Source organism: Undibacterium sp. Xuan67W (assembly GCF_049340165.1).
Lineage (GTDB): Bacteria > Pseudomonadota > Gammaproteobacteria > Burkholderiales > Burkholderiaceae_D > Undibacterium.
On record NZ_JBMPPN010000004.1, the window covers coordinates 229607 to 286349 of the forward strand.

A 56743-nucleotide genomic window follows, 5' to 3' on the forward strand; every position below is an offset into this window, starting at 1 on the left:
ATCGCGGCGAAGATGCACTGATCATTTACGATGATCTGTCCAAACAAGCTGTGGCTTACCGTCAAGTGTCCCTGTTGCTGCGCCGCCCACCAGGTCGTGAAGCATACCCTGGTGACGTGTTCTACCTCCACTCACGTTTGTTGGAACGCGCAGCTCGCGTGAATCCTGACTACGTTGAAGCCTTCACTAAAGGTGAAGTCAAAGGTAAAACAGGTTCCTTGACAGCGTTGCCTATCATTGAAACACAAGCGGGTGACGTTTCTGCTTTCGTTCCAACAAACGTAATTTCGATTACCGACGGTCAGATCTTCCTGGAAACTTCCTTGTTTAACGCCGGTATCCGTCCTGCGATTAACGCTGGTATTTCCGTGTCACGTGTTGGTGGTGCTGCTCAGACTAAGGTCATCAAAAACCTGTCCGGTGGTATCCGTACTGACTTGGCGCAGTATCGTGAATTGGCTGCGTTTGCGCAGTTTGCTTCTGATCTGGACGAGTCCACACGTAAGCAACTGGATCGTGGTGCACGCGTTACTGAATTGCTGAAACAAGCGCAATACGCTCCTTTGACGATCTCCCTGATGGCCGCTTCCCTGTTCGCAGTGAACAAAGGTTACCTGGATAACGTCGAAGTGAAGAAAGTATTGGCTTTTGAAGCTGGCCTGCACAACTACCTGAAAACTAGCCACGCAGCATTGCTCGCTAAGATTGAAGAAACCAAGCAACTCGACAAAGATGGCGAAGCCGTCTTAGCCGCAGCTGTTGCTGATTTCAAAAAATCTGGCGCGTATTGATTCTTAACTCGAGCAGAAGGAGTAAGAACCGATGGCCTCAGGTAAAGAGATACGTGGCAAGATCAAAAGTGTAGAAAACACGAAAAAGATCACGAAGGCGATGGAAATGGTCGCCGCATCCAAAATGCGTAAAGCGCAAGACCGGATGCGTGCAGCCCGTCCCTATAGTGAGAAGATTCGTAATATCACTTCGAATTTGTCACAAGCGAATCCTGAGTACACGCATCCTTTCATGGTCCAGCAAGATCAGTCTAAGAAGGTCGGACTGATCGTTGTGACGACAGACAAAGGTTTGTGCGGTGGCCTGAATACGAACGTATTGCGTTTGGTCACCAGCAAGTTGCGTGAACTCGAAGCGAAGGGTTCAAAAATTGAAGCGGTCGCAATTGGTAATAAAGGTCTCGGCTTCCTGAACCGGATTGGCGCTAAAGTCGTGTCGCACGCAGTGCAACTCGGCGATACACCGCATCTGGATAAACTGATTGGTCCAGTGAAATTGTTGCTGGATGCATATCAGGACGGTAAGTTGGATGCAGTCTACCTGTCTTACACCAAGTTCATTAACACCATGAAGCAAGAGCCGGTGCTGGAGCAATTATTGCCCCTGACGGCCGACAAACTGGCAGCAGATAAAAATACCCATACCTGGGATTATATCTACGAGCCAGATGCAAACGCGGTGATTGATGAATTGCTGGTACGTTATGTGGAAGCGCTGATTTTTCAAGCAGTGGCAGAAAACATGGCATCTGAACAATCGGCTCGTATGGTAGCGATGAAATCAGCCAGTGATAATGCAGGTAATGTGATTGGTGAACTGAAACTGGTTTACAACAAAACCCGTCAAGCTGCGATTACCAAAGAGCTTTCCGAGATCGTCGCCGGCGCGGCAGCGGTCTAAACGAATTTTAATATTATTGAAGGAACGAACATGGCTAATGGCAAAATCGTTCAGTGTATCGGCGCTGTTGTGGACGTTGAATTTCCACGTGACGCGATGCCTAAGATTTACGATGCCTTGAAAATGGAAGGCTCCGAACTGACACTGGAAGTTCAGCAGCAATTGGGTGACGGCATTGTCCGTACGATTGCTCTGGGTACTTCTGATGGTCTGCGTCGCGGCATGATGATCTCGAATACTGGCAAACCTATCATGGTACCAACTGGCAAAGCAACGCTGGGTCGTATTATGGACGTATTGGGTAATCCAATTGATGAGTGTGGTCCGGTCAGCCGTGAAACTACTGCATCAATTCACCGTAAAGCTCCGGCTTACGATGAACTGTCCCCGTCGCAAGAATTGCTGGAAACCGGTATCAAGGTGATTGATCTGGTTTGCCCGTTCGCAAAAGGCGGTAAAGTTGGTCTGTTCGGTGGTGCGGGTGTGGGCAAGACCGTCAACATGATGGAACTGATCAATAACATCGCTAAAGCACACAGCGGTTTGTCCGTGTTTGCCGGTGTGGGTGAGCGTACTCGTGAGGGTAATGACTTTTACCACGAAATGGCTGATGCAAAAGTAGTTGATCTGGAAAATCCAGAAAACTCCAAAGTCGCGATGGTGTACGGTCAGATGAATGAACCACCAGGTAACCGTTTGCGCGTTGCTTTGACGGGTTTGACGATTGCTGAAGGTTTCCGTGACGAAGGTAAGGACGTGTTGTTCTTCGTCGATAACATCTATCGTTACACACTGGCAGGTACTGAAGTTTCCGCGTTGTTGGGTCGTATGCCTTCCGCTGTGGGTTACCAACCGACTTTGGCTGAAGAAATGGGCCGTCTGCAAGAGCGTATTACATCCACTAAAACTGGTTCGATCACATCAATCCAGGCCGTGTATGTTCCAGCCGATGACTTGACCGATCCATCTCCGGCGACAACTTTTGCTCACTTGGATTCCACCGTTGTTTTGTCTCGTGACATCGCCTCTCTGGGTATTTACCCAGCGGTTGATCCACTAGATTCGACATCACGTCAGTTGGACCCGCAAGTAGTTGGTACAGAGCACTACGAAACAGCCCGTGCTGTCCAAGGTACTTTGCAGCGCTACAAAGAATTGCGCGACATTATCGCGATTTTGGGTATGGACGAATTGGCACCAGAAGATAAGTTGTTGGTAGCACGTGCACGTAAAATGCAACGTTTCCTGTCTCAACCTTTCCACGTTGCTGAAGTATTTACCGGTTCCCCAGGTAAATACGTGTCACTGAAAGACACGATCAAGGGCTTCAAAATGATCGCTTCCGGTGAACTCGATCACCTGCCAGAACAAGCGTTCTACATGGTAGGCACTATCGACGAAGCAATCGAAAAAGCGAAGAAAATGGCTGCGTAATATAAGCCTTAGGGTGTAACAAGCTGCGTAGTTACATAACCACGAGTTACACCCTTCGTTTTTTGATCGAATGAAAAGGTCCGATATGGCACACACTATTCACGTTGACGTGGTTTCCGCAGAAGAGCTGATCTTCTCCGGAGAAGCCGAGTTCGTCGCGTTGCCGGGTGAGGCTGGTGAGTTGGGTATCTATCCAAAGCACACGCCATTGATTACTCGCATTAAGCCAGGTGCGGTGCGCATCAAGATCACAGGTCAGGCCGAAGATGAGTTTGTCTTCGTCGCCGGTGGCTTGCTTGAGGTGCAACCGGATGCGGTTACCGTTTTGGCCGATACCGCGATTCGCGGTAAAGATCTGGACGAAGCAAAAGCGAACGAAGCAAAGAAAATGGCGGAAGAAGCCCTGGTCAATAAAGAGTCTAAAATTGACTACGCGCAAGCACAGGCGGAACTCGCAGCGGCAATAGCGCAACTGGCGGCAATTCAAAAATTGCGTTCCAAGCGTTAAAGTTAAAGCAAACTGATTGATGTAGGACGTAATCATCTTACCCAGTCAGCAAGCAGTATGATAAAAAGGCAGCTCAGGCTGCCTTTTTGTTTTCTTTGGCGCTTTATTACAAGCAGACCACGTTTCGCGGAGCTTACACGATGTCAGAGCAGGCACAGATTACGCAATTACTACTGCACAGCAAGGTCATAGCCATCGTTGGTATTTCCGCCAGTCCGCAACGGCCTAGCTATCAGGTTGCCGCTTACCTGCAAAGCCATCATTACACTTTGCTGCTGATTAATCCGTTGGAAGCCGGTAACACGATCTTAGGTTTGCCGTGCTACAAGAGCCTGACCCAGGCAATACAAAAAACAGCTACCCAGATCGACATAGTCGATTGCTTCCGTCGTTCAGAGTCGATACCCGAGATCGTAGAAGAAGCGATTCTTGTGAAGGCCAAAGCGGTCTGGATGCAGCAAGGCGTGGTCAACGATCTCGCTGCGAATACGGCCCGCAATGCAGGTCTCGCGGTCGTCATGGATCGCTGCATCAAAATCGACCACATGCTGTTATCCTAAATAAGTACTAAATTTCACCGGAGTTTCCATGAGTGTCAGTCAGCTATTTCGCGCTAAAGAAAAATTGGTTTTGCAGGACGACAATGCCTCATTAAAGTTGATACCCGGAGGCAAAGACGCCAAGCCCGACAGCAAGGCTGCTGACAAGCTCACTACCATAAAGATTGCAGAAGAACTCTCGCTCATGCAAGAAATACTTTATGCGGAAAAAAAGCATAAGTTGCTCATCATTTTGCAAGGAATGGACACATCGGGCAAAGACGGCACAGTACGCGGCGTATTTGGTCAGATTAATCCCCTCGGCGCACGCACGGCAGCTTTCAAGGCACCAACGACGATAGAAAAAGAGCATGACTACTTATGGCGGATTCATCAGCAAGTCCCAGCTAACGGAGAAATCGTGATCTTCAACCGCAGTCATTATGAGGACGTGCTGATTACTCGCGTGCATGACTGGATTGACGATGCCGAATGCAAACGACGGCTCGCACAGATCCGGGATTTTGAGAGAATGCTGTCAGAAACTGGGACAGTCATCCTCAAATTTTTTCTGCATATCTCAGCTGAAGAACAAAAAGAACGACTTGAAGAGCGTCTGGCTGACCCGACTAAAAACTGGAAATTCGATCCACAAGATCTGGTCGAGCGCGGCTTCTGGGAGAGCTATCAACGTCAATATGAAAAAGTGATCGTGGCAACCGATGCCGACCATGCTCCCTGGTATGTGATTCCGGCAGATTCTAAAACTCAGCGCAATCTCGCCATCGCTAATATTGTGCAGGAGAAATTAATTAGTCTGAAATTAAGCTACCCACCAGGCAATCCAGAATTAAGCAAAATCAAAGTGGTCTAAGCCATGCCGATTGCCTATCTGGCTGAGCTGATCGCATTACCCCTGCTACCGTTGCTGAGCTGGCAGGGCAAGCGAACCAGAGCAAATACACCACGCCTGCCCGAGGCAAGCGGACAACCCCATGGTCTTTGCACGTTCAACGGGACTAACAAAGCGAACGACCAGACTCTACGGCTCATCAGTATCGGTGAATCGACGGTTGCCGGTGTGGGCGTAGATACCTATGAGGAATCAATTACCGGACAATTTGCACAGCAATTATCCGCTCAACTAAAAACCAATGTCGCCTGGCAGGCAATGGGTAAAAATGGCGCAGACATCGCCGAAGGAATCGCGACCTTGCTACCACAATTGCCCGACGCATCTCCGGGACCCGATATTTTGCTGATCGCCTTTGGTGTTAATGATACGACGGCCTTCAGATCTAATATGGCTTTTCGCGCGAACCTCACGCAATTGATCGATTCAATAGAGAACCGTCTGTCGCCTAAACACATCCTGATTTCCGGCGTACCGCCTATGCATGCTTTCCCGGCTTTGCCGCAGCCCTTGAGGATGGTGCTGGGGCTTAAAGCCAGGTCACTGGATAAAGTGGCTCGTCAGCTTGCCAAAGAGCGACCTGGCTTGCTACATGTACCCTCCGATCTCGATATTCAGGATACGACTTTGATGGCGCACGACGGCTACCATCCATCTGCAACAGGTGCACAGGCATGGGGATTGCAATTGACAAATGCTTATTTAGACGCGCAGGCAACTTAGCAATAAATAGCGGAAGAAATCCTTAAGCGAAGGAACTTATACACATTCTGAATAAGTAATTTATTTTCATAAATAGAAGCTATCACAATGGCTCAAGGGAAATAGTGAATAAAAACAAGGCATTAGATAGCAATATTCATTGCTTACTTTATTGCTGGTATTGCCAGGCCAGCTTGAGTAAATCTATCCACAAAGTTATCCACAGTTTCTATGTTGAAATTTCTATGAAAATCAGTCTCGTTTTCAAGAGATTGTGTCAGATCAGATGCCAGCATCCTGTGCATAGGCGATAATGTCGGTTTACCGCAATAAATCTGCCCGCTAGTCAAAACCTGTCGCACATCCGGCATGGAATTTTCAGTTTGTAGCGACGATCTGCGCCCAGCACTCCCGTATCTGTTTTATCGAAAGTATTTATGTCCACACCTTTTGCTGCACTAAAGAACGACACGTTTCTCAAAACCTTGTTACGCCAGCCGACCGACTACACCCCTTTATGGCTAATGCGCCAGGCGGGTCGCTACTTGCCTGAGTATCGTGCCACGCGCAAAGGTGCAGGATCCTTCATGAGCCTGGCAAAGAACCCTGATTTCGCTACCGAAGTCACGATACAACCGCTGGATCGTTTCGAGTTGGATGCCGCAATCCTGTTTTCCGATATCCTGACGGTGCCGGATGCTATGGGCCTTGGCTTATATTTTGAAGAAGGCGAAGGACCTAAATTCGAACGCCCGCTCAAAGACGAAAAAGATGTCCTCGCTTTAAAAGTACCGGAGGCAGGCAGCCTGCAATATGTGTTTGACGCCGTCACACAAATCCGCCGCACCCTTAATGGCCGCGTTCCCCTGATCGGCTTTTCCGGCAGCCCGTGGACACTCGCTTGCTATATGGTCGAAGGGCAGGGCTCGCGCGAGTTCCACACCGTCAAAACCATGATGTACAAGCGCCCCGACTTGATGGAGCACATCCTCAAGACCAATGCGATCGCCGTTGCCAGCTACCTCAATGCGCAGATTGATGCCGGTGCCCAAGCCGTCATGATTTTCGACAGCTGGGGTGGTGCGCTGGCAGACGGTGCCTATCAGCGTTTTTCACTGAACTATATGCAAGACGTCGTCAATCAGTTGCAACGGGAAAAAGACGGTCAGCGGATCCCGGCGATTGTTTTTACCAAAGGTGGCGGATTATGGCTCGAGCAGATTGCTGGCATTGGTGCCGACGCGGTCGGTCTTGACTGGACCGTGAACCTGGGACAAGCCCGCGCCCGCATCGGTGACAAAGTCGCCCTGCAAGGCAATCTCGACCCGGCAGTATTATTTGCTGATCATGATCAGATTCGCCAGCAAGTAATCAGTAGCCTGCAAGCCTACGGTACACCTGGTGCAGGTCATGGTCATGTGTTTAATCTGGGGCACGGTATTTCGCAATTCACGCCGCCAGATGCGGTGAGTGTCCTGGTTGATACCGTGCATGAATATAGCCGCCAGCAGCGCCAAAATATAGCGTAATCCACAAATCAGGCTCATATCAGGGATGGCAAATTCGCCATCACAAAATGATAAGTCTCGGGATCGCTTGATATTTCGTCATGGTGCTGCGCAACACCCACTATTCATGCGCCTGCCAGCCCATTATCGCTGGCAGAATCAATGAAATAGACGCAACAAAATCCTTATTTACATGCACACTTTTTGTTAGTTATGCACAAATATGAGGAGAATAAAAAAATCGCGAAAATTTATTTTCAAGACTTTATGTGCTTTTGCAAGTCATTGATTTTAAAAGAATTTATTTTTGCTTTTAGAATGGGCAGTTTATTGAAACCCGCATAAAACCTAGCGCAAAGCCATGTCAATACACCTTTGTCCACAAAGTTATCCACAGAATCTGTGGATATGTCAAAAAGCACTTATGAAACCGTTAGTTAGCGCACATCCTCACGAGTTACATTAAGTTCGTGGAACATTGCATCCTCCAAATCGTGCTTGACACGCCCCTCGACACCAGCTTCGATTATCGCTGGCCGTTGCGCGAAACTGGGGCGGATCTCGGCGCCTCCGCCACGCCAGCCACGCCCCAAATTGGGCAACTCGCGCGGGTCCCGTTTGGTCGCCAGGAAGTCATGGGACTGATAGTCGGTATTAGCGATCACACCGACGTCCCCTCGAACAAACTCAAAGACGCGCTCGAAGTCCGCACCCAGCTCACGCCCTTGCCCGCCGCCTGGCTGGACCTGTGCCGATTTGCCGCCGATTACTACCAGCGCCCGCTGGGCGAGGTTGCTTTGCCCGCCTTGCCAAAGAATCTCCGCGCTGCCAAAGTCAGCTCACTGGAGCGCAATCTCAAAAAAGTCGCCAAAGACGCCACGCCACAAGACAGCAGCCCCAACCCAGAACCCGCGCTCAATGCCGAGCAGCAACTAGCGGTGGATGCGATCGCCAGCGCCCGGAAGTTTTCCCCGCATTTGCTCTACGGCGTCACCGGTAGCGGCAAAACCGAAGTGTATTTACAGGCAGCCGCCAAAGTGCTGGCGCAAAGCCCCGATGCGCAAGTCCTGATATTAGTGCCCGAGATCAACCTCACACCGCAATTAGAAAACCACCTGCGTCAGCGTTTTTCAGGTATCCAGATCGCCACTTTGCACAGCGGCATGGCCGAAGGCGAGCGCGTACGTCACTGGCTTTCTGCACATCTCGGCCAGGCGCGCATCATACTCGGCACCCGTCTGGCGATTCTCGCATCGCTGCCACAACTGAAAATGATCGTGATCGACGAAGAGCACGATCCTTCTTACAAGCAACAAGAAGGCTTACGCTATTCAGCCCGCGACCTCGCCGTCTGGCGCGCGCGTCAGCTCGATATTCCCGTTGTACTCGGCTCCGCCACACCATCCTTAGAAAGCTGGCTACACGCCAAAACCTTGCGCTACCGCAAGCTCAGTCTGACCGAGCGTGCCGTCAAAGACGCGGTATTACCCGTCGTCAAGATCATCAACACCGAACACGAAAAACCCAGCGAAGGCCTGACGCAACGATTGGTCACCGCCATCCGCCTGCGTTTAGAGAAAGGTGAGCAGTCACTACTATTTCTCAATCGCCGTGGTTATTCACCTGTCATCGCCTGCGACGCCTGCGGCTGGATCAGCAACTGCACCCGCTGCACGGCGCATCTGGTCATGCACAAACTTGACCGCAAATTGCGCTGCCATCATTGCGGTTTAGAACAACGCATCCCAAGATCCTGCCCGACTTGTGGCAATATTGACTTACAACCGCTCGGTCGTGGCACTCAGAGAATTGAAGAAAGCCTTGCTCAAATTTTCCCCGAGGCAAGAGTATTTCGTATCGACGCCGATTCAACCCGGCTCAAAGGCAGTGCCGAAGCTGCTTTCGACACCGTGCATCGCGGCGAGGTCGATATCCTGATCGGCACCCAGATGGTCGCCAAAGGCCATGACTTTAAAAACCTCACGCTGGTCGCCGCGCTCAATCCCGACTCAGCTTTGTTCTCGCAAGACTATCGCGCCAGCGAGCGCCTGTTCGCTCAGCTTATGCAAGTCGCCGGACGCGCCGGGCGGGCCTCCCGTAAAGAAGGCGGCAACCTTAGCGAAGTCCTGATCCAGACACGCTACCCCGACCACCCGCTGTACCACGCGCTGATGGCACACGACTACGACAGCTTCGCCAACGACCTGCTTGAGGAGCGTGAGCAAGCCAGCATGCCGCCATTTATCTATCAGGCCTTGCTACGTGCCGAAGCCAAAGAGCTGCAAATCGCCCTCGACTTCCTGCATCAGGCCGCAGCCCTCGCCACCGATCCTGGCATTACCGTCAACGACCCCATCCCCATGACCATGACCCGCGTCGCCAACGTTGACCGCGCTCAGCTACTGGTCGAATCCACGTCCCGCCCCGCCTTGCAGTATTTCGTCAAAAACTGGATCAGCGACCTGCGCGCCCTGAAATCCCGCGTCAAATGGTCGATCGAGATTGATCCGGTGGATATTTAATTACAAGTTTGAAATTTACTCGGCCTGACACGCAATACTGGCGCGGGTCTTCAGGCACATGGCTGGAGACCCGCATGAACAGTGCGGCTTGAGGCAGGTTACAGATACCATCATCATCATGCTTTTTTGACCTCACCAACCGCAATGCGTAGAATGCAATGCACGCAGCGATATCCCGGTGATCTTCTAATAAGCTTCCAATGAAGTTGCGACGAGCTTGCACCAACCAAGCGCTGCCGACCAATCATACGCACACGCCAACGCAGTTCAGTAATGAGAGGAGACGCATCATGCCAGCGCTTGATCACATCATTCTGAAGGTCAACGACCTCCAGAGCAGCATCACCTTCTACACCGAGATACTTGGATTTACCGCCGAGGGCACCGATGGCCCGTTCACGCTGATCCGGGTGAACCCCGAATTTCAGATCCAGCTTGCTCCTTGGGGAACCCCCGGCCTGGAGCACTATGCGTTTGCCGTCTCACGGGACGATTTCACCAGCATATTCGAGCGCATCCAATCCGCTGGCATCGCCTACGGCCCCACATTCCACGCCGTCGGGACGAACACCGGACCCGGCGAAGAATCCGGCGCACGAGGCCGCGCACCAACGCTGTATTTCAACGACCCAAACAAGCACCTGCTAGAGATCAGAACATACGAGGAATAGTTAGGTCACGTAGTCACCAGCGTACAAATCTCGTTGTAGCGTGTCTGTCCAAGTGCATACTACAAAAAGAAGCAATCAGCGTTCGCCTTTGAGACGCTTGCATCCGTCTTGCTGATTTTGCACCAACATGTTAACGTCGTTTCTCCGATTTAAGACAACTCAGGCGTTATCTATGCGCCCTAGGAAAGAGTCATGAGTTCACGTCCTCCATTCATCGTGTCGGCTGGCGATTTGCCAGAACGTAGCCACGTCTATCCGCAAAGCGACGAGGAGATGGGGCCTGTTCGTGCCGCTGGCCGCGCCGCAGGTCTGGTCCGCATTGGCATCAACCTCCAGCGCCTGCCACCCGGCAAGCGTTCTTCATGGCCTCATGCTGAATCAGATGAGGAAGAGTTCGTCTACGTCATTGATGGCGAGGTCGACGCCTGGATAGACGGAGAACTTCATCGCATGCGCACGTGCGACCTGGCAGCTTTCCCCGCCGGAACGGGGATTAGCCATTGCTTCATCAACAACAGCGAGAAAGACGTACTTCTACTGGTTGGGGGTGAACCCGCGAAGCACGCTAATCGCATCATCTATCCACTTAACCCCTCGCGCCGCGCAGACCTCAAGCCAGCCGACTGGTGGCACGATGCACCGTCGAGAGAGCTTGGAGGTCACGATGGCCTGCCAGACCAACTGCGTGCTTCAAGGCTATTGGGTAATGCTGTCTAATCCTATTTCAACACTGACGCACCCCGTCACTAAACTCAGCACTAAGGGAAACAAAATACAAATGCACTCGGCTCGCTATGAATGTTCGAGCCGTCGTTTTAAAAGTTCGGTCTAGCCAAAAAATAAAGTCCGGAACAGCCATACGCACGCGTAGTCATCCGTTCATCGTTACTTCAGATCACAGGAAAAACTAATGAAACTATCTATCACCGAAGATCAGCAACACGAGATGCGCCACGCCCATTATGACGGTGCGCCTGGCGTTTTGGTATCGAGCTTAGTGTGGATTGCCGCCACGTTGGTGTGCTACCAACTTGGCATAAACAAGGCCGTATGGACTCTGCTCATAGGCGGTGCATTCATTTATCCTATGAGTCTTCTTGTGACAAAGGCGATGGGGCGCCCCGCGAAGACAAGCAAAGACAACGCATTGAACCAGCTTGGCATGGCGTCGACAATTTGGCTGATCCTATGTTGCGCGATGGCCTACGGTCTGTTCCTGCTAAAGCCAGAATTATTTTTCCCCGCCATGATGGCAACGATTGGAAGCCGTTACCTGATCTTTGCAAGTATGTATGGCAGATCAATTTTCTGGGTAATGGGCGTGAGCCTGATTGTTGTTGCAAATCTTGTTTTCTTCTTAGCGATAACGCCCGTCGTTGCCGCAGGACTCGGCGGACTGATTGAGGCGCTATTTGCTTTCCTCGTATTTTCAAAAGCGTCTAAGTCAGCCGTTTTATTATGAAATATAGCGGACGCCCGATGTTATTCCTCGCTCAAACCAACATAAGCGGCGGGCACCGGTGATGTCGTCGTCAGAACTTTGGAGAACGTATGCAATTTATTCGAATGGTAACTCTGGTAGCTCTTGTCAGCGCAGCGCAGATTCCTGTACAAGCAGTCGCCCAGACTCTGGGTTACTCAGATGCAGATAATCCAAGTCAGGCGGTAGGGATGATGAAAACCAACGTCTTTTCGGCTCAGGTGTTATTGCGTGAGTGCTCGGCACGATTGCCGGGTCACGGCTGTTGAAATGGCTGGTCAGCTTAAGCGGTGGCAGATGGTTGAGGCGCACGACATCGAGAGAGCTGAACACTATTGGGCTGAAATGGCCGAGAAGCAGCCTGCACTGCGAGAGCAACTCGTGCAGACCGAGGCTTATCTAAAGGGAAATTTCACCCTTATCGAGAAAATGAACCCGAGCAATAAGGTCTATGCAGAGTCCATCTTTTGCCGTCAGCATTTCGCTGACCTGGCGTCAGGTGTATGGCGCAAGCGAACTCCACGCCTTTATCAATTTTTAGATCAGGCACCATGAGGTCCGGTAAGCGGTTTTGTTGATGATGCTGCTGCCGCCTTGCGCGGTAAGGTTTGCGGCTTAAGCTTGGTGTCAGGCGCTAATGATGTTTTCAGTTGGCCAAACGAGGATGAAGGAATTCTCAGAAAAGCTGGCCCCAAAATACGGAAACTCACATGAGAAAGCTCAAAATCATCGAACATATCTCGCTAGATGGTGTGATCTAGCATTCCGCCGACAATAAAAAAGAAGTGGTCTGGCAGCTGTTAAAACCATGTTGCTGATTTTGCATGTATATGTTAACGTCAGCTTTTCACCTTAAAACAAGTTGAGTCTGCAATGTTTAATAATCGTGGTTCGCTAATGATGGCGGATGAATTCCTGCGATTTGAGCGGCGGTTGAAATTTATCTTTGGCGTTTTTGCCTTCCTCCTCATTGCCGCGCTTCTTGAACAAATGACGCGTTGGCCGAGTGGAGCGGAGGCATTTTTATGCTATTCCTTTGGGGCTGTCGGATTTCTTGATTGCATTTACTCTGCCAAATGATTGGGCGATCCGGACCGCCTAAGCACTGCGACGGATGGGTTATCGCTCTAAGACGAAGTCCTTACCGTCGATTTGAGTAGGCTCGATGATTAAGATATCCAACTTGGCAGTCCAGCGGACTCCTTTCGTGCTGAGCATTCCGCTAGCAAGTAAATTTTTACGTTAAACGCTATGTCTTTTGATTTTGTGGAACCACAAGACTTCTTTCGCATGCTGTTCGATGACGCAGAATTTTGCTCTGGGCTTGGTAAGGTTATGCTTGCGGCTGGCATGCTTGAAACGAACCTGCGTCGTTACCTTGGTTCCAAACAAGTTAAATTCAAAGATAGTGATACTCTCGGAATCTTGGTCAATAAATTGAAGCAAACAGACCTTCTCACGGAAAATGGTAAGGCGCACTTTTCTGATCTAGCGAAAAAGCGTAACTACCTTGCCCACAACCTGTATGGTTTGTTCAGTAATGAGTTTGACGTAACAATTCTTCCGAGAGAGCAGTTGGTATCTGTTGATACATTGATGTTTGTAAGTAGGGTTGAAACTCTCTATAACGATTTTGTGTATTTCGCAAAAATTGTTGCCAAAGCAGATATATCCAAAGACAAGCTCCTATGATTAACGCACATCTAACTATGTAGTCGAGGACATTCCTAGCAATCATGCTTTCCTCTGCGCGGTCGGCGTCCCTCAATTGCCACGTTATCCCCCGGTGAACTCGGATTCTCATAGCTCACGTCAACTGTCTAATCTGCCAAAATGCAATCGCAAATTTAATCTCACTCAGGAGACTTACATGAAAAGAGTCACAGGTATCGGAGGAATCTTCTTCAGCGCGAATAATCCGGTCGAGTTGCGCGCCTGGTACAAGCGGCACTTGGGTATTGACGTGCAGGACTGGGGTGGTACCGCATTCACCTGGGCTGATGCCGCGGGCAATCCTACAAACGGGACGACGGTCTGGTCTATCGGTGTCGCTGATGGGGCGCACTTCGCACCCAGCAAGTCGACCTTCATGATTAACTATCGCGTCAACGACCTAGATGCTGTGCTTCAGGCGCTGCGAGATGAGGGATGCAATGTGTTGGAGAAGGCGGACGATTCCGAGTATGGCAAGTTCGGCTGGGTCATGGATCCTGAGGGGAATAAAGTCGAACTGTGGCAGCCACCTCCGGGACAATAAGCGTCATGAATGCGCACCAAATGCCGGAGTGTGATCGCTTGTCGGGACTGACCATGCTTAGCATGTACGCTTGGGCACTCATGGTCTGAAACGTAAGCTCAAGATTAAGATCAAGTTGATAGCGCCTAGGATTTTTCTAGCGATTCCGGCACTTTTGTTTTAGTTACTACTACATAAGAAGACACTATGAAAATTACTGTAGAAACCATCGTCAATGCTCTCGTTGCCAAGGTCTGGAGCGCGTATACAACGCCCGAGGATATCAAGCAGTGGAACACGGCGTCTGAGGACTGGCATACAACCAGATCCAGTGTCGATTTACGTGTTGGCGGTGTGTTTTCCTCACGTATGGAGGCGAAGGACGGTAGCTTCGGTTTTGATTTTGCCGGAACCTATACTAAGATCGTGCAGAATGAATTAATTGAATATACATTTGGAGACCGCACGGGGATTGTCGAGTTCGTACCTGTCTTAAATGGTGTCACAGTGCGCGTGACATTCGATGCGGAATCTGAATATCCAGTAGAACAACAGCGTCATGGGTGGCAGGCAATTTTGAATAATTTTGCTAAGCATGTCGAAGTGCATCAGTGAGTTAGTCATAACCGCTTTGCCATGTACTGTTACAACTTGCTAAGACTTACTACAAACTACTCAATAAACTCGCACATTTGCGTCATTGCAACGGTAGTTCCGGGTCGCGGCTTTTTCAATTTACTTTTTATATATCCTTGAAACTATTCGGTTCGATCAGCTTCTACATTCTTGCTTTCGGCGTCGCGGGTTATGCTGTGTTTGCTTATGGATTCATGCCGTTGGGATCACTGGTCCATCCTGACATGAAGCTTAATTTTCTTGCGCATAAGTCAGGCATCTATCTGCATGTGTTTGCGTCACTGATTACGCTGTCGCTCAGCCCATTTCAGTTCTCTGCCTGGCTGCGAACGACTCGCCCATGGCTTCACCGCTTTATTGGCCGTACCTATCTCATTGGCGTTACCTTGGGTGGTCTATCTGGTTTGTATATGTCGACATTGGCTTTCGGTGGGCTGGTCGCAAAACTCGGCTTTGCGTGCCTTGCAGTGTGCTGGTTATTGACAGGTCTGCGCGCTTTCCAGACGATCCGCAGGGGTGCGGTACAAGAGCACCGTAAATGGGTGGTACGTAACGTCTCGCTTACGCTGGCCGCTGTTACCTTGCGTATCTATTTGCCGTCGTCGATGATCGCTGGCATTCCCTTTGAGATTGCCTATCCCGTCATTGCTTGGCTTAGCTGGGTTCCAAATCTGCTGGTAGCGGAGTGGATGTTCACTGGGACGCATCGTAATTTATCTCGGCCTCAAGCGTTTCGGGGCTCGGCTTAATTCAACTTAGCGAATAAAACCATGTGCTCAAGCGAGATCCACCTAATGCACCTCACACGTCGATGGAAGAAAGTAGCACTCGTCTGCCTGTTTCTGAGTTCAGTTTTTTGCTTAGCTTCCTACGCTGACGAAACTGCTACGGACTTACCCAGGCATTTGCTGATTGCCCGAGAACTGGCTGAGAATATCAAGCCAGAAAATAATCATTACAGTCTGGGTGGTCAGTCGGTCAGTTTTCCTGGAGATGTATTTTCCAGCGATTATGTGATGCGGGCGGATTGTTCGGGATTTTTGCTGGCGATAATTGAGCGGGCGCATTATCCGGTGCGGACTCAGCTTGCTTTTTTAAACTGGACGCCGAATAGAAAAAGGCCGGTCGCTGAGGATTTCGTTTTTTCGATTGAGACGGGTAAGGGCTTTCAGCAGATCAGCGATGTGCGCCTGATACGGCCTGGCGACGTGCTGGCGCATGCGATGCTGAATGCCGGTGACAAGGCGCAAACTGGTACGACAGGGCATGTAATGTTGCTCGACAGCGTGGCCAAAAAAATCGAGCCGCGCAATCCGCGTGTTGAGGGTACCGAGCAATACGAGGTCGCGATCATTGATTCCAATGCAGAGTATCTGGGCTCAGACGATACGCGACTCGCCGATCCCACGAATAAAATCACTGGTCTGGGACGCGGCACGATACGCTTGTATGCAGACGCCGACGGTGCGCTGGTCGGCTGGGCGAGAAACTTTAAAAATACTAACCGGTTCTTTTCCTACACATCCAGATTTCCATCCGATACCAAAGAGCGTAAAGCGGCGATCGGGCGCTTGATCAGCCAATGATCAGCTAATAAAGTCGACCTTATTCCCACCGCTCAGTGCATTCTCCGTGCGGCCTGTTACCCCGATTGCGCACTTCATCTCTTTCGATACAGTCGTTTAGTTTAGCGCTGCTACTCTGTAGTTTTTATTGTTTCAATCAGGAGGCGAAGAATGACAACATGGCTGAAAACTCTGGGAGTGGGTGCGCTGTTTGTATGTGGTAACGCGCTTGCGCAGACCGCAGATTTTGATCCACGTGACTGGAAAAAAGACATCGCTGGCAAACCTACTCAGGTCATGGTGTTGGGTAGTCCGCATCTGAGCAGTTTTGGGGATCATTTTAAACCAGCGATGCTGTCCGATCTGATCGACAAACTGGCAGCGTTTAAGCCGGACGTTATTACGATAGAGGCCTTATCCGGTGAGCAGTGCGATATGTTGAAACGTTATGCCGCAACTTATCCCGATGTGTTTAGCGATTACTGCTGGGATCCCGAAGCGGCCGAAAAAGCAACCGGCTTGACGGTACCGGCCGCCTTAGCAGAAATCAGAACCGTGTTAAAAACCTGGCCGGCAACACATGCGGGTGCTCAGCAAGGAGCGACGCCAACGCCAGCGCAGCGGCGTCATCTGGCGGCCTTATTCCTGGCTGCGAATGACCGGTTTTCGGCACTTGTGCAATGGCAGCGCCTTGATCCGGCCGAGCGCAAACTTGGCGATGGTATCGATGAAGTCCTGTTAAAAGTCTTAACTCGTGACCAGACGAAACCGAATGAAAACTATGAGATCGGTACCGTGCTGGCCGCCCGTCTGGGTCTTGAGCGGGTCTACGCAACGGACGACCATACGGCTGACAGCATCCAGGATCTATCAGGTCCAAAATTGGGCGATGCCCTACAGGCTTTATGGAGCAAGATCGATATTCCTGAAGGGCGTGTGACGAAACAGCGTGAAGGCAGTTTGGCAAGCAGTAAAGATGTACTGGACTTATACCGTTTTTATAATCAGCCAAAGGTCGGGCGCGCATTTATCGGTGCTGATTTTGGCGGTGCCTTAAAACAGCAATCACCAGAACTCTATGGCCGCCAATATGTCGCATGGTGGGAGACACGTAATCTGCGCATGGTAGCAAATATCCGCAGCGCTTTCGGCAATCAACCGGGGGCGCGGGTACTGGTCATCGTCGGCGCGTCGCACAAACCCTATTTCGATGCCTACTTGAATATGATGCATGAGGTGAAGCTGGTCGATTCAAATACCGTGTTGAAGTAGGCGGCGTTTTCAGTGGGGCATCATATCTTTGGGAGGACGTGGCGACATAGTGGCAGAGGCATACGGTGACCATCCGGGCTTTTGCTCTCCAGCTCAATCATGGGTAGCTGCATTTGCTGATTCCGGCATGCAAGGAGGCGTTAAATTTGTCTGGAAAAACTTGATTAAGTTGCTACAATTGTTGTCTTGCGCATACTTTTTCAAGTTCACCTATTATGTCCTCTACGATGCGATCTACTTTAGCTAAAACCCTCTGCACGCTTCTGCTCACTTACACCGCTTTTGCATCTGCACAGTCCGAACCGAAGCCAGAGTTTGTGATCAAAGAGGATCAGGCAGTTACCGGATCGTATATCCGTCGCAATGAGGTATCCGGAGGGCAGGTTCCCATGAACGTACCGTATGAACAGCTGTCACCTGCTGATCGTCAGATACTGCATTCATGGTGGGAAAAAGTAAATGACGGTGACGAACCACCGTTCCCCCTGGCGGGACTCAGAGCCATCATTGATCCTATCCGTAAAGGCCAGCGTCAGCTGGGTGATACCGGCGAACTATTTATCGTCGCCACCGTCAGGGCCGATGGTTCTGTGTCTAACGTTGCACTGTTCGAATCTCCAAGCGATGCGATGACGCAGTTTGCTGCCCGGATCCTGTTATTGACCAAATTTAAACCGGCAAAATGTGCGGGGAAACCTTGCCAGATGGACTTCCCGTTCCAGATGAATTTTTCCGTCAGAAGGTAAGGCAAGCCGTTAGCCTTATCAGCGGATCTGCGCAATAAACGAGACGTCCGCCAGATCTGCTTAGCTGTGTTAGCGACACCGGCATCGATACCGTACAACTGAGAGGTATCCTGAACTTCAAAGCGGAGAACATGAAAAATTCAGAACCAGGCGACAGCCAACCCGCATCAGAACTCATCTCAAAAAGAATCACCGAACTCGGCGACTGGCGCGGTGAAACGCTAGCCAGAATACGCGAGCTGATACGGCAAGCCGATCCAGATGTCGTTGAAGAGTGGAAGTGGATGGGCACACCAGTCTGGTCGCACGACGGCATCATCTGCACCGGCGAGTCCTACAAGGATAAAGTGAAGCTGACCTTTATAAAAGGCGCGTCACTTGTGGATCCGGCCAGTCTTTTCAATGCCAGCCTCGATGGCAACGCACGCCGCGCGATCGATATCCATGAGGGCGACACGATTGACGAGTCCGATTTCTTGACACTCATTCGCCAAGCGGTCGCTCTCAATCGTTCCGGTAAGTCGAAAGCGCTGAAGAAGACCAAATCCTGATGGCTTGCGGATGTGCGACAGACCGTCTGGTAACGGTGACATGTATGCGATTAGGCTACGCTAATCGCCCCTGTGTTCTGAACAAATCTGGTAGTGATACTGTGTTGTAAAAAGCGGGCAATCATCGCTACACAACAAGAGCTTCTAAAAAATTTAATCGAGACCAAACATCCATGCCAGCTTTCAACAATCTGCAACTAACAACCGAGCGCCTGCATTTGCGGCCTTTGCGCATGAGCGATGCGCCTGCTTTGTACGGAATATTTTCTGATACGCGGATCATGACGTATTGGAGTACGCCGCCGTGGAGCGGGATTTGAAGGCCTTGCCTGCCGGTGAGTATTTGTCGTTTGGGATTGTGCGGTCGGTTGATCAGCAATTACTGGAGACTTGTAGCTTGTTCCGTTTCGTTGAGCAATGTCGGCGCGCTGAGATTGGTTATGGACTGGCTTACGATGCTTGGGGGAACGGGTATATGCATGAGGCGCTGACGGCGCTGGTGGACTATGGGTTTGCCGCATTGAACCTGAACCGGATTGAGGCGGATATTGATCCACGGAATACGGCGTCGGCGCGTAGTCTGGAGCGGCTTGGTTTTCAGCGTGAGGGATTTTTACGTGAGCGCTGGTTTGTCGATGGGGTGGTGTCGGATTCGGCTTTGTATGGCTTACTGTTAAGCGACTGGTCGGTGCGTAAGTAAGATCGTACAGCGTGGCTGGGATCTGTTTTGTCTATGGAGTTTCACATACTCTCCCTATGTATATTTTAAATCCCTAATAAAAAAGTGGGGATTAAGGCATATTTATAGAGAAATAATGGGGAGTATGTGAATTTGGCGGCTCTTTCTAAGCATCTGCGTCTTTGATCAGGCACCCCGCCGCATAGCCCGCAGTACCGGCGACCGCGCTGGCAACCGCACCCCATAAGATATCAACCACTGTCAGCGATGCCGACCAGCCTTGTAACGTGGCGAGGTTGCTGAGGTCGTAAGTGCCATACGCCACCGCGCCAAGCAGCGTACTTAAACGCATCGCCTGTTGCCACTGACGTGTGCGCAATGCCGGAGCGATCGCGAACACCAGCAGGCCGAACAGATATAGCACATAGAACGCGGCGGCCGGAATGAGCTTCGGTTGTGCCAGCATCAGCGGCCCCAGTTGCGCACGATAAAAGTCGGTAGCCAGCAGCGTCAGCCAGACAAAATCACAGAAGCAAAATACGACTGCCGCTACGATGTAAGCGAGCAGGTATCGGCGCAGTGAGTTTGTCATGGCTGTCTTTGGTTATGATGGTTCGTGGCGATTATTTAGTCGATTCTTTAGCCGAGTTCGGATTCACGCTTGAGGCGGCGTACCACTTCCCAATCTAATTCGGTGTCGCGCTTTTTTTCCAGGGCGTCGATGTGTTTGAGCTTTTTATCCTCGACAAATTTACCGGACAATAAGTGACGGGGTTTGGTCGGTGCGGAGACAAAACCCTGAGCTGGCCACAGCGAGCGGCGTAAGGTGGTGCCCGCCAGAATCCCGAAGTCGTCGCCGCTGGTGATGCCTTTTTCTGCCACGACGGATTCGCCGGCCTTGATATAACGCGCGGCGTAAATGGTCGCTTTGGTCGCGATCCAGCGACCGGCATGGATCTCGCCGTTGAGGCTGCTGATCTCGCCTGTAGCGCGCAGGCTGCCCCAGGTGCTGATGTCGCTCTGACTGATGATGGCGCCGGTTTCCAGATTGCCCTGACAAGTGACGTTGCCCGCAAACAGGCTGCCGGTAACGGTGATATCGGTTTCGCTAAAGACTTCGCCTTTGCAATTGCCGTCGCCTGCAATCAGGATTTCGCTGGCGCTCAGGTGACCGCCGATGTACTGGACTTCGATCACGTCGAACACGTCGTCGAGCTGCACGCTGCCGTGGCAATCAAGCACGTCACAAGCGAGATAGCCCAGTGCCTGAATATCGCCGAAGCCGCCAAACATCTCATGATGCGCATCGCGTTGCAGGATGGCCGGATGTACAAATTTATTCATGTAGCCGCTGCCATCTTTGCTGGCTTTGGCCTGATCGAGTTCGAGCATGCGAGCCATCCATTCCGCGCTGCAACCGGTCTTTAATAAAAATTCGACTTCAATATCGCCGCCGCAGTCGAGTGCCTGACCGACGTACAGCGACTGGACGCGGATGTTGCCAGTGACAGTGAGTTTGCCCAGACAAAAGACTTCTTCTGCTTCGAGATCACCGTCGACCAGCAAGTCACCACCGACCAGAAGCTGGGTCGCAATGATTAGATCGCCTTGAATATGTACGTCGCCGGTGCTGGCGAATTGCTTACGTTTCAGGCGTTTGGATTGAAAAGGAACAGGGGCGATCAACTTGGACATAGCGACTTTCGAAAGGCAATGAAGTCGCTATTATCCTCGCAGCGTGCGGCAGTTGGGAAATTTCGTGAAGCGGGAATTTCTAAAAACGCCTACTTGAGTGCATCGCGGCGTTTTGCGGGCATTTTTCTAGCCGCGCAATTCAACGGCTGAGCAAGTGCGGGTGTCGGGAGTCTGAGCTTGAGCGCCGCGATAAATTCAGGATGAGCGACTAAATCTTAATGGAAAAATGTTGCAGTTGTTCGCCATCTTCACTGCGGCGTGAGGCCCGGCGTCTGACGATTTTGGCGCGGGTATCGAACATGACCGCAACTGATGACGGCGCTCTGTCATTGCGACGGCGATCACCGCCTTGACGACGGTCGCCGCCGCTGCGCAGGCTGCGGATGATGTCGTTGGCATCGTTTGTACTGCCGGGTTTGACTGGTGTTTCGCCGTTGGCTGACGAGGCGGTATCGCCGTTAGCGGTTCTTTGATCCGATGGCTGAAACTGGGTAACTCGGGTGAAGGGAAACAGTTTCATACTACTCTGCTAAAGGTGTTGCGCAATATTGCTTAAAGAATTAGCACTTCTAACGACAGAATTAGCGATAACTTGAATTATGTTTTAGTGGAAATACCAAAATATGGACGGAGTTAGCGGACTTTTACTATCAAAAAAGGGTATTTCGATAGATTTTATGCACGGTACGTCGTCGCGCGGCACCGATATCAGGATTGTCGATTACAATGCGCTAGCGCAAAATTGACGCTGCTCTGGCAGTGTTTTCCATTCCCATATCATTGGTGTTCAGACGAGAGCCACGGCGATATCCGATGTAAAAAATGGAATGACAGACCGACTTCTGGCACCACTTTTCATTATGACCATGCACCTTCAAGACCTCCCCACGGATATTCACGGCAGCTTGCCCGAGCAGGCCATTACGACGGCAATCCGCCATATTGCCGACATTCTGGCCCTGGCGATCGAGCATGGTCCTGGACACAAGGCGCTGATTGTCGCCGATAGCGGCTGCGGTCTGACGCTGGCATTGAGCGAGGCGTACCGACGTTGTTTACCGGATGCGCAGTATGTCGATTTTGAGCAGGTCAGTCCTGACGAAATACACGCGATTTTTGAAACCATGGCACCGTCTGATCTGGTGGTATTGGTGCAGACCACGAGTTTTCGTCTTGATGCTTATCGGGTGCGGGTCGAATTATTTAAACGCGGTTTGAAAGTCATTGAGCATTTGCATCTGTCACGTCTGACGCAGCAAGAGGCGCTGATTTATATCGACAGTCTGGCTTATGATCCTGCGTATTTTCGCGGCGTCGGTCGTGCACTGAAAGACAAGATCGATCGTGCGCAGAGTGCTGTGGTGGATAGCGGCGAGGGTGCGCGTCTGGTATTCGCCTCGCCTCTGGAGTCGGCCAAGCTGAATATCGGCGACTACAGCGGCATGACGAATGTCGGCGGACAGTTTCCGATTGGTGAGGTGTTTACCGAGGCACAGGATCTGGAGGCGGTCAGCGGTCGCGTGCGGATTTTTGTGTTTGGCGATACCAGTTTTCTGGTCAATAAACCTGCTAAGCCGATTACGCTGATTGTGGCCCGGGGGCGCGTCGTGGATGTCGAAGACTCCACACCGGAGTTTGATCAGGTACTGGCAAATATCCGGGCGGTGGAAGGCGAGGTCTGGCTGCGCGAACTGGGCTTCGGCTTGAATCGTGCTTTTTCGGCGGAGCGCACGGTGTGCGATATCGGTACCTATGAGCGCATGTGCGGCATTCATCTGTCGCTTGGTGCCAAGCATGGCGTGTACAGCAAGCCGCAGCTCAAACGCAAAGACTCACGTTTCCATGTCGATGTCTTTGCCGTCACTGAGACGGTATTGCTGGATGATGAAGTGGTCTATCGCGACGGTGCCTGGATCGCATAAGTCCGGAGCGCTCTGCGCTGCGTCTGTTTATAGGTAATACGTCTATGGCGTACTGAGCAAATGCGTCAGGTGCGACTCAAGTTTGACTAAGGTTCGACTGAGGTTTGACTCAGGTGCGGGTATGACGCAACAAGAGCAAAATCCGCTTATGAATGTTCAGGATGCGCCGGCTCCACAGCCGGTTGTCCTGCGCTTTAAACGTGTGCAGTGAGCGCATATCCTTGATCTTGTCGTAGATATTTTCAATCAGTTTGCCCGTTGGTTTGCCTGCCCAGCTCGCGAGATCACTTTTCTCTATCCCCTCATACGCCGGAATCGCCTGGCGTTGTACGGAATCAAAATCAAAGCCGCCCGCATTCAGACGGTCAAACACCACCGTAGAGAACGCCGGAATCACATCGGCAGGCGGCACCTTGTCCTGCACTACACGAAAACACAGCCGGGAGTTTTCTTTGATCTCTTCGATCAGTGCGCGGACCTCACCTTTATTTTTGGCACTCACATCCCGGAACCACTGCATCGCTTTCGCCGCAGTTGAGATGACGTTTAAAAATGGCAGGATATTTTCTATCATAGGGGCAAGAGTAAAAAACCAGGTTGAGCATAGCTTACGTAAAGATGATTTGCTTGTCTATCGGCGGCGCAACGGCGATGTGCACCTGTTACCCGCTACCCAAGAGCGCGTCATTCACCGATTTTTCGCCGCTCACCGAGGCACCGCCGTCACTCGCCGAAATCCGCGAGACATTTGATTCGGCAGCGATTATCTTGAGCTTGTCGACGCAATAAACAAATAATTCAATTCTGCGGAACTTGCCAACAGCAAGCCGCGCACGGATAAAGGAAGGAATCATGATGTGCTCTGATATAACGCAAACCAAGTTACAACAAAACATAAACGATGTCCGCAATGAAAAACAACGCGAATATATCGTCTGGGGTATCGCACTGATCGCCGTCGGTAGCCTGTTTTTTCTGGAAAGCCTGGGCTTACTGGATTTACGTCCTTACATCGGCGACAAAATCCGCTGGTGGTATTGCTGGCCGCTGCTAGTCGCTCTGGTTGGTCTGGTGAAGATGCTGAGCGCCAGCACCTTTGAACAAGTCATGAAAGGCACCACGCAGGCCATCATCGGTTTATGGTTATATGTCTGCCTGACCGAATTATGGGGCTGGACATTCAGAACCAGTTGGCCGATCATCCTCATCGCTTTCGGTGCAAGTACCTTGATCAGCGGTATCTATAACCTGACAAACAAATCAACGACAAATTCTGACAAGGAGTCACATTCATGAGCCGCTCATCTAACTCACATAACCAACGTCGCGTCCTGTTCGGTGCCATCGTCGTGATCTTCGGTGTCCTAGCACTGGTGGATAATCTCCACTGGTTTAATGCCCGCGACTATATTCAGTTCTGGCCTATGGTATTCATCGCTTTTGGCGGTTTAAAAATATCGCAAACTCGTAATGACTCCGGTTATCTTGTCGGAGGCGCTCTGGTTGCCGCGGGTGTGCTGATGACCTTATCAAATCTGGGTATTGTGTATTTCCGGATGCGTGACTGGTGGCCGATGTTCATCATTATTGCTGGCCTGGCCGTGGTGTTTAAAGGTGTACGTAAGCAAAAAGAACATAGCGGCAACGGCACTGGCATCTCCGGTTTGTCCGATATGAGTGCCATGACGGATACCACGATTGATGCGATCGCTTTCATGAGTGGTAATAATATGAGCGTGGTGTCGCAGGATTTTCGTGGCGGTGAGGCGACTGCTGTGATGGGTGGCGTCGAGATCGATTTACGTCAGGCATCGATACAGTCAGAGGCGGTATTGCAGGTCTTTGCCATGTGGGGCGGGATTGTTTTAAAAGTGCCGGCAGACTGGACTATCGTCAGTAACGGTATTCCTATCATGGGTGGTATCGATGATAAAACCGTACCACCGATAGCGCCGACCAAGCGTTTAGTGATCGAAGGTTATGTGGTCATGGGTGGTGTCGAGATCAAAAACTGATCAGGCAGTCATTCACCAGATAATGCAGACAAGCGCAACGACTCCTTTTTTTAACTCACTCGCCAGACCGTCCTGATGAAACCGATGACCTCGACTATGCGTAAGCTGATGTGGTATCTGATGGCATGGCTGTTGGTGGGTGTGGTGATCGCTGCGCTGCTGGTGACGACGGCCAATACTAGCTGGCTGGCGGGACTTGGGTTTGCGATACCGGTCAGTTTGATATATGGATTTGTAGCTGCATCTGCTTACTATGTCTGCCGTTCGCTGCCCATGGCGAAGCGGCAGTTTTTTTTGACGCTGGTGATCTTCGGCGGAGCGTCCCTGATCTCGGGCTTGATGTGGCTGGCGCTGTGTTACGCCTGGAATTATCTGGCTTTCGCCTTACGCCAGTTGATTGGCTTCGGACCTGTTGCGGGTAGCATGACGCTGCCAGGCATTCTGATCCCGGTGACACCGCAGATGTCGGTGATGTTGTTTGCAGCCGGTAGCTGTCTTTATCTGTTATCAATTTTTGCGCATGATGTCGTAATCGCTTTTGAGAATGTTCGCCTGGCAGACCGTCGTGCGGCCGAGTCGCGGGTACAGGCCAGGGATGCAGAATTGCAGGTATTACGCACACAGATCAATCCGCATTTTTTATTTAATAGCCTCAATTCCATCAGCGCATTAACCTCGCTTGATCCGGCGGCTGCACGCAATATGACGTTGGAGCTGGCGCAGTTTTTTCGCCAGACTCTGGCTTCTTCTGAGAAAGAGCTGATTTCTCTTAACGAGGAGATACGTTTATGCGAACATTTTCTGGCGATAGAAAAAATCCGCTTCGGTAAAAAACTCCAAAGCGATATCCAGATAGCCGATACCGCACAGACGGCCTTGTTGCCACCGATGTTATTGCAACCCTGCATTGAGAATGCGATTAAGCATGGCATTCGCGATTTGACTGAGGGCGGTGTCATTGTTGTGCGTGCTCTGATCAGGGGTGACTGGCTACATATTACGATTGAAAATCCCGTCGATCCGGTGCCTGGCGATACGGTTGGCAATGGACACGGCCTCAAAAATAGCCGTCTGCGTTTACAGTCTATGTATGGCGATAAAGCCCGCATTAACTGGACCCGCAGCAATGACACTTTCCTGGTAGAGATCGCCGTACCACAGGCGGCTAACTGAGCGCAGCTAGTAACTGAACACTGGTCTTAATTGAGCGAACATGATGAACCCGATACAAGTACTGATCGTTGATGATGAAGAGCTGGCGCGCCGCCTGGTGCGCGAGTACCTGAGCAAGCACACGGATATCGTCGTGATCGGTGAGGCCGAGCATGGACTCGATGCCGTAAAACAGATCAACGCACTGAATCCGGATCTGGTGTTTTTGGATATCCAGATGCCCAAGCTGACCGGACTGGAAGTGCTGGAGCTGACGGGGCGTCAGTCCGGTGTGATCTTCACCACGGCCTATGATCAATACGCGCTGAAAGCATTTGACCTGCATGCGATTGATTATCTGCTCAAGCCGTTTTCACAGAGTCGTTTTGACGAAGCACTGGCACAGGCGCGTAAATCGCTCGGTCAGGCGGTGACGCCGCAGAGTATCGCGATCCAGCAAATGTTGACCGATACCAGTAAGCAGCTTGAGCGGATCTTGATCCGCGACCGCAGTCAGGTACATGTAATTCCTGTCGATAAACTTGAGTATGTCGAAGCGCAGGATGATTACATCAGCATCGTCAGCGAAGGAAAGTCCTACCTGAAAACCCAGGCTCTATCCGAGCTCGAAGCCCAGCTTGATCCGGCAAAATTCGTGCGGGTACATCGCTCTTACCTGATCAATATCGAGCAATTACAAGGCATTGAGCGCTACACCAAGGACAGTCATGTCGCGCTGATGCGTTCCGGCAAACAGATTCCGATCAGCCGGACTGGCTATGAGCGGATTAAGGACATCATGTAGCCTCAATCTGAGGCAGGGCAGCCCGCTCGGATTGTTGCGTAAATCAAACGCCGTGTATGCATAACGAGGCGCCGAATATCAAAAAAACCGGAAATAAAAATGAAAGGAATCAGGTCGTTCTGACCTGGCTTGCTGGCGGCAGCCTAAGAGCAATTATTTTTTGAATAGTTCAAAAAAAAACCGGAAAATGCTAAAAAAACCGGTTTCCTCGTCAGACTGACAATAAATTCAGGAAAACAAGCTCATTATCCCGGTTTTTGCATCGATTCCATATGAAAAAACAGGTAAATCAAATGTAAGCAATTGTATTGACTTCATTGTTTGGCGAACTGATACTGCGATGTTATGAATTTGAGACCTTCAATTTCACACCTCTTTGTTTAACAACAATCCCATAAAGATGTCGAGACCCAGATGAAAAAATCACTCGTATTAATGACGGCAGTCACTACGCTGACTGCATTAAGCAGCGCCATGAGCGTCGCTTATGCAAACGAAGGCATGTGGATGCCACAACAGTTGCCAGCAGTCGCTGCGCAATTAAAAGCGGCTGGTTTGAAGCTGGATCCGAAAACACTGACGAAACTGACGGAGTTCCCGATGGGCGCGATCGTCAGCCTGGGCGGTTGCTCCGCGTCATTCGTATCGGATCAGGGTCTGGTAATCACGAATCATCATTGCGCTTATGGCAGCATCGCGCAAAACTCCACACCGGAAAAAAATTATCTGGCGAACGGATTCTTGGCAAAAACATTGGCAGAAGAATTGCCGGCTCAGCCAGGCAGCCGCGTTTTTGTCACGACGGATGTCAATAACGTCAGTACCAAAATCATCTCACCTGAAGTCGCTAAACTGGCAGGAAAAGCACGTGTAGATGCGATCGAAAAAAATGAAAAAGCTCTGGTTGCCGAATGCGAAAAAGACGCTGGCCACCGTTGCAATGTGTATCCCTACTATGGTGGTCTGGAGTACTACCTGATCAAGCAATTAGAGATCAAGGACGTGCGTCTGGTACATGCACCGGCTGAAGGTGTTGGCAAGTTCGGCGGCGATACCGACAACTGGATGTGGCCACGTCACACGGGCGATTACAGCTTCTTGCGTGCGTATGTGAGCAAGGACGGGAAATCCGCTGATTTCAGCAAGGACAATGTCCCTTACAAACCAAAGCATTATCTGCGTCTGGCGAAAGATGGCGTCAAGGAAGGCGATTTCGTGATGGTCACTGGCTATCCTGGCCGTACTAACCGTCATCGTTTGCCATCAGAAGTATCGAATACATTTGACTGGAATTACCCTGCCTATGTGAAAGCTTCAGGCGAACAACTCGCCATCATTGAACGCGAGACCAAAGGGAACGAAGACAAAAAACTCAAATACGCAGGCATGGTTGCCGGCGTCAATAACTACTACAAAAACCGTCAAGGTATGCTGGACAGCTATGCTGGCAGCGACTTCCTGGTACGCAAGCAAAAAGAACACGCTGCGTTGAAGTCCTGGGTCAACGCCGATGCCGGACGCAAGCAGATGTATGCGGCTGATATCGATGCGATCGAAAAACTCATTGCCGAACGCGATGCAGAAAATCGCCGTGATTTCTTGCTCGCATATTCTTCACCGCGTTTGCTGAGTTCAGCCCGTAGCCTGTATCGTCTGGCCAATGAATCCACCAAACCGGATGCAGAGCGTAAATCAGGTTTCCAGACACGTGACTTGCCACGCTTTAAAGCAGGCGTTGCGGCAGTTGAACGTAGCTACGACGAAGCGGTAGATAAAGCTCTGGTTCTGAACTTCGTGACGAAGTATGCAGCGCAGCCGAGTAAAGACCGTAATGCGAATTTTGATGCAGCGATTGGCATCAAAGACGGTATGAAAGAAGCCGACATCAAAGCACTGCTGGATACCATGTATGCAGGCAGCAAACTCGGTACGAAAGAAGAACGCGCGCCTTGGCTGGAACGCAAGCCAGACGACTTCAAAGCAAGCGGCGACAGCTTCATCAAAGTTGCCGTGGCGATGTATGACGAGAGCCTGAAACGCGAAGCTCGTGATGAAGAAATGTCAGGCAAAATCCAGCAAGCCTATGCCAATTACATGAAGGCAAAAATCGCTTTCATGAATAGCAAAGGTCAGGCGGTATACCCAGATGCAAACAGCACGCTGCGCGTGACCTTTGGTAAGGTTGCAGGTCGTCCAAACGGTGCCGACGGTACGAGCTGGACAGCCTTCACTTCCTTGCACGGGATTACGAAAAAAGCGACTGGTACGGGTGAATTCAATGCACCGCAAAACCAACTAGACGCAATCAAATCGAGTAACTTCGGTGCGGACAGCAAGTACTACGACGCTAAGTTGAAATCGGTTCCGGTCAACTTCCTCGCGACCCTGGACATCACTGGTGGCAACTCAGGTTCTGCTGCATTGAATGCAAAAGGCGAACTGGTCGGCCTAGCATTTGACGGCACGCTGGATTCGATCATCTCTGACTGGGATTTCAATGACGCAAACACCCGTGACATTCAGGTTGATCTGCGTTACATCTTGTGGGAAATGACGAATGTCGACAAAGCAAATAACTTGCTTAAAGAAATGCATGTCGAATAAATCAGTTTCTTGATTTTTAAAAATGGACACCGGTTGGTGTCCATTTTTTGTTGTGGTCAGGCTTATTTTTTATCTCAGTTCTATCCTCCTGTCGTCCAATAATAAGACGGGTTGTAAAGAGGAATCATCATGTCGTCAAAATTACTTTCCGCCAGCATTGCACTGGCATGGGCGGGTACCGTATCACTGGCTCTGCCGCAAGAAGTCGCGATGGCCACGCCGTCCGCACTATTCATGTCTGCTAGCTCGTCTGCTGCGGTTACGCCGCTAAAACCTGCGGACCTGACGCTGGAACAACTATACCGCGCCAAACCCTACGCTGGACAAACAGCCCGTCTTCTCAGCTTCAGTTACGATGGCCGTTACCTTGCGTATGTCTGGAATCCTTATGGCGAAAACGGTTCTGATCTGTATGTGCATGACACTCAGACCGGTGAATCCAGACGCGTCACTTCTCCTGCGGTGATGAAGAGTGTTGACGCGCCCGAAGTCTGGGACAGATTTGATAAAAAAGCCGTGCAAAAAGACAAAGAAGATGCCGAGCGTCAGGCCAAGGCAGAAGCGCACGCCGCTTATCTGCGAGGTGAAAAAGTCGATCTGATGCAATGGGAAACCGCGGCACTCGATATCGTGAAAAAAGAACTCGCCGATAAAAAAGCCAAAGACGCAGCAAAGAAAAAAGAAACGGATGCCGAAGCTGTAAAAGAAAAAGCAGCCGTCGCCGCAGCGATCAAACGTGGCGATATTAAAGCGAGCAGCGATACCGATAAAAAAGATAGCACTAAAGACAGTACGGCCGACAAGACTGACACCAAAGGCGATGCTAAAGGCGACACTAAGTTATCCAGCGGTGCTGACGACAAGTCTGATGGCAAATCAGACGCAAAAGAGGCCAGCAAAGACAGCAGCAAGGACAAGGCCAAAGAACTTTGGGAGCTGCGGGACGAGCTTAAGAAGAAACAAGAAAAAGATAAGCTGAAACCTAGCGATTTATATCCCGGCGTAGAAGCGCTGGTCTGGGCCGAAAAGAAGAATGAACTGATCTTCCAGTACCGTGGCGATTTGTTCCGCCTGCAAGCCGCAGATGGCAAGCTGGAGCGTCTGACCGAGACTGAAAAAAACAAGCGCATTCTCTCGTATCTGGCTGACGATAGCGGTTATCTGTTCATGGATGACAAGCGTATTTACAGCGCGCGCTTTGACAGCAGTGCCGTACGCCAGTTGAATCATGAATTAATCCATCCCGATGATGCCGAGAAAAAATACAGCATCGTCGATACTGTTCTCAGCGAGAACAAACAATGGATGGCAATCTCCGCCACCGCGCCAGAGAAAACAGAACCGGGTAAGCCGGTGCCGCCAGCGGATCGTCAGGTAGAGATCATGAACTACAACACACGATTTGCGACAGCTAAAAAAGTTGATCGTGAAGTCTCGGATGATAAGCGTAAAGTTCCGGCTAGTGCTTTATACATCCGTCGTGTCGGTGATATCAATGTGCGCCAGCCAGAGCCGGTGTTTATCAATGCCGGAGGCGACGTCTGGTTTGAGATGAGTAAAGTCAGCTGGGCCAAAGACGCAAGTCGTTACACCTTCTCTACCTGGGAACGTGAAAAAGAATTACTGCGTATTTATGTCGGTAAAGCAGAAGAGGGCGTCAAGCCAGTACTGGTGTTCGAGCGTCGCGGCAAGGTCGGGCATGAAGTCGTGAATGTGCTCGCGCCGCAGTTCACCCCGGATGGCAAAAACCTGATTGCGGTATTGGACGAACAGGGTTTCCGTCAGCCGTATGTAATCAGTACCGATGCTGCGCTGCCCGGTACGGCGCGCCAGCTGCTGAAGGGTGATTTTGAAGCCCACAGCATTACGGGTTTTAGCGAAGACAGCAAATCCATGTTTGTGCTCGCCAACCGGGATGATTTTGCCGCGATGAATTTGTACCGGGTGGATCTTGCCAGCGGGGCGATGACGGCGCTGGGACTGCAGGGAGATTTCCATCGCGTCAGTGCGGTCACAGATGACGGGACCAAAGTCGCCAGCGTGGCAGGGCAATGGAGTAGTCGCCCTGAGCTGAAACTGATGCAACTCACTGATGGTAAAACATCGGTACGCAAGACCCTGACCCAAAGCCATGATCCGTTGTGGAACGCTGTCAGCCTGTTGCAGCCGGAGCGCTTCAGTTATTCCAACCGTCATGGTGATGCGATACAAGCCTATGTGTTTAAGCCGCCTCACTGGAATGCCGCAGACACGCGTCCGGCGATTGTCTACACCTATGGCGGCCCGCTGAATGACCGTCACATTATCGAGACCGACAGCTTCCAGCAAACCGCCTATGTGTTCGGCATGTACATGGCGGCAAAGCATGGCTACGTCACGGTTGCCGTCGATCCGCGCGGACATTCGAATTACGGGCGCAAGTTCAGCGATGCCAACTGGGAACAGCCGGGCAAACCGCAAACCGAAGACCTCGAAGATCTGGTCAAGTACATGGATAAAAAATTCGGCGTCGATCCTAAACGCATCGGCCTGACTGGCTGGAGTTTTGGCGGCTTCCAGACCCAGTACACGATGTATACCAGCCCCGATACCTTCGCCGCAGGGATTGCCGGTGCCGGACCGACCGAGTGGGAAAATTACAATAGCTGGTACAGCGGTCGTACTCTCGGTAAGACCGAGCGCAGCAAAGCCTCGTTGCGCCGTTTTTCCTTGCTGCCACTGACCACCGGTTTGAAAAAACCACTGTTACTGGTACACGGTATGCAGGACCCGAACGTCTTGTATCAAGACACAGTCAACGTCTATCGTGCCTTGCTGGAAAATGGTAAGGAAGGACTGGTCGATCTCTTCCTCGACCCTGACGGCGAACACGCACTTGGCGGCGCAGTGAAACCGAAAGCCTTGCACAAGAAATACGAAAGCTTCTTCCTGCAGCATCTGGGTAAGGCGCGTCAGTAATAAGACAGGTTTTCGATATTCCTAAAATCAAACCCGCTTATTTCATGCGCCTTCTGGCCTGAAATACCTTTGAAACCCGCATCCAGTATGCGGGTTTGTTTTTTGCAGTTATTAAAAACCCCTGAATTGGTATTTCATGGAAACCTACTCCGGCTTTTCTCTGCGTCTCCGTGCCTCCGTGTTTCTGTGGTGAGAGGTCTTGATTTTCGCGTCTGTCCTAAAAAAATATCTCGTCTCTTTACGAAGGCAAGGCATTCAAACGGCCAGCCTCAGCCATCTCGCGGATGATGCGGATAGTGTCGATATCTGAATCCTGATAGGCCGAGCGGCGATATTCGTTGTACATTTCGTTTGCCGCGTCTTCCGCCTCGCTATGGCCGTCGTCATACGCAAAACGTACAAAAAAAGCCTCAGGTACCGGCTCTTCTATCGTCATGCGCAGTGAGGATTGCGGAATATCGTTTTGCGCCGCGACGTCGTAATGTATATGTTCCAGATGTACAAAATTTACCTGATCATTAATCACCAGATCGCCGTAGCGCAAGGTCCGTGTCATACGTGCTTCGGTGCGCTCGGTGATGTTGCATTCATCCAGATACGGCACGAACAGTTTCGGTGATTCTGCCCGCATCACCAGACCGCGCCAGAGTTGCTCGCGTGTGATGAAATCGTTCAGCGGATTGGTCAGGTCGTTAATTTCAATTAAATGTTCAAATTTCATACGCACATCCCTATTAGATGGCGCTTAGTTTACTCCGCTTCCGTCGCAATTACCAAGGGGCGGAGTGAAAACTGAGAATCCACTCCCCTACGCACCAGTGCTGGTGCGGCTCTTAGGGCAATCCTCTGGAAACCCCCATGAACAGTGCGCGCTGGCAGGGGTCTTTTTGCGTATCAGTACAGAACGGTGACAATCACGGTGACCGGACGGATTGCGGCTACAATAGCGCCTGCTACTACGTCACCCCCTGCTGTTTATCCCCTGAAGCTCCAATATGTCCCACGGTCTGAACCAACCTCAACGCGATGCAGTGAATTATATGGACGGCCCTTGTCTGGTGCTGGCCGGTGCAGGGTCGGGTAAGACGCGGGTAATTACACAAAAAATTGCAAATCTGATCGAGAAGCACGGCTACGACGCCAGACATATCGCAGCGCTGACTTTTACCAATAAGGCAGCGCTGGAGATGCAGGAGCGGATTGCAAAGTTATTGCAAGAGCCGAAAAAAGCCAAGCAACTGACGGTCTCGACCTTCCACTCGCTGGGCGTCAAAATCTTGCGCCAAGAAGCGCAGGCGCTGGGCTTGAAGGATCGTTTTTCCATCATGGATAGCGACGATTGTTTTTCACTGGTGCAGGACCTGGCGATCACCACCGATAAGCAGTTGATACGCCGTATCCAGACCGCAATGTCTTTGTGGAAGAACGGTCTGATCGATCCGGAAAATGCGATCCAGCAAGCCAAAGATGAAGAAGAAGCGACGGCAGCGCGGATTTACCGCAGCTATGTGGCGACCTTGTCGGCGTATCAGGCGGTCGATTTTGATGACCTTATCCGTCTGCCGGTTGAGCTGTTTCGCAGCAACGAAGCCGTGCGCGACAAGTGGCAACGTCGCCTGCGTTATCTGCTGGTGGATGAGTATCAGGATACCAATACCTGTCAGTACGAACTGGTAAAGCTGCTAGTCACTGGTATTGGCAAGAAGCCGATGTTCACTGCGGTGGGCGACGATGATCAGGCGATCTACGCCTGGCGTGGTGCGACCATCGAGAATTTAAAAACTCTGGGCATCGATTTTCCTGATCTGAAATTGATCAAGCTCGAACAAAACTACCGGTCCAGCACCCGTATTCTGCAAGCCGCAAATGCGGTGATCGGCAACAATCCCAAGTTATTCGAAAAATCCTTGTGGTCCGAACACGGGCTCGGTGATCCAGTCAAAGTGCTGGGGATGCAGGATGATGAACAAGAGGCGGATCAGGTCGCGATCATGATTTCGGCACATCGCTTCGAACGCCGTGCCAAATGGTCGGATTATGCGATCCTGTATCGCGGCAATCATCAGGCGCGGGTAATCGAGAAGGCATTGCGTAAAGAACGTATTCCGTACACGATTTCCGGCGGGCAGAGTTTTTTCGATAAAGCCGAGATCAAGGACATCATTTCGTATCTGCGCCTGATTGCCAACGAGGACGACGATCCGGCGTTCATCCGCGCGATTACCACGCCCAAGCGCGGCGTCGGTCAGGCTACGCTCGAAGTGCTGGGAGCCTTCGCCGGGCAATGGCAATGCTCGCTGTTTGAGGCCGTGTTTAAAGGCGGCATCGAAGCCAAACTCACCGATCGCCAGCTCACGCCTTTGCGCGGTTTTTGCAATTTCATTAATCAGGTCGAGGCCCACGCGCACCGCGAAGGGCATGCGAGTTCACTGCTGGACGACCTGATGAAAGAGATTAATTACGAAGGGTATTTGTACGACAGTTTTGATGACCGTGCAGCGCAGGCCAAATGGCAAAACGTACTGGACTTTACGAACTGGTTAAAAGAAAAAGGCAGTGGCGGCAAAGAAGGCACTGACGATCACCGCAGCCTGCTCGACCTGACGCAGATGGTCGCGCTGATGACCATGATGGAAGGCAAGGATGAAGAGCCAGACGCCGTGCGCATGTCGACCTTGCATGCGTCCAAAGGACTAGAATTTCCTCACGTGTTTCTAGTCGGTGTCGAGGAAGGCATCCTGCCGCACAAAGGCGATCCCGATGCACCGGTCGAAACCGTCGCCGCCCGCATCGAGGAAGAGCGCCGCCTGATGTACGTCGGCATCACCCGCGCCCAGCGCAGCCTGCACATCACCTGGTGCAAAAAACGCAAACGCGCCGGCGCACCGGTACATTGCGATGTCTCGCGCTTTATTAAAGAAATGAAGTTAGACGAAGGCACGGCAGTACCCACCGAAGAAGAAGCGATCACGCCACAAAATCGCCTGGCGAATTTGAAGGCTTTGTTAAGCCGGCCTAAAGAGTAATTGGAATATCAGAAATGACAATCGAATTGACCCCAGAATTTCCCGACCATCCTTGGATCTCGCTAGAAACTCCGCAAGATGTAGAGGGCTGGATGGATTTACAGAATCGTGAATTACAGGAAGCGATTGCGAAGTTGCCGGGTAATACTCAGCAATACGGGCAAAGTCTCGGGCAGGGGATTGCGTTTCGCCTGGCGCTGGGCGGCGATCTGTTTATGCATACCAATTCGGATGGCGATGTGTTGCTGGATGTGACGCCGGAGGCCGCCTGGGTGATACCCGTGATCAGTGCGGTGACGCAGGTTGATGTACCACGTGGTCAGGTCTTGATTTTACCTGCGCATGTACTGACGCAATTGGTTTTGGGTTTGAATAGCCTGATTGACTCTAGCTGGCTGGTATTGGGACATCGCTTCCGGATGAAGTAATGATGTTTATGCGCTGACAGCGCATGGTCGTTTATGGTGGTTGTCCTTCGTTGTTCACGGCTTGCCGTGAACAACTCATCCATACCAAAACTGTTACTGCAAACGTAACAAACAAAGCAAACATCCCCATCCGCATTCCCTAGTCAAATAGAACTTACTTAAGCGACAAGTTGCTCGCCACAAGTCGAATCCGCAGGCTGGATGCGGCTTTCAGAGGGTTTTCGTGCCAGCAGCCCCGTTCCGCTTGCGGATGCGTTTTGCGTTTTTGCGTCAATTCTGCCAAATCAAATAAAAATTCCCGGGTTAATTGACTAAACCATTTCTATCAATTTTAACGATACGTGAGCCGCCATCGCCGGTTTTGCTACCTGCAGCGGGATTTTGTTTGACGTTGACTTCTGCTACGCCGCTGCCGGTCGCATTGACTTTGGCACGTTCGACTAATAATCCGCTGGCATTCAGGTCACCGCTGCCACTGAGTTTTGCAACCAGCAATTGACCTTTGCCGGATAAATCAAGATTCGATGTGCCTGTGATTAGCACGTCAATCTGCGGACTCTGGATATCGTTTGCCTGCATATCGCCAGAGCCATGCAGCTCAATGCTGAGTTTGTCGCGGATGGTATTGCTGCTGATGCCACCTGTGCCGTGTGTTTTAAATTGTGCTTTGCCCGCGTGCAGACTCTTACCATCGAAATCGCCGGAACCATTGACCTGCACATCAAGCTCGCTGGTGTCACCCGCCAGGCTCAGGTCGCCGCTGCCGTTCATGCGTACGGTTGTGCTGCCTGCTTTCAGGCCACGTGCTTCCATGTCGCCGGAACCATCAAGCTGCGCCCCCAATTGTTTGATCTCGCCCGCGAGTTTGACATTGCCGGATCCACGTATGGTTGATTTGACCTGTGCTGCCTTGAGTTCTTTGACGCTGAGGTCGCCTGAGCCGTTGATATCGCTGTCGAGACTGTCGCTGACGATACCCAGATTCAGATTACCGGAGCCATTAATCTGCACGGTCGCCTTGGTGGTTTGCCATTGGCTCAGGTCCATGTCTCCGCTGCCATTGACATTGGTTTGCAGTTCTTTGCTTACCCCATTGGCGTGAACATCGCCGGAGCCGTTGACGGATAATTCCAGCTTATCGCCTTTGAACTTGTTCAGTTCCAGATCACCGGAGCCATTGACGTTGATGCGATTGAGTTTGCTGGCGGCGACCTTGACGGTCAGCTGGCGAGAATTGAAATTGGTCGAGAGATGGATGATCGTTTTACTTCTTGAACGGATATGCAGGGTATTGCCGGTGACGACGGTCTCTACTTCTTTGACGAGTTTTTCGTTGCCGACTATTTCTAATGAAGGACCGCCTTCGCCGGTGACAATGACATCGTAAGGACCTGTCATATCGATTTCAGTAAATTCGGTCACATCACGTTTTTCCTGAATGACCGGACCATAATTAACGGTCGAGTCACCGTCGTGGAACTCGACATTGCAAGCGCTCAGGGCGAGTAACAAAATAAGGCTGCTGTGTTTTAACATGATATTCCTCGTTTTATTCAATATGCCGCTAGCATACGTTAGCATTCTGTCAAATGGAATCGGGATGCGACAGACCGCAAAACCCGGTGACTAAAATGCGAATCTTAGGGATATGCGGTTGTCTCCCTTTAAAGTGACAGAGGCTGATGAGGGTTGAGCGGGTCGTGTTGTGATTAAGCTGTGAGCGAGCGGGTTGCGCCGATAGCGACCAGCAACAGAGCTGATGTCATCTCCGCCCGCGAGTCTGGCGATAATTTGCTTGAAATTTTTACTGACTGTTGCACAATCCCCTATACTGCTAGACGTTTTTGTACCTACCGTTCAATACCGCTAACCGGGTCGCATTCAGTCTGATGAATCCAATTATCTTGCAAGCTCAGGATGGTGCACAAGTTGCCATCACCGCGCATGGTGCGCACATCTGCTCCTGGATCCCGGCCGGTGGTGAGGAACAGCTATTTTTCAGTAAAACTTCCGAGATCCGCGAAGGCGTGGCAATGCGTGGCGGTGTGCCGGTCGTTTTTCCGCAATTTGCTAATTTGGGCGCTTTGCCGAAACACGGATTTGCCCGCACGGCTATGTGGCGTCTGGTCAAGGCCGGGCAGACCGCCAGCGGTGTTGCGCGGGCTGAGTTTGAGTTACACGAAAATATCGCCAGACTGCAAATCTGGCCCTATGTCTTCCGTGCGGAGCTGGTGGTGACGGTGGTCGGCTCCAGTCTGGATATACGCTTATCGATACAAAATACCGGCGACACCGGATTTAGTTTTACCGCAGCGCTGCATACTTATTTTGCGGTTGAGCAGATTGCCGATGTGACGGTGCATGGCCTGGAAGGTGTGCATTATCGTGACTCTGTTACTGGTGCTACGGGCTGTGTCGATCGCGATCCTGTGCTGCGCATTCATGGTGAAATTGACCGCATTTATGCGAATGCACCTCGTCTGTTGCTGTGTCAGCCAAAACAGACAACCTTGATACAACAAAACGGCTTCGCTGATGCCGTGGTCTGGAACCCGGGGGCAGAAAAGGCCGCGACGCTGCCAGACCTGGAGCCAGGTGGTGACCAGCGCATGCTCTGCATCGAGGCGGCTGCGATCATGCAGCCGGTGGTATTAGCGCCCGGAGCATCCTGGTCAGGGAATCAATCGCTGACGGTCAAGCGTACCTGAAACAGCGTGTGGTGAAATAGCATCCCGCAGCAAAAGTTCATGGGTGTAATTGGTGTAATCGCTACTGGCTGGTGATTAGATTACATTACATTTGCCTGAACTGATGCTGATAGGCTTGCGATACACTCATCCAGTCCTTGCTGCCATGCAGACGTAACGCGAGCCCTCCGTCGATTCTTTGTACCGCATCAATCGCGGCGACGTTCACGATCGCGCTGCGTGATATTTGCCAGAATTTATCGCCGTCGAGTTGCATCACCAGGTCTTTAATCGGTGTCCGTATATGCGCGTCGAATTTTGCAGTGATGACGCCGGTGTATTTTGCATCAGCGCGGAAGCACAGCACATCATTGATATTAATGAAGCGTAGCTGATTCCCTGAGGATGCTTGTATCCAGCTTAATTGGCTGACGGATTGGCTGACGGGTTTGCGATCCTCAAGTGCGGACAAGTCAGCAGGCTGTCGCACCAGCGTCGACTTCAGCCGCTTTATGGTGACTGCCAATCGTCCGAGGTCTAACGGTTTGAGCAGATAATCCACCGCACCCTGATCAAAGGCTTTTACCGCGTAGTCGTCAAAGGCGGTTAAAAATACGATATGCGATTGTTTTCCCGCCAGTCTGGCGACTTCAATGCCGGATAAGCCCGGCATGCGGATGTCCAGAAAGGCAATATCAGGGCGTAATTCTTCCAATAATTTTGTTGCGCTAATGCCGTCGCTCGCTTCTGCAATGATCTCAAGTTCAGGCCATAACTGGTATAAGGCATGGCGTAATTCCTGACGCAGCAAGATCTCATCTTCGGCCAGAATCGCCGTAGGTTTGTCGTGGATATTCATGCCAGAACCTGCCCATGCTGTGTCATGGCAGGCAAGCGAATGCATGCAGTGACGCCGCCTTCTGTACCGGCCATCATACTGAGTTCTGCCGTAGTGCCAAACAAGGCTTGCAAGCGCTCCTGTACATTCAGTAATCCTATGCCGTTGCCCATTTCATTTTTAAAACCGGCGCCATTGTCATGGACGGCGATGCTGAGTATCTCCTGTTCGCAACTGGCGGTGATTCTGACATTACCACCATTCACTTGCGGTTCAATGCCGTGTTTAATCGCATTCTCGACCAGCGTCATCACGGCCAGCGGCGGGATCAGACAGGCCCGGGCCTGCTCTGATGCCTCGATTTGAAACTGTAGCCGGTCACCAAGCCGTAGCTTCAAAATATCTAGATACGCATGCGCACGTTGCAGCTCCTGATCGAGTAGGGCGGTATTTGCGCGCAGGTCAGGCATCGCTGCACGCAGATAGGCGATCAGATGATTCAGCATGGTTTCTGCCGCATGGGCGTCTTGTTTGATCAGCGCCCGGGTATTTGCCAGAGTGTTATACAGAAAGTGAGGCTCGATCTGCCCTTGTAGCGCGGCTAGCCTCGATTCGAGTAACTGACGTTCTATCCGATGCCTGGCCTGTTCTGCATCGAGAACGAGTCTGGCGCGGCGTGCTGCTTCCAGATTCATCTCCGTCGGAGCAAGATGAAATAAAACAAAAACGACTCCCATCGCTGGCACCAACCAGTCAGGATGGCGCATCTGGCCCGCTGGCCAGAAATATCGTTGTAAGCCAATAGCGGCAACGATTGCAATCAGGATGCCGGTGCAGAGCAACATCCAGCGCCAGGCAGGTCGCACTGTCCACCCCGCCCACCTCAGCTTCCCTAAACCGATCCATATTATTTGCGTGATGCAGAACACCGCCAGCAGAGCAATCAGATCAGCCAGCCAAGTAGCGCGCCATCGCAGCAATTGCGAGGCCGACATTGCGATCAGGACCAGCAATCCGGGAAGAACAGGCCAGGCGTTTTCGCTGAACGCTGGCGGCGTGTTGGTTGTGATGTGTGTCATTCGATAAACTGTAAATTGGTCAGAGTTGTCGTGACAGGCCCTAGTGGAATTTCCTGATCAATCCGGCGCTTTTTTTCTAGTTCCTGTTTGGTCGATGCAGGCAACGCCTGGAATTTGATTTCTCTTATCCAGACTTTTCCTGTACCACGTAATCCGAAACCAATTTGCAACTGACTGACTTTCTTGTCGATCACCATGCCTATCTTGGTTTCTTTCCAGCCTTTGCTATTCAGTTTGGATGTGGCTACGCTATTAAAATGGCCAGGTCCTGCTGCACCATCACTTCCCCTTATCCACATTTCTGCTGTTGATGTATCGTCCAGTGCTTTTGATGTCACGGACAATTCAACCAGTTGTCCGTGCCAGGGTGTTGCATCGATCGTCTGGGTCAGTGCACCACCCCTGGTTTACTTTCAATAAAAACGGCGTGATGACCTTCATTCTGTTCTGATGGATCAATGCCGGTTGAGAAGTAAGTGCCGATGGCTTCGCTGGTGGTCCATCCTTTTGGCGCACCTGGCTTGATGGCGCCGGCAAAGGATAAATTCATTGCCGCGGAGATGGCAAATGCTGTCAGAATGATTTTCGCGTGTTTCATGGAATTCTTTCGTTCAATGATGGGAACCGTGAGCTTAGGCAAAAGAGATGACTGGCGTAACATCCGTGCGATGAGTGAGGGCAAACGCGCGATCACCAGGTAAATTGTTGCGATAAACGCTAGTTGGAAAACAATTGGAAAGTCATGCACACAAACGTTTTGTCGGCGTTGACTACTAGGTCAATGGCCAGTCTTATTTATACTTATTATCTATCGCTGCTGCAGTCCCGTCCTTCTCCATTTCACGCAGGATGTGATTGAAGCGATCAATCCGGCTTTGTTCTATGGCAGGGTTACAGGCCAGATAAAGTTCCACCTGATTGAATTGAAATAGTGGGACAATTTTCCCCGTCAGCCCCTGATTTTTGATCAAGGTCATACCAAGGCGCCCTCCGGTCGCCCAGAAATCGAAGCGTCCATACAGGAGTTTGCGAGGATTTTCTGCATCGTAGTTCGCAATATCGATGTTAAATCCGTTGTAGGTCAGATATTCGCTGACCGCACCTTTACGGTAGGCGCCGATGACATAGCTGCGTAAGTCATCAAGTTTTTTGGGATGACGCTTGTCGTCGGCGCGGGCAAAAATGACCCAGTTATTTTTTACCAGCGGCCCCACCCATTTGAACAGGTTTTCGCGCTGCGGCGTTCTGGTGGTAGAGAAGACGCAGGTATTCGGATCCTTTTGCCCCATCTGATAAGAACGAGCCCAGGGGTATGCATTGATGGTGATCCGTTCACCGGCACGGCGCATCAGTTCGATGAGTTTCTCGGTAGAGATGCCGTTGATTTCTTGTGTATCAGGATTGATGATGTTAAACGAGGGATAGTCTTCGGTCGTCAGTATCAGTGTCGGCTCTTGCGCCTGAATGGGATTGTCAATAAGTACGGTACTGAGCAAGACAGCATAGAGAGCACGAAGGCAATGGCGACCTAAACGCGGGGCAGCAGAACAGCAGTGATGAATGAAGCTTGATTGTGAAATCGACGTCATGCAACGGGACATACTGTCTCCAGTGGTGTGCTCGAAAAAATGTTCTCCGCCTGCAATAATAATGCATCGCGTCCTTTAATTGATCATCGACCTCGCGCCATACAAAAAAAATGCAGGTAAAGATTATCCTAGAGGTTCTCTGTTTCCCAAAAAATGACGACGCGCACGGTTACAATAAGCGCATTTGTTCGCCAGGGAAGCAAGATGCAAATTGATCATTTGTCTTACGGGTCCGATCTATCCGGACTGATCTGTGGTTATGTGTTTGTGCAGGGACAGGCGGGGCAGGTGATTCATACGCCGGAGGCGTTGGCGTGGTTAAAAAAATCGCCGGCAGAGCAGGCGAACGCATTTGTCTGGCTGCACTTCAATCTCAGTAATGCAGCTGCCGAAAAATGGCTGCATGAGCATACGCAATTACCCGAAGAATTTTATGAGACCTTGCATGAGGGCTCGCGTTCGACCCGGATCGAGCGTACAGATACCAGTCTGGTGGCGGTGGTTAATGATGTATTGCATGACTTTGCCTTTGAAGCATCGGACATTGCGACCTTGTGGCTGAGCCTGACCAATAACGTGCTGATCAGCGCCCGCCGCAAACCCTTACAGTCCGTGGACCGGCTGCGCAATGCGGTGAACAACGGAGAACTCTTTCACTCGCCGACCGAATTATTGACACATCTGTTGCGTGATCAGGCCGATGTATTGACCGGCATCGTGCGCAACGCAATCAAAAAAGTCGATGACATCGAGGACAATTTGCTGGCCGACCGGCTCAACCACAAGCGCGTCAACCTTGGCGAATTGCGCAGGGTGCTGGTTCGCTTGCAGCGCTTATTAGCGCCAGAACCTGCGGCTTTATTTCGTCTGCTGCAAAAACCACCAGCATGGGTTGCCGAAAGCGATGTCCAGGAATTGCGCCAATCAACCGAAGAGTTCGCTGTGGTACTGAGCGATATGGCATCACTGCAAGAGCGCATTAAATTACTGCAGGAAGAAATTGCCGCCAGCGTCAATGAACAGAATAACCGTTCCCTGTTTGTCCTGACGATCGTGACCGTGCTGGCCTTGCCGATTAATATTATCGCGGGTTTGCTGGGGATGAATGTCGGTGGTATCCCGTTGGCGCAGCACGAGGACGGATTCTGGATAGTGGTGGCGATCGTCGCGAGTTTTACGGTAATTGCCGGTTGGCTGGCATTTCGCAATCGTGACTGAGTTTGACGAGCATTCGTGCTGATCTGGATATTTTGTCAAATGGATCCTTCTTGGGAGCCTCTAAAAATCTCTAAATTGAAAAATCTTATGGATAGCACTACGCAAAAACCAAGACCTCTCACCACAGAGACACTGAGACACAGTGGAAAAGTAGGAGTAAGCGGTTCTATGGGGTAGGGATTAACGAGTTTTTAGAGGCTCCCAAATTAGATCCCTAAGGTGTATGGGGCTTGCAGAGCCATTTCACGCCAACAGGCGCATCTGGCTTGCGTATTCGGTTTTGGAATAGATATTTATGTTATCAATGCAATCCAAATGGCGGGATATTATTTCCGCCGTCACGTGAGGAGAAACTGGTGTGATGAATCGCAGATATAGCTGGCACGCGGCAGCTGGTGTTGTGGGGTTTTGTGTCATGCAATCGGTGTGTGCGGCATTACCTGAGCGGGATGATCTGGTGAGCTTGTCTCAGCAAATGCAGCAAGGTAAGCAAACGGCGGTTGGTTTATTGGATCGCTATACGCAGCGAATTCAGCGCCAGAATCCGGCATTGCATGCGGTTATTGCTATGAATCCTGAGGCCAGATCGCAGGCGCAAACGGCAGATCAGAAAAAATCACATCGCTTGCCTTTGCAAGGTATCCCGATTCTGATCAAAGACAATATCGATGCGGCAGGCATGCCCACCACAGCTGGCTCTCTGGCATTGGCAGAGAATGTCGCAATAGCAGATGCTCCGCTGGTCGCGCGTTTGCGCGCAGCGGGTGTGGTGATTGCAGGTAAAACGAATCTCAGCGAATGGGCGAATTTTCGCTCGACGACGGCGGCCAGTGGCTGGAGCAGTGTTGGCGGACAGGTGCGTAATCCTTATGCGACCGATCGTAGTCCTTGTGGCTCCAGCTCTGGCTCAGGTGCTGCTGTTGCGGCACGTTTGATTCCTGCGGCGATTGGCACCGAAACCGACGGCTCTATTGTTTGTCCTGCTGCTGTCAATGGCCTGGTCGGCGTGAAGCCGACTCTGGGACTGGTGAGCCGCTCGGGAATTGTGCCCCTCAGTCATAGTCAGGATACCGCCGGGCCGATGACCTTGACGGTACGTGACGCCGCATTGTTATTGAATGTCATGGCCGGTAGCGATCCGGCAGACGCGGCGACCAGGGATGCTGATCGTTTGCGTACTGACGACTATACGATGGGCTTCAGTAAGACCGGCTTGCAAGGCAAGCGGCTGGGTGTTGTGGGTAAATTAGTCGATAGCTATGATGCACAGACTAAGGCGGTATTTGAGCGGGCATTAAAGACGCTGAAGTCGCGCGGTGCGATCATTGTCGATCAAGTGGAATTACCTTATCTCGATTATCTGGAAAAAGATGAATTGACGGTGCTCTTATATGAATTTAAGGCCGACCTGAATGCTTATCTGGCTCACACACCGGCTAGTGTACAAACGCGCTCGATGGAACAGGTGATCGCCTACAACAAGCAATATGCGGACAAGCTGATGCCTTATTTCGGCCAGGAGCTGATGGAGCAGGCACAGGCAAAAGGCGACCTGAACACACCGGAATACCGCGAGGCAAGTACCCGCCTGAAACAACGCGCGGGTAGTGAGGGAATTGATGCCACACTCAAAAAGTATCAGTTGGATGCCTTGATCGCACCAACTACCGGCACGGCCTGGGCGATTGATTACAAGGCAGGTGACGTGATCGAGGGCAGCGCCAGTTCACCCGCTGCGATTGCCGGCTATCCTCATATCACGGTGCCGATGGGCCTCAGTAAACAATTACCGGTGGGACTTTCATTCTTTGCCGAGGCCTGGAGTGACGCCAAATTATTGAAACTGGCATATGCCTATGAGCAGGCAAGACCCGCTTTGCCCGCACCTAAGATCGCTAAGTAAAACCTTATAGCGCGGGGAATCGGCTTATTTGCCACCATTATTCTGCACAAATTTTTTCGTATTTTCTTAGATATAGGACAGAAAAAGGCATAAGCTGTTGCTAATGACATTATCTTTGTGGATCTGGTTTTTCACAGTAACTCATATGCGCTTTTTTTTCCTGCTCTGTACTTACGCCAGCATGCTCGCTCTATGCAATCATGCTGTAGCGGTCGAGAAAGTAGCAGTTACTGTCTTGATGAGCGAGGAACTGGATGAAAAGAATAAAGTGGTTCCATTGTCGCCCGATATTCTGAATTTGTTTTCGTATCTGGAAAAAAACAGCGGTTTGCAATTTGACGTCCAACGCTACCCTTGGTTGCGTGCGCTAGAGAACGCTTATCGGGGCGACGGCGTAATTTTTGGAATTTCAATAACGCCGGAGCGGCAAAAGCTACTCCGTTTTTCTGAGCCCTTGTTTGCTGACCAGGTCGTATTAGTCAGTCGTTGTGATAGTGTCTTTCCGTATTCGGCTCTTGCCGATCTGCGTGACAAAGTCATTGGCGTTGCCCGCGGGGCGAGTTATGGCAACGAGTTTGATCAGGCAGCCAATAAAGTATTCAAGGTGGAATACGATACCAATTCGAACGCAGCGCGTTTGAGAAAACTCTATACCCGGCGTATGGACGCGATCGTTTTTTACAGCAGATCAGTCGCGGCTCAACGTCTGGTCGCCGAAATTAATGCGATTGCTTATACAACGCTGGGAGCGGATCAGGCCTCGGGAAACGCTTTTTGTGTATTACCGAAACCGATTACGTCGGTAGATATCCATTTTGCCATACGAGCAGATGCTGACCACGGCGTGATGGCTAAACTGAATGCGGCAATTTCGCGCGGCAGGGCGAGCGGGGAACTGACCAGAATTTTTTCAGAAAAAACTGGTCTTTCCAAGTAGTAAAAAGCCTATCCCGTACAGCGCCTGTTAAGCCGGTTGCTGGCGTAGCAGATCGGCTGCTTTTTCCCCTATCATCATTGTCGGTGCATTGGTATTTCCGCCAATGAGTGTTGGCATAATAGAGGCGTCCACGACACGCAATCCCATTAAACCATGCACCCGCAACTCGGGATCGACGACGGCCATTGCATCAATTCCCATTTTGCAGGTGCCTACAGGGTGATAAACCGTGTCGCTGTATTGCCGTAAGGCGGCGCGGATATCGTCATCGCTTTTGACCTTGGCGGTTTGAAAATCGCTGGTGCGCATGGATGCGAGTGCAGGCGCATCCATGAGCTGGCGAGTGAGTTTAAAGCCTTTCAATAAGGTCTCGATGTCGTCCGGATGTTCCAAAAAGCGCGGGTTGATTAGTGGGGCTGCCAAGGGATCTGTATTTGCCAGGCTTAATTCGCCAATGCTCTTTGGACGTAACAGACAAACATGACAGGAGTAGCCATGCCCTAGATGGAGCTTGCGGGCATGGTCATCAATCATAGCCATGACAAAATGCAGCTGTATGTCCGGTGCGGGTAGGCCGGGATCTGTTTTCAAAAAGCCGCCGCCCTCGGCAGCATTGGAAGTAATCATGCCGCGGCGCTGGGTCTTGTATCGCCAGGCTTCTTTGGCTAAATGCGCTGAGCCACCGAGTGAGATGCCGACCAGGTCCGTGCTGCGGGAGCGGTACTTGAAGACAAAGTCAGGATGGTCTTGCAGATTCCGCCCTACACCTGGCAAGTCATGGACCACGGGAATTCCCATTGCCTGCAGGGCTTTACCATCACCTACGCCGGACAGCATCAGAATTTGCGGGGTTTGCAACGCACCCGCAGCCAGCAGAATCTCGCGCCGCGCACGGAGGCTGCGCCGCTGACCATGCTGGATAAATTCAACACCCACGGCTCGTTTTCCTTCGAACAGAATCCGTGTCACATGGCAGCCGGTTTCCACATTGAGGTTCGGGCGTTTGCCCATGTGCGGATGCAGATAGCCGCGAGCGGCACTCCATCGTTCTCCTTCGTGTTGGGTCACCTGATAAATGCCGACGCCTTCCTGATCTTCACCATTGAAATCGTTGTTAATCTTGAAGCCAGCTTGCTTTGCAGCTTCCAGGTAAAGTTGCTGAAATGGATTGTCAGAGCGCAGATCACTGACGCGTAAAGGACCTGACTGTCCATGCAGGGCGCCGCCGAGACTGGCGTTATTTTCTGAGCGTTTGAAGTAGGGCAGCACGTCATCAAATGACCAGCCCGTATTTCCAAGCGATGCCCAGTGATCATAATCCCAGCGATGGCCACGGATATACACCATGGCGTTAATTGCAGAGGAGCCGCCTAAGGTTTTGCCGCGGGGCTGGTAGCCACGACGATTTTTTAAACCTGGCTGAGGTAGTGTTTCAAATGCCCAGTTATTTAGTTTGGTGGGCAACATGGCGACCACCGCGAAGGGCGTTTTCACCACCCAGCTATCGCCGTCATTGCCAGCTTCTAATACAGTGACAGTAGTATCGGGATCCTCTGTCAGCCGACCTGCAACGGCACAACCTCCCGCCCCACCGCCAACGACGATGTAATCTGCTATTGCTTCACTCATGTTGTCTCGTCCTATGGATCAATTTATGTGTAAATGATGGCGTCTTGTGCGCATGCTTCGTTAGCGGACTTGTTGCGTCGCAATATTGATGCTTCAGCGAAAGCCGTGTACGTTAGAGCGTATCTTATTTCTAAACGATAGTGGTTGTAAGGACATTTGCTGCCAACGACTGCGGTATTGATTTTTAATCTCGGGAACCTGGGTCTGTTAATACATCACCATCAGCATCACCTTCAACCCCAATCGAGTGATGCACTTATTCCACAAGACAGGGTGGCAAGGTGCGAGCCATCACTATTGTCGGTACAGGATGTGATTTTTCCTATGCATCCGTTTTCGGGCTTATTTGCGATCGGTCGCGAACAGCAGTGGTGTTTGCATGAGATGTTTCCTGCATTTTTTACGAGCGACAACAATCAATCACCCGTTGCCGCAAGAGTTAGTTATATCCAGGCACGGGAGGGATTGCTGCAAGCGAGACGACGTGGTGGTGCAGATATTGCGCTATTGTTCGGCAGCCGTAAGTCCATCGCGCATCTTGGCGACATGGGGGCGGGCATGCTGGCTCAGCCTAATCTGGGGCGTGCATTGGCATTTGGCCTGGAATATCAGTTGATTGCCGGATCTATGTTGCAACTCACCTTGGAGACTGAGGCGATTGATATGAGTGAGGTGCGTGAGGTGAGTGAAGTGCGGCAGGCTGCACTGGTATCGCATGCCCTGTTTGATGATCAGGAATTACAAGATTTTCTGGATGTTGACCATCTGGCGACTGCGCTGAACGCCGCACGTCAGTTACCTTGCAAAAAATTCTTTCTCAGCCGTGTTGAATTACGCGGTAATTTACAAGCGAGCCGGTCCATGCTGGAAGCTTTCTTTGCCTGTCCGGTGTTTCTCGGTGCGGATAGCAGCCGCATGGTGTTTTCAAGCGCGATGCTCGATATTCCATTGTCAGGGTGTAGCGATCACGCACAGCGCATTCAAGATGCTTGCGACAGAGAGTTGGCCGACATTGGCGTCTTGGGTAAACAAAGTCTGATACGCAAACTGGTTGCCATGCAATGTGAATTTTTTAATGCGCAGGACATGGCATTTGCCCTGGGATTAAGTCCGCGATCCTTACACCGTTTGTTAGTACGGGAAGGTACTTCTTATCAGCATGTGACCGAGACTGTCAGAATGGAACGGGCAAAGCGCTTATTGGTCACGACATTAAGCATGGAGGACATTGCAGAGAAGCTTGGATACTCGGATGCACGCAGTTTTCGCCGCGCTTTTCAGCGCTGGACTTCGCTCACACCCTCCGAGTTTCGCCTCAGGCGCTACGAGTCCGGAAACTGAATACAGAAAGAAAAAACCCGACATCTTGCGATGCCGGGTCTTTCCTGTCGAGGGTGATTCTGTCGTGATTATGCTGCGTTTTTGCGTTTGCGCAGAGATGCCAAACCAGCGATGCCCAAGCCTAACAATGCCAAGCTGCCTGGTTCTGGAACGTCTGTTGGTGGAATGCGTGCACCGAAACCGTCAAGGTAAACATAGCCAGCATGACCGCCGTATGGGCAATCAGATGCTAACAAAGTCAGTGTGAAATCATGACCAATGGCGTTCAAATCAGCCAGGTTAATACTTTCAACAATCCAACCGCTTGACAGCCAGCCACCAAAGCTCGTCCAAGTTACACCAGAAGCACCACCACCGATCGCACCAGCAGAGCTGTAGGCACGGTTAACGATTGTTGTATGGGTTGTATCATCTGTCAGTGTTAGAGAAAAGTAGTCAGAATCTGTCAACCCATGTGAACCTTGCAACACAGCATCCCATGCGAAGTAAATAGCGTTATCTGTGTAATTAGTAACTGTCTGACGCAAAGTAGAAACCGAATAGTTACTGATATTATCGTTTGCGCGAACAGAGTAGTTACCTGAGTAAACACGGTTTGCACCAGTAATAGGATCAACACCACCAGTCATGATTGTATTGTTTGAAGGACCACCATTAAATATTGACGGGTTTGCAGGTGCTGCTGGAGAGCCTGTCCAAGTGCCACCGCCGCCAGTCCAACCAGACAAGTTACCAGACTCAAATCCACCGTTTGTAAAGCCTGTTGCATATGCGCTACCTGCGGTCATTAATGCCAGACCTAACGCTAATACTGTTTTCTTCATGATATCCATTCCTTTAACTATAAATTATGATGTGAAAAAACCAACAACGCAGGTTTATAAGCAAACACCGTGCCATTAAATAATTTCTTTATAAATCATATGGTTATAGATGTTATTTCAATGCAACATGAGTTCTTGTAAAAAAGCTCGACAGCCTGCTAAGTTGGCTTTATTGCTGAATTAAAATGGAGGTAGTTACTCTGTTAAGTCACTATTTATTTGATTTGATCGGTGCTGGTACTGCAAAGAACTCACACGAAAACTGGGTCCCAGATTCCGGTCCGGTCGTAAAACCCAATTGACCATTCATTTTTTCGACTAATGTCTTGGTAATTGGCAGACCAAGGCCGGTACCGCCCTGACGACGGGTGTCGGTGCCGTCTGCCTGAGTAAATGGCTCGTAAAGATGGCTCTGGAACTCGGGTGGAATACCTGGCCCTTTGTCACTGACCGTGATGCGATAGCCTGATTGATCGTTGCGCCGGATCTCCGTGATCTCGATATGGACTATTTCACCTTCTGGCGAAAATTTCGCAGCATTTGACAGCAAGTTTGCCATGACCTGCATTAGTCTGTCGGGATCTGCTAACACCCAGGCAGACTCAATATTTGCGACAAACCGCAGATTCACTTTCAGTGCTATTGCGTACGCTTGATTTGCCTCGACCGCGCTTGCCACCATACTGGTCAGATTGACTGGTTCGGACTTAAATCGCATTTTTCCTGAAACTAGCTTATCCATATCAAGGATATCGTTGACCAGATCGATCAATCTCAGGCTATTGTTGTGAGCGATTTTGATGAGTTGTCCCGCTTTCTCCGGCAGGGAACCCGCGATGCCGGAGTCAAGTATGCCCAAGGAGCCACGTATCGAGGTAAGGGGCGTACGTAATTCATGGCTGACTACTGAGATGAATTCCGATTTCAATTGGTTGATGCGATGGCGTTCGCTGATATCCATGGCAAAAACAACCCACTCGCTGAGGGAGTTTTCTAAGTGACAAAGACCGACCAGAACTGGTATGTCGTGACCGCTTGGATGTTTCAGAGTGACCTCGAATGGCGCGGTTGTTCCTGCATTGACCAACTCGGCGTAGGCGTGTCGGCATACAAGGATGTCTGCTTCCGACAGAAGTGATTCCCAGATTCGTTTCCTGCTCAGCAAATGTTCGCGGGTATGCCCACAAAGCTGGGCGAAGACGTCGTTGACATCGTTTAGTTGACCGTTCTCACCACCTTGCGCAATACCGATAAGGCTGGAATTAATCAGGCGTTGTAAACGTTGCTCGCTCTGTTTTAAGGCATCCATGGTGCGTCGTTGGTCGGTGATGTCCTCCATCATCCAGACCGTGCCACGGACGTAATTTTCTGGAGGCAATGCGCGGCCGGCAATCCTAGCCAAAAACGATTCGCCGGTTATTCGCTTGACACGCCATTCGATTTCAACCGGCTGGTCCAATTGCAGACGTGGAATAACCTGAGCGCCAAAGGCGTGATAGTCGTTCTCGTCTGCATAAAGGAATGTCGTTTTTTTTCCTATCATCGCCAGTGCGTCGTCGAATCTACATAAATCGGCCAGCACTTTATTGGCGCGGATGATCACGCCGTCACTGACAAACATAATCCCGACCGGCGCATTATTAATCAGGATATCGAGTTCCCTCGCCAATAGTTTGTACCGATCTTTGCTTGCCTGTAGCAATTCCTGATTGACGCGCAACATCTCTTCACTTACTTTGCGCTCGGTGATGTCAATGTGTGTGCCTTGCATGCGCACGGCTCTGCCTTGACTATCGCGCTCGACAATCCTGCCGCGTGACATGATCCAGATCCATTCGTCAGATTTGGTTTTTTGCCGGAATTCCGCCTGGTAGTCGCTACCGTCTTCGGCCTTAATATGGCTGCGTAAAGCGGCCTTTAGACGCGGTACGTCATCTGGGTGAATACCTGATTTCCAAAAATTATTCCAAAACTCCGGCTGGTTGGCGAATTCATCAGCATCGTAGCCCAGCATCCTGGCATACTCGGGACTGTATTGACCTTCGCCAGTCAGAATGTTGATGTCGTACAACCCTTGGTTCGAGGCTTTTAAAATCAAGCGGATTTGCTGTTCGGCTTTATATGCACGCTCTTCTGCCTGTTTGCGTTCCGTGATGTCGCTTAAAAAACCATGCCACAAAATGCTACCGTCAATCATGCGTTCCGGTGTTGCATTGCCCACATACCAACGTGCCGTGCCATCAGTTTGCAAGACCCGGTATTCATAATGCCATTGCGATAGTTCCATTGCAGATATCTTGACGCCGCTCAACATTGCCGGCAGGTCGTCGGGATGAATTTTGCTGAACAGCGCGCTCGCATCTTCACGTAATTGCTCGGGCTGGATGCCGAATACATCAACGACAGCCTGGCTTGCATAAGGGAAGCAAAAGCGTCCGTCCGGGAAGCGTTGAAACTGAAAAAACACGCCCGGCAGGTAGCGTGAAAAATTCGATAGCAGCGTATGACTCTCTTTGAGCTGGTCGGTCAGTTGACGGTTTTGCGTGATGTCGGTAATCAGGCCCAACATCCGGATCGGCTGCCCATCGGCATTACGTTCAACAACGGCACCGCGTGAACGCACCCATTTCCAGCTGCCATCACGGCACCGCATGCGGTGCTCGTCCTCGTAGTCGGGTGTTTGACCTTCCAGATGTCGTCTGGTGGCTTCCATAGCATGACCAATATCATCCGGGTGCACATGAGACAACCAGTCATCGATATGCAGACCCATCTCATGTTCAGCATATCCCAGAATTTTTTTATAACTACGAGAAAAAAAGGTCTCGTTGGTGATCAGATTCCAGTCCCATAAACTATCGCCAATGGCCTCCAGCAAAGCGCGCAAGCTACTGCCCGCGGCACGCTCGCCAGGCTGCACCAGCGGACCTGCAGCGTTGCTGGGACCGGTAGCGCCAGCATCTGGCAGTTTGGATGGCATGATCAGAGAGGCTTAGGGATGCTGATTCGCAACCTGACTGAAGAAATCATAAATTCCCTGATCGCTCATCTTACGTGCGTTCGACAATTCACCTGCTTTGGTCGCATACAGCAAGGTGTTATTCGGCTTTAATACGACAGCGGCGGGAATGCCTTTTTTGATGGGGTTTTCGTAGCGGTTCGCGATGCCGAGATTGCGGTCAAATTGCCCGACATCAACTTTGACCACAATAAATTTGCTGGCAATTAATGTGGCACTTTGTCCTTTGATCGACTTATCGAGTTCCAGACAATCTTTGCACCAGTTGGCACCAAAAATCACCAGGACTTTTTTATTTGCGGCTTGCGCTGCTGATAAGGCCTTATTCAATTCTGCCTGAGCATCGGCAGCTTCATCATAAGGCTGGGCGGGATTGGCGAGTGCTGCCGTGAAAAACAGGCTGAGGCAGATAGCGATCAATTGTTTCATGAAGATTCTCTTTGCATGGTGCGCTCGCAGCCCTCCTGTCCGGCTGCCAGCATAGATGAGTGGAAAAAACACCGGAGCGATGCTCTTGCCCAGTTTTTACATGATGACGCAATTATCGGAATTTGTCATGAGTCGCTACGCTCTGTGGGGAACCGCACAGAGTAGTCGCCAATTGCTGTCTATAACGTGACCTATGGTCAAGTATTTCTTAAACATAACGATGTTAGCGACCTTGACCCAGCCTTTTACTGAAGTACTTGCGTAAGCAAGCAATTGAAACCGAGGGAATCATGAGCAACCTAACAGAGCTTCAAACCAGAGAATTCCATTACGATCCAGATAACTTATTGGATACCCTGATTCACCAGTTGCATTTCAAAAATGACGCTGCTTTGTCGCGAGCTCTCGAGGTCGCACCTCCAGTGATCAGCAAAATCCGCCATCGCCGCTTGTCCGTTGGTGCGTCCTTGCTAATACGTATGCATGAGATCTCGGATTACAGCATCAAAGACTTACGTGCGTTCATGGGTGATAGACGCAGTAAGTTCCGTATTAGTCCGCAGCAATTCAAACCAAAACAAAGCAATCTCGCGTCGCTCTCCTAAGCCTGAACGTTTTTCTGGGACGGTCAGTTGGGAGGCGCGATGTTAAGCGACATGACTAAGCAGTATTGCGAAGCAATATGATGAATGTATTTACTGATCATATATACAGTTGATAGAGTAAAATATCGATTGTCTCGCACAGCCTAGCGTGTCATTACCGTGCCTCCTGTTTCCCGAAAAATTATCCACTGCGATTGTGATTGCTTTTACGCTGCCATCGAGATGCGGGATGATCCGCGTTTGCGTGATAAACCCTTGGCAGTCGGTGGTCGTGCCGATCAGCGCGGTGTCGTTGCTACCTGCAATTATGAGGCGCGACGTTACGGTGTCCGCTCTGCCATGCCAACCTCGCTGGCGCTGCGCCGCTGCCCTGATCTGGTGGTCATACCGCCGACCATGGAAAAATACCGCGTCGCCTCCAAAGCTATCTTATCGATTTATCGTGATTACACCGATCTGGTTGAGCCTTTGTCGCTTGATGAAGCTTATCTTGATGTCAGTGAGTGTACCCAGCACAAAGGCAGCGCCACGCTGATTGCGCAAGAGATACGCGCACGCATTGCCGCGACAGTCGGCATCACGGCATCAGCGGGTGTCGCCAGCAATAAGTTCCTCGCCAAAATCGCCAGTGACTGGAACAAGCCAGACGGTTTGTTCGTGATTTTGCCGGATCAGGTTGAGGACTTTGTCGCTGCCTTGCCAGTCGCTCGTCTGTTTGGTGTTGGCAAGGTCACCGCGGCCAAATTACATGCGCTTGGTATACAAGAATGCCGTGATCTGCGTGCCTGGTCTGTGCAGGACCTCGTGCAACAGTTCGGTAAGCTGGGCAATAGCCTCTACATGCTATGTCGCGGGATTGACCGACGTGAAGTGATCGCTCATTCAGAGCGTAAATCCATCAGCGTCGAAGAAACCTATACAAACGATTTGCCCGATCTGGCGGCTTGTATGGCAGAGTTGCCTTTGCTGTATGCGTCGCTGGTTGCCAGGGTGCAGCGAGTGCAGCCTGAAGAATCGATACAAAAGTTAAGCATCAAAATCCGTTTCAGCGATTTCCGGCAAACCACCGTCGAGTGCCGTAGTCATGAACTGAACGATCAACTGTTCCGGCAACTGATGGAAACGGGATTCTTGCGCCGCAATTTGCCAGTACGTTTGTTAGGGCTGGGTGTTGGCCTGGGAGCCGGCCTGAGTACAAAGCATGCAGCGCTGAGGGCGGAGCAGATTCCCTTGTTTAGCATGGATGATTGCTGGTAATTCTAGACAGCTATAAATATAAATACTGCCCTATAGTATATTCGTATACCCTAATCTAATAATGCGGGTTACGGGAATTTTTTCAAAAAAATAGGGGAGTATATGTTTGGTGGACCGCGATCAGCGACTTCCAGCAGCGTCTGTCAGCTTAAAATAGGTATTCTCAAATTTTTTGATATCGACTTTTTCTAGCGCCGCATTAAAGCTTTTGCGCATCGCCAATCCACGGTCGGTATGCTGAAAACAGATATGCATCGAGAAGTTTGTCAGTTCCTGAGGGTGGAACTCGATCTGATCCCGATTCGCTTGCAAGCCTGGTTCGGTGACCAGTAGCTGGCGCAAGACGTTTTTATCGATCACGATCACGTCGATTCTTTGTGCCAGCAGTTTGCGCAAATTGCTGACATCAGAAGGTGCGGTGTCAGTTTTCAGTAAACCTTTTTTGATCATCGCGTCAAACTCTTCTCCGTTCGCATAATCTTGCACGATACCGATTTTGTACGTTTGTAAATCACTCAATTTTAGCCAGTCAAACGGTCGCTTTTTTAGGTAAGCAAAGCCCACAACACTATGACCTAGTATCCCCGAAAAATAACAGCTACTCTCTCGCTCTTTCGTGTAAAAAGCCGGAAAATATCCGGCATAGGCGGGGTCATTGCCACCGAATTGTACGGCGCGGCTCCAGGGCGCATAACTGATTATTGTATCGATACCTATCTGGCGGGCAGCGACTTTCACAATCGATGCCGTCAGACCGTCATCACGTAACTGTGAGCCGACATAAGGTGACCATTCCAGACTGGCCAGCCGCATCACCGTGTCGTCGGCGGTTGCTTGCGATACGGTTGTTAGTGCTGTTATTCCGGTTACGGCGATGAATAGAGAGAACGCCCAGCTTTTCATGGAAGAATCAAATAAAAACGATAGCGCAGTGTAGCGTAATTTGCCTGGCTATCGTCAGGGTCGTTGACACCCACATCACCTGCAGGATGTGTGATTATCAACAGACCTGAACTCCTCTCGACTACTCTGGGCGACCGGCCCGAAAACCACGTCAGACTGGCCAAGTAATTTTTGCCGGACTTTTGCGACGTTTATGCGATCCGCCAAGCGAATCGCATTGTCTGCG

At 50.9% G+C, this 56743-nt stretch carries 58 protein-coding genes (1 of these 58 only partly in view); 41 read left to right on the forward strand and 17 right to left on the reverse strand.

What is annotated here, in order from left to right; translation table 11 throughout:
* From atpA to ACO0LE_RS05630, 25 genes are all read left to right on the forward strand, one after another.
* On the forward strand, positions 1-791 hold the 3' portion of the coding sequence (gene atpA, locus ACO0LE_RS05510; protein WP_422959419.1) for a F0F1 ATP synthase subunit alpha. It extends 751 nt beyond the left edge of the window; the window shows 791 of its 1542 coding nt (coding positions 752-1542); its start codon lies off the left edge, out of view; its stop codon occupies positions 789-791.
* 31 nt (positions 792-822) lie between these two features.
* On the forward strand, positions 823-1692 hold the full coding sequence (gene atpG, locus ACO0LE_RS05515) for a F0F1 ATP synthase subunit gamma (protein WP_422955266.1): 870 nt from the start codon (positions 823-825) through the stop codon (positions 1690-1692).
* Positions 1693-1722: 30 nt separating this feature from the next.
* Positions 1723-3126 carry a F0F1 ATP synthase subunit beta gene (gene atpD, locus ACO0LE_RS05520; RefSeq protein ID WP_422955267.1) on the forward strand — a complete coding sequence of 468 codons (1404 nt, stop codon included), beginning with the start codon at positions 1723-1725 and terminating at the stop codon, positions 3124-3126.
* Positions 3127-3211: 85 nt separating this feature from the next.
* A complete protein-coding gene (locus ACO0LE_RS05525; RefSeq protein WP_422959420.1) occupies positions 3212-3634 on the forward strand; it encodes a F0F1 ATP synthase subunit epsilon in 423 nt (140 codons plus the stop codon).
* Positions 3635-3774: 140 nt separating this feature from the next.
* Positions 3775-4194, forward strand: coding sequence for a CoA-binding protein (locus ACO0LE_RS05530; RefSeq protein WP_422959421.1), 420 nt, complete (start codon positions 3775-3777; stop codon positions 4192-4194).
* 28 nt (positions 4195-4222) lie between these two features.
* Positions 4223-5047, forward strand: a complete 825-nt coding sequence (locus tag ACO0LE_RS05535; protein WP_422959422.1) for a PPK2 family polyphosphate kinase — start codon at positions 4223-4225, stop codon at positions 5045-5047.
* Positions 5048-5050: 3 nt separating this feature from the next.
* Positions 5051-5809 carry an SGNH/GDSL hydrolase family protein gene (locus tag ACO0LE_RS05540; protein ID WP_422959423.1) on the forward strand — a complete coding sequence of 253 codons (759 nt, stop codon included), beginning with the start codon at positions 5051-5053 and terminating at the stop codon, positions 5807-5809.
* Between the two features lie 416 nt (positions 5810-6225).
* Positions 6226-7317: a uroporphyrinogen decarboxylase gene (gene hemE, locus ACO0LE_RS05545; protein ID WP_422959424.1), complete on the forward strand. Its 1092-nt coding sequence runs from the start codon at positions 6226-6228 to the stop codon at positions 7315-7317.
* Positions 7318-7766: 449 nt separating this feature from the next.
* Positions 7767-9818 carry a primosomal protein N' gene (locus tag ACO0LE_RS05550; protein WP_422959425.1) on the forward strand — a complete coding sequence of 684 codons (2052 nt, stop codon included), beginning with the start codon at positions 7767-7769 and terminating at the stop codon, positions 9816-9818.
* Between the two features lie 290 nt (positions 9819-10108).
* Complete coding sequence (locus ACO0LE_RS05555) at positions 10109-10489, forward strand: VOC family protein (protein ID WP_422959426.1); 381 nt, start codon at positions 10109-10111, stop codon at positions 10487-10489.
* A gap of 192 nt (positions 10490-10681) precedes the next feature.
* Positions 10682-11206 carry a cupin domain-containing protein gene (locus ACO0LE_RS05560; protein ID WP_422959427.1) on the forward strand — a complete coding sequence of 175 codons (525 nt, stop codon included), beginning with the start codon at positions 10682-10684 and terminating at the stop codon, positions 11204-11206.
* Between the two features lie 193 nt (positions 11207-11399).
* Entirely contained in the window at positions 11400-11951 is a 552-nt protein-coding gene (locus ACO0LE_RS05565) for a DUF7010 family protein (RefSeq protein WP_422959428.1), read from the forward strand.
* An 89-nt stretch (positions 11952-12040) separates the two neighbouring features.
* Positions 12041-12238: a hypothetical protein gene (locus ACO0LE_RS05570; protein ID WP_422959429.1), complete on the forward strand. Its 198-nt coding sequence runs from the start codon at positions 12041-12043 to the stop codon at positions 12236-12238.
* Position 12239: 1 nt separating this feature from the next.
* A complete protein-coding gene (locus ACO0LE_RS05575) occupies positions 12240-12524 on the forward strand; it encodes a hypothetical protein (protein ID WP_422959430.1) in 285 nt (94 codons plus the stop codon).
* 318 nt (positions 12525-12842) lie between these two features.
* Positions 12843-13049: a hypothetical protein gene (locus ACO0LE_RS05580; protein WP_422959431.1), complete on the forward strand. Its 207-nt coding sequence runs from the start codon at positions 12843-12845 to the stop codon at positions 13047-13049.
* Positions 13050-13220: 171 nt separating this feature from the next.
* The gene (locus ACO0LE_RS05585) at positions 13221-13661 is read left to right on the forward strand and encodes a hypothetical protein (protein ID WP_422959432.1); all 441 of its coding nucleotides are present in this window, start codon (positions 13221-13223) and stop codon (positions 13659-13661) included.
* 178 nt (positions 13662-13839) lie between these two features.
* Entirely contained in the window at positions 13840-14226 is a 387-nt protein-coding gene (locus ACO0LE_RS05590) for a VOC family protein (protein ID WP_422959433.1), read from the forward strand.
* Between the two features lie 186 nt (positions 14227-14412).
* Positions 14413-14820: an SRPBCC family protein gene (locus ACO0LE_RS05595; RefSeq protein ID WP_422959434.1), complete on the forward strand. Its 408-nt coding sequence runs from the start codon at positions 14413-14415 to the stop codon at positions 14818-14820.
* Positions 14821-14957: 137 nt separating this feature from the next.
* Complete coding sequence (locus ACO0LE_RS05600) at positions 14958-15590, forward strand: DUF2306 domain-containing protein (protein WP_422959435.1); 633 nt, start codon at positions 14958-14960, stop codon at positions 15588-15590.
* 45 nt (positions 15591-15635) lie between these two features.
* A complete protein-coding gene (locus tag ACO0LE_RS05605) occupies positions 15636-16427 on the forward strand; it encodes a hypothetical protein (RefSeq protein WP_422959436.1) in 792 nt (263 codons plus the stop codon).
* A 150-nt stretch (positions 16428-16577) separates the two neighbouring features.
* The gene (locus ACO0LE_RS05610; RefSeq protein WP_422959437.1) at positions 16578-17678 is read left to right on the forward strand and encodes a DUF5694 domain-containing protein; all 1101 of its coding nucleotides are present in this window, start codon (positions 16578-16580) and stop codon (positions 17676-17678) included.
* 215 nt (positions 17679-17893) lie between these two features.
* The gene (locus ACO0LE_RS05615; protein WP_422959438.1) at positions 17894-18424 is read left to right on the forward strand and encodes an energy transducer TonB; all 531 of its coding nucleotides are present in this window, start codon (positions 17894-17896) and stop codon (positions 18422-18424) included.
* Between the two features lie 131 nt (positions 18425-18555).
* The gene (locus tag ACO0LE_RS05620) at positions 18556-18975 is read left to right on the forward strand and encodes a DUF1801 domain-containing protein (protein WP_422959439.1); all 420 of its coding nucleotides are present in this window, start codon (positions 18556-18558) and stop codon (positions 18973-18975) included.
* 173 nt (positions 18976-19148) lie between these two features.
* Complete coding sequence (locus tag ACO0LE_RS05625; protein WP_422959440.1) at positions 19149-19295, forward strand: GNAT family N-acetyltransferase; 147 nt, start codon at positions 19149-19151, stop codon at positions 19293-19295.
* A complete protein-coding gene (locus tag ACO0LE_RS05630; RefSeq protein ID WP_422959441.1) occupies positions 19280-19675 on the forward strand; it encodes a GNAT family N-acetyltransferase in 396 nt (131 codons plus the stop codon). Before ACO0LE_RS05625 ends, ACO0LE_RS05630 begins: the two co-directional genes overlap by 16 nt.
* A 145-nt stretch (positions 19676-19820) precedes the next feature.
* On the opposite strand, the gene ACO0LE_RS05635 is transcribed toward ACO0LE_RS05630, so the two are convergent.
* The 3 genes from ACO0LE_RS05635 to ACO0LE_RS05645 all read right to left on the reverse strand — a co-directional run bounded on the left by ACO0LE_RS05635 (position 19821) and on the right by ACO0LE_RS05645 (position 21869).
* Positions 19821-20246 carry a DUF2177 family protein gene (locus ACO0LE_RS05635; protein WP_422959442.1) on the reverse strand — a complete coding sequence of 142 codons (426 nt, stop codon included), beginning with the start codon at positions 20244-20246 and terminating at the stop codon, positions 19821-19823.
* A gap of 47 nt (positions 20247-20293) precedes the next feature.
* Positions 20294-21349 carry a polymer-forming cytoskeletal protein gene (locus tag ACO0LE_RS05640; RefSeq protein WP_422959443.1) on the reverse strand — a complete coding sequence of 352 codons (1056 nt, stop codon included), beginning with the start codon at positions 21347-21349 and terminating at the stop codon, positions 20294-20296.
* A gap of 208 nt (positions 21350-21557) precedes the next feature.
* On the reverse strand, positions 21558-21869 hold the full coding sequence (locus tag ACO0LE_RS05645) for a hypothetical protein (RefSeq protein WP_422959444.1): 312 nt from the start codon (positions 21867-21869) through the stop codon (positions 21558-21560).
* Between the two features lie 346 nt (positions 21870-22215).
* On the opposite strand from ACO0LE_RS05645, the gene ACO0LE_RS05650 reads away from it, so the two are divergent.
* Positions 22216-23271 (forward strand): hypothetical protein, encoded by a 1056-nt coding sequence (locus tag ACO0LE_RS05650; RefSeq protein WP_422959445.1) that lies wholly within the window; start codon positions 22216-22218, stop codon positions 23269-23271.
* Positions 23272-23380: 109 nt separating this feature from the next.
* On the opposite strand, the gene ACO0LE_RS05655 is transcribed toward ACO0LE_RS05650, so the two are convergent.
* Together ACO0LE_RS05655 and ACO0LE_RS05660 are read right to left on the reverse strand one after the other, a co-directional pair.
* The gene (locus ACO0LE_RS05655; RefSeq protein WP_422959446.1) at positions 23381-23845 is read right to left on the reverse strand and encodes a hypothetical protein; all 465 of its coding nucleotides are present in this window, start codon (positions 23843-23845) and stop codon (positions 23381-23383) included.
* 88 nt (positions 23846-23933) lie between these two features.
* Positions 23934-24125: a hypothetical protein gene (locus ACO0LE_RS05660; RefSeq protein WP_422959447.1), complete on the reverse strand. Its 192-nt coding sequence runs from the start codon at positions 24123-24125 to the stop codon at positions 23934-23936.
* A gap of 1 nt (position 24126) precedes the next feature.
* On the opposite strand from ACO0LE_RS05660, the gene ACO0LE_RS05665 reads away from it, so the two are divergent.
* The 6 genes from ACO0LE_RS05665 (at position 24127) to ACO0LE_RS05690 (ending at position 32805) form a co-directional block, all read left to right on the forward strand.
* Complete coding sequence (locus ACO0LE_RS05665; RefSeq protein ID WP_422959448.1) at positions 24127-24567, forward strand: LiaI-LiaF-like domain-containing protein; 441 nt, start codon at positions 24127-24129, stop codon at positions 24565-24567.
* Positions 24564-25286 carry a LiaF transmembrane domain-containing protein gene (locus ACO0LE_RS05670; protein ID WP_422959449.1) on the forward strand — a complete coding sequence of 241 codons (723 nt, stop codon included), beginning with the start codon at positions 24564-24566 and terminating at the stop codon, positions 25284-25286. The genes ACO0LE_RS05665 and ACO0LE_RS05670 overlap by 4 nt, the downstream gene beginning before the upstream one ends.
* Positions 25287-25361: 75 nt before the next feature.
* Positions 25362-26459 carry a sensor histidine kinase gene (locus ACO0LE_RS05675; RefSeq protein WP_422959450.1) on the forward strand — a complete coding sequence of 366 codons (1098 nt, stop codon included), beginning with the start codon at positions 25362-25364 and terminating at the stop codon, positions 26457-26459.
* 43 nt (positions 26460-26502) lie between these two features.
* On the forward strand, positions 26503-27243 hold the full coding sequence (locus ACO0LE_RS05680) for a LytR/AlgR family response regulator transcription factor (protein WP_422959451.1): 741 nt from the start codon (positions 26503-26505) through the stop codon (positions 27241-27243).
* A gap of 414 nt (positions 27244-27657) precedes the next feature.
* Entirely contained in the window at positions 27658-29847 is a 2190-nt protein-coding gene (locus ACO0LE_RS05685; RefSeq protein ID WP_422959452.1) for a S46 family peptidase, read from the forward strand.
* Positions 29848-29976: 129 nt separating this feature from the next.
* Entirely contained in the window at positions 29977-32805 is a 2829-nt protein-coding gene (locus ACO0LE_RS05690; protein WP_422959453.1) for a prolyl oligopeptidase family serine peptidase, read from the forward strand.
* A 238-nt stretch (positions 32806-33043) separates the two neighbouring features.
* Here ACO0LE_RS05690 and ACO0LE_RS05695 read toward each other — a convergent pair whose 3' ends face one another.
* Positions 33044-33526, reverse strand: a complete 483-nt coding sequence (locus ACO0LE_RS05695) for an SRPBCC family protein (protein ID WP_422959454.1) — start codon at positions 33524-33526, stop codon at positions 33044-33046.
* Between the two features lie 274 nt (positions 33527-33800).
* Between ACO0LE_RS05695 and ACO0LE_RS05700 the strand changes: the two genes are divergently transcribed.
* Positions 33801-35831, forward strand: a complete 2031-nt coding sequence (locus tag ACO0LE_RS05700; protein WP_422959455.1) for a UvrD-helicase domain-containing protein — start codon at positions 33801-33803, stop codon at positions 35829-35831.
* 14 nt (positions 35832-35845) lie between these two features.
* The gene (locus tag ACO0LE_RS05705) at positions 35846-36259 is read left to right on the forward strand and encodes a hypothetical protein (RefSeq protein ID WP_422959456.1); all 414 of its coding nucleotides are present in this window, start codon (positions 35846-35848) and stop codon (positions 36257-36259) included.
* 303 nt (positions 36260-36562) lie between these two features.
* Here ACO0LE_RS05705 and ACO0LE_RS05710 read toward each other — a convergent pair whose 3' ends face one another.
* Entirely contained in the window at positions 36563-37795 is a 1233-nt protein-coding gene (locus ACO0LE_RS05710) for a GIN domain-containing protein (RefSeq protein WP_422959457.1), read from the reverse strand.
* A 353-nt stretch (positions 37796-38148) separates the two neighbouring features.
* On the opposite strand from ACO0LE_RS05710, the gene ACO0LE_RS05715 reads away from it, so the two are divergent.
* Positions 38149-38967, forward strand: coding sequence for a D-hexose-6-phosphate mutarotase (locus tag ACO0LE_RS05715; protein ID WP_422959458.1), 819 nt, complete (start codon positions 38149-38151; stop codon positions 38965-38967).
* Between the two features lie 85 nt (positions 38968-39052).
* Here the strand turns inward: ACO0LE_RS05715 and ACO0LE_RS05720 are convergent, their stop codons facing one another.
* The 5 genes from ACO0LE_RS05720 to ACO0LE_RS05740 all read right to left on the reverse strand — a co-directional run bounded on the left by ACO0LE_RS05720 (position 39053) and on the right by ACO0LE_RS05740 (position 42464).
* On the reverse strand, positions 39053-39805 hold the full coding sequence (locus tag ACO0LE_RS05720; protein ID WP_422959459.1) for a LytR/AlgR family response regulator transcription factor: 753 nt from the start codon (positions 39803-39805) through the stop codon (positions 39053-39055).
* Positions 39802-40863 carry a sensor histidine kinase gene (locus ACO0LE_RS05725; protein WP_422959460.1) on the reverse strand — a complete coding sequence of 354 codons (1062 nt, stop codon included), beginning with the start codon at positions 40861-40863 and terminating at the stop codon, positions 39802-39804. Before ACO0LE_RS05725 ends, ACO0LE_RS05720 begins: the two co-directional genes overlap by 4 nt.
* Positions 40860-41201, reverse strand: a complete 342-nt coding sequence (locus tag ACO0LE_RS05730) for a hypothetical protein (protein ID WP_422959461.1) — start codon at positions 41199-41201, stop codon at positions 40860-40862. The genes ACO0LE_RS05725 and ACO0LE_RS05730 overlap by 4 nt, the downstream gene beginning before the upstream one ends.
* 50 nt (positions 41202-41251) lie before the next feature.
* Entirely contained in the window at positions 41252-41461 is a 210-nt protein-coding gene (locus ACO0LE_RS05735; protein ID WP_422959462.1) for a hypothetical protein, read from the reverse strand.
* 193 nt (positions 41462-41654) lie between these two features.
* On the reverse strand, positions 41655-42464 hold the full coding sequence (locus ACO0LE_RS05740) for a substrate-binding periplasmic protein (protein ID WP_422959463.1): 810 nt from the start codon (positions 42462-42464) through the stop codon (positions 41655-41657).
* A 192-nt stretch (positions 42465-42656) separates the two neighbouring features.
* Here ACO0LE_RS05740 and ACO0LE_RS05745 point away from each other — a divergent pair, with 192 nt between their 5' ends.
* The 3 genes from ACO0LE_RS05745 to ACO0LE_RS05755 all read left to right on the forward strand — a co-directional run bounded on the left by ACO0LE_RS05745 (position 42657) and on the right by ACO0LE_RS05755 (position 46510).
* Positions 42657-43670, forward strand: coding sequence for a transporter (locus tag ACO0LE_RS05745; protein WP_422959464.1), 1014 nt, complete (start codon positions 42657-42659; stop codon positions 43668-43670).
* Between the two features lie 361 nt (positions 43671-44031).
* Complete coding sequence (locus ACO0LE_RS05750) at positions 44032-45573, forward strand: amidase (RefSeq protein ID WP_422959501.1); 1542 nt, start codon at positions 44032-44034, stop codon at positions 45571-45573.
* Between the two features lie 145 nt (positions 45574-45718).
* Positions 45719-46510, forward strand: a complete 792-nt coding sequence (locus ACO0LE_RS05755; RefSeq protein WP_422959465.1) for a substrate-binding periplasmic protein — start codon at positions 45719-45721, stop codon at positions 46508-46510.
* Between the two features lie 27 nt (positions 46511-46537).
* Here ACO0LE_RS05755 and ACO0LE_RS05760 read toward each other — a convergent pair whose 3' ends face one another.
* Positions 46538-48139: a GMC family oxidoreductase gene (locus ACO0LE_RS05760; protein WP_422959466.1), complete on the reverse strand. Its 1602-nt coding sequence runs from the start codon at positions 48137-48139 to the stop codon at positions 46538-46540.
* Between the two features lie 324 nt (positions 48140-48463).
* Between ACO0LE_RS05760 and ACO0LE_RS05765 the strand changes: the two genes are divergently transcribed.
* The gene (locus ACO0LE_RS05765; RefSeq protein ID WP_422959467.1) at positions 48464-49480 is read left to right on the forward strand and encodes a helix-turn-helix domain-containing protein; all 1017 of its coding nucleotides are present in this window, start codon (positions 48464-48466) and stop codon (positions 49478-49480) included.
* 68 nt (positions 49481-49548) lie between these two features.
* Here ACO0LE_RS05765 and ACO0LE_RS05770 read toward each other — a convergent pair whose 3' ends face one another.
* The 3 genes from ACO0LE_RS05770 to ACO0LE_RS05780 all read right to left on the reverse strand — a co-directional run bounded on the left by ACO0LE_RS05770 (position 49549) and on the right by ACO0LE_RS05780 (position 53752).
* Positions 49549-50304, reverse strand: a complete 756-nt coding sequence (locus ACO0LE_RS05770) for a PEP-CTERM sorting domain-containing protein (protein WP_422959468.1) — start codon at positions 50302-50304, stop codon at positions 49549-49551.
* A 211-nt stretch (positions 50305-50515) separates the two neighbouring features.
* Positions 50516-53284 (reverse strand): PAS domain-containing protein, encoded by a 2769-nt coding sequence (locus ACO0LE_RS05775; RefSeq protein WP_422959469.1) that lies wholly within the window; start codon positions 53282-53284, stop codon positions 50516-50518.
* Positions 53285-53296: 12 nt separating this feature from the next.
* On the reverse strand, positions 53297-53752 hold the full coding sequence (locus ACO0LE_RS05780) for a thioredoxin family protein (RefSeq protein ID WP_422959470.1): 456 nt from the start codon (positions 53750-53752) through the stop codon (positions 53297-53299).
* Between the two features lie 290 nt (positions 53753-54042).
* Between ACO0LE_RS05780 and ACO0LE_RS05785 the strand changes: the two genes are divergently transcribed.
* A complete protein-coding gene (locus ACO0LE_RS05785) occupies positions 54043-54357 on the forward strand; it encodes a hypothetical protein (RefSeq protein ID WP_422959471.1) in 315 nt (104 codons plus the stop codon).
* A gap of 153 nt (positions 54358-54510) precedes the next feature.
* On the forward strand, positions 54511-55614 hold the full coding sequence (gene dinB, locus ACO0LE_RS05790; protein WP_422959502.1) for a DNA polymerase IV: 1104 nt from the start codon (positions 54511-54513) through the stop codon (positions 55612-55614).
* Between the two features lie 120 nt (positions 55615-55734).
* Here the strand turns inward: dinB and ACO0LE_RS05795 are convergent, their stop codons facing one another.
* Positions 55735-56517, reverse strand: a complete 783-nt coding sequence (locus ACO0LE_RS05795; protein ID WP_422959472.1) for a substrate-binding periplasmic protein — start codon at positions 56515-56517, stop codon at positions 55735-55737.
* Positions 56518-56743: the final 226 nt, after the last annotated feature.

Excerpts from the sequence above, each read along its gene's own strand:
- ACO0LE_RS05610 (WP_422959437.1), top strand. The coding sequence starts at position 16,578 with ATGACAACATGGCTGAAAACTCTGGGAGTGGGTGCGCTGTTTGTATGT.
- ACO0LE_RS05740 (WP_422959463.1), bottom strand. The coding sequence starts at position 42,464 with ATGTCCCGTTGCATGACGTCGATTTCACAATCAAGCTTCATTCATCAC.
- ACO0LE_RS05570 (WP_422959429.1), top strand. The coding sequence starts at position 12,041 with ATGCAATTTATTCGAATGGTAACTCTGGTAGCTCTTGTCAGCGCAGCG.
- ACO0LE_RS05675 (WP_422959450.1), top strand. The coding sequence starts at position 25,362 with ATGAAACCGATGACCTCGACTATGCGTAAGCTGATGTGGTATCTGATG.
- ACO0LE_RS05535 (WP_422959422.1), top strand. The coding sequence starts at position 4,223 with ATGAGTGTCAGTCAGCTATTTCGCGCTAAAGAAAAATTGGTTTTGCAG.
- ACO0LE_RS05540 (WP_422959423.1), top strand. The coding sequence starts at position 5,051 with ATGCCGATTGCCTATCTGGCTGAGCTGATCGCATTACCCCTGCTACCG.
- ACO0LE_RS05705 (WP_422959456.1), top strand. The coding sequence starts at position 35,846 with ATGACAATCGAATTGACCCCAGAATTTCCCGACCATCCTTGGATCTCG.
- ACO0LE_RS05635 (WP_422959442.1), bottom strand. The coding sequence starts at position 20,246 with ATGACAAACTCACTGCGCCGATACCTGCTCGCTTACATCGTAGCGGCA.
- ACO0LE_RS05695 (WP_422959454.1), bottom strand. The coding sequence starts at position 33,526 with ATGAAATTTGAACATTTAATTGAAATTAACGACCTGACCAATCCGCTG.
- ACO0LE_RS05720 (WP_422959459.1), bottom strand. The coding sequence starts at position 39,805 with ATGAATATCCACGACAAACCTACGGCGATTCTGGCCGAAGATGAGATC.
- ACO0LE_RS05565 (WP_422959428.1), top strand. The coding sequence starts at position 11,400 with ATGAAACTATCTATCACCGAAGATCAGCAACACGAGATGCGCCACGCC.
- ACO0LE_RS05555 (WP_422959426.1), top strand. The coding sequence starts at position 10,109 with ATGCCAGCGCTTGATCACATCATTCTGAAGGTCAACGACCTCCAGAGC.
- ACO0LE_RS05595 (WP_422959434.1), top strand. The coding sequence starts at position 14,413 with ATGAAAATTACTGTAGAAACCATCGTCAATGCTCTCGTTGCCAAGGTC.
- ACO0LE_RS05760 (WP_422959466.1), bottom strand. The coding sequence starts at position 48,139 with ATGAGTGAAGCAATAGCAGATTACATCGTCGTTGGCGGTGGGGCGGGA.
- ACO0LE_RS05620 (WP_422959439.1), top strand. The coding sequence starts at position 18,556 with ATGAAAAATTCAGAACCAGGCGACAGCCAACCCGCATCAGAACTCATC.
- ACO0LE_RS05625 (WP_422959440.1), top strand. The coding sequence starts at position 19,149 with ATGCCAGCTTTCAACAATCTGCAACTAACAACCGAGCGCCTGCATTTG.
- ACO0LE_RS05580 (WP_422959431.1), top strand. The coding sequence starts at position 12,843 with ATGTTTAATAATCGTGGTTCGCTAATGATGGCGGATGAATTCCTGCGA.
- ACO0LE_RS05530 (WP_422959421.1), top strand. The coding sequence starts at position 3,775 with ATGTCAGAGCAGGCACAGATTACGCAATTACTACTGCACAGCAAGGTC.
- ACO0LE_RS05745 (WP_422959464.1), top strand. The coding sequence starts at position 42,657 with ATGCAAATTGATCATTTGTCTTACGGGTCCGATCTATCCGGACTGATC.
- ACO0LE_RS05775 (WP_422959469.1), bottom strand. The coding sequence starts at position 53,284 with ATGCCATCCAAACTGCCAGATGCTGGCGCTACCGGTCCCAGCAACGCT.
- ACO0LE_RS05685 (WP_422959452.1), top strand. The coding sequence starts at position 27,658 with ATGAAAAAATCACTCGTATTAATGACGGCAGTCACTACGCTGACTGCA.
- ACO0LE_RS05715 (WP_422959458.1), top strand. The coding sequence starts at position 38,149 with ATGAATCCAATTATCTTGCAAGCTCAGGATGGTGCACAAGTTGCCATC.
- ACO0LE_RS05645 (WP_422959444.1), bottom strand. The coding sequence starts at position 21,869 with ATGAAACTGTTTCCCTTCACCCGAGTTACCCAGTTTCAGCCATCGGAT.
- ACO0LE_RS05665 (WP_422959448.1), top strand. The coding sequence starts at position 24,127 with ATGTGCTCTGATATAACGCAAACCAAGTTACAACAAAACATAAACGAT.
- ACO0LE_RS05525 (WP_422959420.1), top strand. The coding sequence starts at position 3,212 with ATGGCACACACTATTCACGTTGACGTGGTTTCCGCAGAAGAGCTGATC.
- atpG (WP_422955266.1), top strand. The coding sequence starts at position 823 with ATGGCCTCAGGTAAAGAGATACGTGGCAAGATCAAAAGTGTAGAAAAC.
- ACO0LE_RS05735 (WP_422959462.1), bottom strand. The coding sequence starts at position 41,461 with ATGAAACACGCGAAAATCATTCTGACAGCATTTGCCATCTCCGCGGCA.
- atpD (WP_422955267.1), top strand. The coding sequence starts at position 1,723 with ATGGCTAATGGCAAAATCGTTCAGTGTATCGGCGCTGTTGTGGACGTT.
- ACO0LE_RS05795 (WP_422959472.1), bottom strand. The coding sequence starts at position 56,517 with ATGAAAAGCTGGGCGTTCTCTCTATTCATCGCCGTAACCGGAATAACA.
- ACO0LE_RS05710 (WP_422959457.1), bottom strand. The coding sequence starts at position 37,795 with ATGTTAAAACACAGCAGCCTTATTTTGTTACTCGCCCTGAGCGCTTGC.
- hemE (WP_422959424.1), top strand. The coding sequence starts at position 6,226 with ATGTCCACACCTTTTGCTGCACTAAAGAACGACACGTTTCTCAAAACC.
- ACO0LE_RS05585 (WP_422959432.1), top strand. The coding sequence starts at position 13,221 with ATGTCTTTTGATTTTGTGGAACCACAAGACTTCTTTCGCATGCTGTTC.
- ACO0LE_RS05590 (WP_422959433.1), top strand. The coding sequence starts at position 13,840 with ATGAAAAGAGTCACAGGTATCGGAGGAATCTTCTTCAGCGCGAATAAT.
- ACO0LE_RS05680 (WP_422959451.1), top strand. The coding sequence starts at position 26,503 with ATGAACCCGATACAAGTACTGATCGTTGATGATGAAGAGCTGGCGCGC.
- ACO0LE_RS05640 (WP_422959443.1), bottom strand. The coding sequence starts at position 21,349 with ATGTCCAAGTTGATCGCCCCTGTTCCTTTTCAATCCAAACGCCTGAAA.
- ACO0LE_RS05575 (WP_422959430.1), top strand. The coding sequence starts at position 12,240 with ATGGCTGGTCAGCTTAAGCGGTGGCAGATGGTTGAGGCGCACGACATC.
- ACO0LE_RS05785 (WP_422959471.1), top strand. The coding sequence starts at position 54,043 with ATGAGCAACCTAACAGAGCTTCAAACCAGAGAATTCCATTACGATCCA.
- ACO0LE_RS05605 (WP_422959436.1), top strand. The coding sequence starts at position 15,636 with ATGCACCTCACACGTCGATGGAAGAAAGTAGCACTCGTCTGCCTGTTT.
- ACO0LE_RS05650 (WP_422959445.1), top strand. The coding sequence starts at position 22,216 with ATGCACCTTCAAGACCTCCCCACGGATATTCACGGCAGCTTGCCCGAG.
- ACO0LE_RS05755 (WP_422959465.1), top strand. The coding sequence starts at position 45,719 with ATGCGCTTTTTTTTCCTGCTCTGTACTTACGCCAGCATGCTCGCTCTA.
- ACO0LE_RS05780 (WP_422959470.1), bottom strand. The coding sequence starts at position 53,752 with ATGAAACAATTGATCGCTATCTGCCTCAGCCTGTTTTTCACGGCAGCA.
- ACO0LE_RS05725 (WP_422959460.1), bottom strand. The coding sequence starts at position 40,863 with ATGACACACATCACAACCAACACGCCGCCAGCGTTCAGCGAAAACGCC.
- ACO0LE_RS05700 (WP_422959455.1), top strand. The coding sequence starts at position 33,801 with ATGTCCCACGGTCTGAACCAACCTCAACGCGATGCAGTGAATTATATG.
- ACO0LE_RS05690 (WP_422959453.1), top strand. The coding sequence starts at position 29,977 with ATGTCGTCAAAATTACTTTCCGCCAGCATTGCACTGGCATGGGCGGGT.
- ACO0LE_RS05560 (WP_422959427.1), top strand. The coding sequence starts at position 10,682 with ATGAGTTCACGTCCTCCATTCATCGTGTCGGCTGGCGATTTGCCAGAA.
- ACO0LE_RS05660 (WP_422959447.1), bottom strand. The coding sequence starts at position 24,125 with ATGATTCCTTCCTTTATCCGTGCGCGGCTTGCTGTTGGCAAGTTCCGC.
- ACO0LE_RS05765 (WP_422959467.1), top strand. The coding sequence starts at position 48,464 with ATGCATCCGTTTTCGGGCTTATTTGCGATCGGTCGCGAACAGCAGTGG.
- ACO0LE_RS05655 (WP_422959446.1), bottom strand. The coding sequence starts at position 23,845 with ATGATAGAAAATATCCTGCCATTTTTAAACGTCATCTCAACTGCGGCG.
- ACO0LE_RS05770 (WP_422959468.1), bottom strand. The coding sequence starts at position 50,304 with ATGAAGAAAACAGTATTAGCGTTAGGTCTGGCATTAATGACCGCAGGT.
- ACO0LE_RS05750 (WP_422959501.1), top strand. The coding sequence starts at position 44,032 with ATGAATCGCAGATATAGCTGGCACGCGGCAGCTGGTGTTGTGGGGTTT.
- ACO0LE_RS05670 (WP_422959449.1), top strand. The coding sequence starts at position 24,564 with ATGAGCCGCTCATCTAACTCACATAACCAACGTCGCGTCCTGTTCGGT.
- ACO0LE_RS05615 (WP_422959438.1), top strand. The coding sequence starts at position 17,894 with ATGTCCTCTACGATGCGATCTACTTTAGCTAAAACCCTCTGCACGCTT.